Source organism: Nocardioides szechwanensis (assembly GCF_900103935.1).
Classification (GTDB): domain Bacteria; phylum Actinomycetota; class Actinomycetes; order Propionibacteriales; family Nocardioidaceae; genus Nocardioides; species Nocardioides szechwanensis.
This window is the reverse complement of record NZ_FNIC01000008.1, coordinates 1-56,524: the sequence shown is the minus strand read 5'-3', so window position 1 is coordinate 56,524 and position 56,524 is coordinate 1. Positions and strand designations below refer to the sequence as shown.

Sequence of the window (56,524 nt, the reverse complement as noted above, 5' to 3'; positions counted from 1 at the left end):
GATGACCTCGGCGAAGGCCTCCGGCTCGTTGTCGCGCAGCTCGGTTGCCAGGGGGCCGAGCGGGGCGGCGCGCGACAGTGACACGGCAGCGGCGATCTTGGCCGCGAACCCGTCGGCATCGTCCACCTGGTGCTGGGCGTCGACCCAGAAAGCCTCGTCGCGGCGGATGAGTGCTGCGGAGAGCAGGGTGGCCTTGTCCGGGAACAACCGGTAGAGCCAAGCCCGGGAGACACCGGCCTCGGCTGCGACCTGCAGTGCCGAGGTCTTGCGGATGCCGTCGCGGCGCAGGCAGGCCTCGGCGGCGTCGAGGACACGCTCCCGGGTGGAACGGCGAGGGTCGTCGGCCGTGCTCACTGGAGCTGGTAGTCGTCGAGGTCGACGGTGCGGGTCCAGTCCCAGTAGTCGACCAGGCGCCAGGGATTCAGTCCGTGCACCTCACCGTCGTCGTTCTGGTAGTAGTTGTGCTCGATGTGCGGTGACGCCCAGACCATGGTGCGCATCTCCGCCTGCGAGCGGTCGTAGTAGTCGTCGTAGACCGACAGCTTCGGCTCGATCGTGCGGTGACCACCGTTGAGCAGGGCCTCGATGCACGCCATCGTGTAGCGCACCTCGCACTCACTGGCGAAGATGATGCTGCCTCCGCTGGCGAGGTTGGTGCCGGGTCCGTAGAGGCAGAAGAAGTTGGGGAAGCTGGGCACGGTGACGCCCAGGTAGGCGCGCGGCCGGGTGCCCCAGTGCTCGCGCAGGTCGACCCCTCCACGGCCCCGGATCGTCATCGGGGCGAGGGGCTCGTTGTAGGCGAAGCCGGTCGACCACACCAGCACGTCGGCGTGGTGCTTGGTGCCCTCGGAGTCGACGACGCCGTCGGCCTCGAGGTGGCGCACACCGGCGCGGACGAGGTCGACGTTGTCGCGGGTGAGGGTCCGCAGCCAGCTGCCGTTGTCCTGCAAGGTGCGTTTGGCGGTGGCCGGGTAGTCGGGCAGCACCTTGGCCAGCAGGTCGGGATCGTCGGGCAGCTGGCTCTCGATCCACTCGGTGAACATCATCCGGGCGAAGTCGTTGATCTCGCTGACCGAGGTCTGCTGCGGCTCCCAGGCGGGGTCGACCTTGGCTGCGGCCAGGCCCGCGTCGCAGCTGGGGAAGAAGATCAGGAACCGGAACCAGCGCGCGTAGAAGGGCAGGTGACGCAGAGCCCACTGCATTCCGCTGCCGACCGGCTCGTGGTAGCCCGGGTTGGGGAACATCCACTGGGCCGTGCGCTGCAGGACGGTCAGCGACCCCACGGTGTCGGCGATGGCGGGTGCGACCTGGAATCCCGTGGCTCCGGCTCCGATCATGACGACGTCCTTTCCGGTGAGGTCGACGCCGTGGTCCCACCGAGCGGTGTGGAACGCCGGACCGGCAAAGGATCCTGGGACCTCAGGCACGTGTGGGGTGCTGAGCTGGCCGACCGCGCTGATGAGCGCCCGCGCCCGCAGGGTCTCGCGGCCATCGGGGCCTCCGACGTCGATGACCCAGGTGCTGGTCTCGTCGTCCCAGGTGGCGCCCGTGACCTCGGTGCTCCATCGGACGTGCTCATCGACGCCGTACTTGCGCATCACTGCGGTGAAGTACTCGAGGATCTCGGGCTGCCGGGCGAAGTACTCGGTCCAGTGGTCGCTCGGCTCGAAGCTGTAGCAGTAGAAGTGGTTGCCGACGTCGACGCGGGCACCGGGGTAGGTGTTCGCGTACCAGGTCCCACCGGGGCCGGCGTTCTTCTCGACGACGACGTAGGGGATTCCGGCCTGACCGAGCCTGATCGCGGCGAGCAGTCCCGACATGCCGCAGCCGATGATGACCACCGAGAAGTCGTCGGGTACGACGCGTCCTGTGTTGCCGGAGACGTCGGCCCGGGTGTCGAGGCGTTCGAGGCCGAGCTCCTCGAGCATCATCGGCACGTACTCGTCGGCGACCGCGGCCCCGACGACGAACTCCATCATCTTCTTGACGAGCGACTGGTCGACCGGCTCCGGCTCGGGGCAGCCACGGTCGCGGTAGTCGCGGATGACGTCGAACGCGAGCTCGCGCGCGGCCAACTTGTCCTCCTCGGACAGGTAGCCCTGGATCTCGTTCAGCATCGCGCCACCTGGTCTGACGGGGCCGTCGAGGATCGAGGCATCGCCGCTCATGTGGACGCACGAGACGAGCAGGGTCGGGATCGAGACGTCCTCGAGGGCCGCCCTGATCTCGTCGTCGGAGTCGTCGAACCGGAGGCCAGCCTGCTGCGATCGCATGGCACCAGAGGGTACACACTTGCGCCGATCTGTCTACTCGCCTACGGTGCGTGATCGTGAAGTCAGTCACCATCCAGGGGCCCGGCCAGGTCGCCGTCCTCGACGTCGCCGATCCGGTGCTGCCCGACGCCGCCGGGGCGATCGTCGAGGTGGAGGCCACTGCCATCTGCGGCTCCGACCTCCACTTCTACGACGGCGACCTGCCACTCTTCCCGGTCGCCGTGGGGCACGAGGCGATCGGCACCGTGGTCGAGGTCGGTGACGACATCCAACGCTTCGCTGTCGGCGACCGCGTGCTCGTGGCGTCGGTCGCAGGATGCGGGGCGTGCCGGGGCTGCGCCACCGGTGACCCGATCGCGTGCCTGGGTGGGGCCAAGGTGTTCGGCTCGGGCGAGCTCGGCGGGGCCCAGAGCGACCTGCTCGCCGTACCGGCCGCCGACTTCCAGCTGCTCGCCATCCCCGACGGCGTCAGTGACGAGGCCGCGCTACTGCTGACCGACAACCTCGCCACCGGATGGGCCGGCGCCCGCCGCGCCGGCGTGCAGCCCGGTGACACGGTGGTCGTGTGGGGCCTGGGTGCCGTTGGTCAGTGCGCCGTGCGCTCCGCACTCGCGCAGGGCGCCGAGCGGGTCCTGGCCTTCGATCCCGTGGCCGGCCGTCGAGACCTCGCGGTCGCCGCCGGAGCGATCGCGTTGGCGGGCGACCCCGTGACCGCCGTACTCGAGGCCACGCAGGGGCTCGGTGCCGACAGCGTGATCGACGCTGTGGCCAACGACCAGACCCTCGACGCCGCATTCGCCGCCGTGCGCTCGTCCGGCACGATCTCGGTGATCGGCATCCACGGCCTCGACCCCTACCCCCTCGGGATCCTGATGGGCGTCTTCCGCAGCATCACGCTCCGGATGACCACCGCTCCGGTCCAGAGCACGTGGGCCGAGCTCGTGCCGCTGGTGCAGTCCGGGCGTCTCGACGCCGCCGGCATCTTCACCCACACCTTCCCCCTCGCGGAGGCCGGCGCGGCGTACGCCGCCGTGGCCGCCCGCTCCGCCGACTGCCTGAAGGTGCTGCTCGCCCCATGACCGACAGGACCTCCGACCCGGCTCGCGTGATCATCACCGGCGGTGCCTCAGGCATCGGCCTCGCCACCGCGAAGCTCCTCCTCGAGCGCGGCGCAGCGGTAGCCCTCTGGGACGTCGCGCCCGACACTCTGGAGGTGGCCGACCGGATCGGCGCCCACGGCCAGGTCGTCGACGTCACAGCCGACCTGGCCGCACCCGTGGCCGCCGCGGCGGCGGCGCTCGACGGCCTCAGCGGGCTGGTGCATGCCGCCGGCCGGGTGTCCCCCGAGCCGGTCGGTGCTTTCACCGCAGACAGCTGGGACGCCGTCCTCGACGTCAACCTCCGCGCGCACGCCCTGCTCGTCCAGGAGATGCTCCCGCACCTCGAGCGGGCCCCCGGAGCATCGGTCGTCGCGATCTCGTCGATCGAGGGTCTGGTGGGCAACCCGTGGATCCCGTCGTACTGCGCCTCGAAGGCCGGACTCCTCGGGCTGACCCGCTCGATGGCCGCGCAGCTCGGGCCCAGTGGGATCCGTGTCAACTCGGTCTGTCCCGGCTTCGTCGTCACCCCGATGCTCCAGCAGGCCCTCGACATCGACGAGATACGGACCGGCTTCGAGCAGGCTGCGCCCCTGGGTCGGATGGCGCAGCCCGAGGAGGTGGCGACCGTGATCGCCTTCCTGCTCTCCAGCGATGCGTCGTTCGTGACGGGGACCGAGGTCGTCGTCGACGGCGGCCTGACCTGCAAGCACTAGCGACAGGCGAAGCACATGGGCTTCCTGCAACCGAACCTCCCACAGGTCGACGTCGCAGAATGGCGTCGAGGCACCCGCAACGAGCGGATGCGTCCGATGGTCCGCCACCTGCTCGAGGTGGGTTTCGGGACCCCCGACGTCGTCTACGTGCTCTACCTCGTCAAGATCGCGCTCTACGTGCTCGGAGCGATGCTGTTTGCCCTGTCCACGCCCGGCATCGACGGGTTCACGAGCATCGGCGACTGGTGGGCCGAGCCGATCGTGTTCCAGAAGCTTGTCTTCTGGACCGTGCTGTTCGAGGTGCTCGGGCTCGGGTGCGGCTTCGGTCCGCTCAACCTGCGCTTCCTGCCGCCGCTCGGGTCCTTCCTCTACTGGCTCCGGCCGGGCACCATCCGCCTCCCGCCATGGCCAGCCCGGGTCCCATTGACCCGCGGCGACCGTCGTACGGTCGCCGACGCGCTGCTGTACGCCGCCCTGCTCGCCACGCTCGTCATCGCCCTGCTCTCCGCGAGCGACCCGGGCAGCAGCACGTCGGCCCTGCCCGTGTGGAAGGTGTTGCTGTTCCTCGGGGTCCTCGCCGTGATCTCGCTCAGGGACCGCACGATCTTCCTCGCAGCTCGCTCCGAGGTCTACGCGGCCATCGCGCTCACGTTCCTGTTCTCCGCTCCTGACGCGATCGTCGGCGCCAAGCTGGTCATGCTGGTCATCTGGTGGGGTGCCGCACTCTCGAAGATCAACGGGCACTTCCCGTTCGTCGTCCAGGCCATGGAGACCAACAGCCCGATCTGGCGCTCGAAGAAGATCAAGCACCTGTTCAGCCGGTCGTTCCCGGACGACCTCCGCCCGTCGCGGTTGTCGGCGGCACTGGCCCACGGCGGCACCATCGTGGAGTTCGGCGTCCCGCTCGTCCTGATCTGCTCCGGCGGCGGCACCCTGACGACTGTCGCCGCGATCGTGATGATCGCCTTCCACCTCCACATCATCGCCACGATCCCGATGGGTGTGCCGCTGGAGTGGAACGTCTTCATGATCTTCGCGATCCTGATCCTGTTCGTCGACAAGGCAAGCATCGGGCTGGGAGACCTCGAGCGCCCCTGGGTGCTGCTCGTCCCGCTCCTCAGCGCGTCGTTCGTGGTCTTGGGAAGCCTGTTCCCGGAGAAGATCTCCTTCCTGGTCGGCATGCGCTACTACGCAGGCAACTGGGACACCTCGGTGTGGTGTTTCACGCAGGCGGGGCTGGCCAAGTTCGACTCCGGCACGACGAAGGCGACGATGCTTCCCCACCAGCAGCTGGAGAAGATCTACGGGCCGGAGGAGGCCGAGGTCCCGCTCTTCACCGGTTACGCCTTCCGGTCCATCCACACACACGGTCGAGCCCACTTCGCGCTCATCCCCAGGCTCTGCGGAGAGGATCACGAGAACTACCTCGTGATGGACGGCGAGCTCATCGCCGGGGTCGTGCTCGGCTGGAACTTCGGCGACGGGCACCTGCACCGCGAACAGCTCATCGCGGCACTGCAGGAGCGGTGCGCCTTCGAGCCCGGCGAGGTCCGCATCCTGACCCTCGATGCCCAGCCGATCCACAAGCCCACCCAGGCGTACCGGCTCATCGATGCCGCCACAGGTGAGTTCGAGCGGGGGACCGTGCTGGTCGCCGACATGGTGGTCCGCCAGCCCTGGGACACCGACCTGCCGATCACGATGACCAGCACGCCCGGTGGAGAGCTGAGGTCGTCGTGACGACTCGTCGTACGGCCGTCGTCGTCGGTTCCGGCCCCAACGGTCTGTCCGCGGCGCTGCACCTCGCCCAGCAGGGAGTCCACGTGACGGTCCTGGAGGCGCACTCGACGGTCGGCGGCGGGACCCGTAGCGACGAGCTCACGGTCCCGGGGCTGGTTCACGACGTGTGCTCCGCCATTCACCCGTTCGGGGTGGCCTCGCCGTATCTGGCGAGCCTGCCGCTCGCCGAGCACGGCCTGACGTGGCGGTGGGCGGAGGTCGACCTGGCCCACCCGCTCGACGACGGATCGGCCGGCGTGCTCGCCGGCGACGCAGCCGCCACCGGTGCCGGGCTGGGGGAGGACGCGAGGACCTGGGAGCGGCTGTTCGGTCCACTGCAACGGTCCTTCCCCGCCGTCGCTGACGACGTGCTCGGCCCCCTGGTCCGCGTGCCCTCCCACCCGCTTCGGCTGGCCCAGTTCGGGCTGCGAGCAGCGCCACCAGCGTCGGTACTCGCGCGCTCGTTCCGCACCCCGCAGGCCCGAGCACTCTTCCTGGGTTGCGCGGCTCACCTCTTCCAGCCCCTCACCCGCCCACTGTCGTCGGCTGTCGGCGTCATGCTCATCGCGGCCGGGCACCGCTCCGGATGGCCGGTCGCCGAGGGCGGGTCGCGCTCGATCTCGACCGCCATGGCGAGCCTCCTCGAGGAGCTCGGCGGCGAGATCGTCCTCAACCACCAGGTGCGGACCGCGGCCGACCTGCCGAACACCGACGTCACCATGTTCGACACCTCCCCTCGTGCGGTCGCCGACATCGTCGGAGACCGACTGTCGCAACGCCGGCGTCACCGATATCGCTCGTTCCGGTTCGGCCCGGCAGCGCACAAGGTCGACTTCGCCGTCCGTGGCGGGGTGCCCTGGACCGCGGAGGCAGCGCATCGGGCCGGCACCGTCCACCTGGGTGGGGCGGGAGCGTCGGTCGTCGCGGCAGAGGCGGCGATCGCCGCGGGACGGATGCCGGATCATCCGTTCGTGCTCGTCGGTCAGCAGTACCTCGCCGACCCGACGAGGTCGGTCGGAGACGTCCACCCGATCTACGCCTATGCCCACGTCCCGCACGGGCTCGCGACCGACGCGACCGAGGCGGTGGTCGCGGAGATCGAGCGGTTCGCCCCGGGCTTCAGAGGCAGGGTCGTCGCCCAGCACGTCAGCAGCCCGGCCGACCTCGAGGCCTACAACCCCAACTACGTCGGTGGGGACATCGTGGGCGGTGCCAACACGGTCGGCCAGCTGGTGGGGCGCCCGGCGGTGGCGCTGGACCCCTACTCCACCGGGGTTCCCGGGATGTTCCTCTGCTCGGCATCGACGCCACCGGGCGCCGGTGTCCACGGCATGTGCGGGTTCCGGGCAGCCCAGCGCGCCATGGCCTACCTCTCGCGAGGCTAGAACGGCAACAGGTCGTCAAGTGCGTCGGAGATCAGGTCGGCCGCGAGCCGCTGAGCCGCCTCGGCGCCGGCGGTCGCCCACCCACAAGGTCGTGGCAGTCGCCGCGGCGGCGCAGGCCACCGTCAACGGGTGACCGATGAGAGCGGCCTCGAGGCAGGCGATGGCAGCCCAAGGCCCTACAGGATGCCGGCGAACGCCAGACCGTGGACCAGTCCAGACCCGGCGGCGATCATCGCCTCGCCCCGGCGCCTTCAGGGTCGCGAGGTGTGACGACCCGGCTGGTGGTGACGCGTGCGGTCACTGCTCAGCGCGACGGCCGGACGACGAGGCGTCCCGTTGTCGAGGCGCGCTTGAAACCGGAGGCCGGCCGGTAGCGGACGTGGAACGTGTGCGCGCCCAGCCGGTGCGGCGTCCAGAGGATCCGGGGCGCGGCCGTCGACGAGCCGGACGCGGAGCGCCTGGCCGTCGATGCTGAGGCGCACCAGCCCGCGGGGGCGGGTGCGGCCCTCGCCCAGCGCGAGGACGCGGAGCGTGGTCTGCTGCCCGCGTCGTCCGCGTTGAGGGGCCTTGAGCTTCAAGGACACAGTCTGCGGGGCGGTGGGGAACGACCTGGCGATGTGGCGTATCGCCTCGAAGGTCAGTGCCTCGTCCTGCTCGATGCCGTAGTCGCTGAGCTTGGCCATGACCGTGTCGGTCCGGTCGTTGACATAGATGTACTGGCCGAAGATGCCGATGGCGCTGGCGTCGTCGAGACGAGCCGTGCCTCGCGGGAGGTCCGCGGGGATGTGCCAGAAGTTGGTGGAGTAGGGCCACTCGCCGCCGTACAGCCGGATCGCGCGTGGTCGCAGGAGCCGCTCCTTCCACGCCCGGGTGACCGGTGACCGCGGGGTGCCGGCGTCGAGCACGAGCTGCCCGAGCCGGGCGAAGTCCCGGCCGGTCGCGTTGAGGCAGCAGAACCCCTTGGCGGTGCCGCCGTCGCGGTCGAGGTTCCACGTGGCGGCGTACTGCGCGCCGGCCTGCTCCCAGAGTCGGGTGCGGAACAGCGTGGCGAGGTCCTCGCCGTACGTCGCCTCGAGGACCATCCCGAGCAGCTGGCTGTTGAGGGAGATGTACTCCCCGTCAGTGCCCGGCTCGAAGAGCATGGTCCGGTGTGTCCGGGCGAAGCTCTGCACGTCCGGGGTCGCGAACAGGGGGTAGGTGCCGGTGAGGCTGGTGACCAGCAGGCTGGGGTTGTCCAGCACCACCGTCGGGTCGTCGACCAGCGTGTAGCTCTCGGGGGACTCGATGCCGCTGGTCATGTCGAGCAGGTCGCGCACGGTGACCCTGTTGTACGCCGCGTCGCCGTCCAGCGGCGACCGCACCCGCAGCTCGGGGATGACGTCGACCAGCAGGGTGTCGAGACGCAGCCGTCCCTCCGCGACTGCCTGGCCGGCCAGCAGCGCGACCAGCGACTTCGCCACCGACCACGACGCCAGCTTGGTGTCGGGGTCGATGCCGTCGGCGTACCACTCGTGGACGAGCTTGCCGCGGTGCAGCACCACGAACGCGCGCGTGCTGGTGCGGGTGAGGAACTCCTCGAGGCCCAGGGAGTCCACCGACGTGCCCGGCAGGTCTTGGGTCCCCACTCCCCATGGCACCCGGCGCGGGATGCTCTCGCCGCTCCTCGGCAGCGGCGTGGTGTGCCGGGCCTTCGGGATGGCCACCCGGGGGAGCGCGGCACCGATCCCGGACGGGAGGGTGCCCGGTCCCTAGGGTGTCCTTCGTGAACGACGCCCCGAAGTCCGTTGCGGGCACCGACGCCGCGGCGCGCGGGTCGCGCCGCCGCGAGCGCACGCGGGTGCTGCTCCTCGACGCCGCGGAGCTGCTGATGTCGCAGCGCGCGCCCGAGGAGATCCGGATCGAGGACGTCGCCACCCAGGCGGGGGTCTCCGCCGCCTCGGTGTACGTGCACTTCGGGACCAAGGACGCGCTCCTGGCGGCGGTCACCGAGCGGGTCCTGGCCGTGGCCACGGCGGCACTCCGATCGGCGTACGCCGCCGAGACGTCCCCGCTCGAGCGCTTCGCAGGCGTGGGCTCGGCCTACCTGCGCCTCCTCCTCGACCACCCGGCAGTGGGGAAGTACCTCGCCGTCACCGGCGAGCGGGGTCCGCGCACCCCGGTCGAGGACGAGGTCGTGGCGCGGTTCAGCCAGCTCCGGCGCGAGTTCGAGGAGAGCATCCGCGAGGCCGTGGACGCGGGTGCGATCAGGCGGGTCGACCCGGAGCTCATGTCCTACTTCCTCTTCGGCGCCTGGAACGGCGTGGCCGCGCTGGCGCTGCGCCGTGACGCGCTGGTGCTGTCGCCCGAGCGGGTCGAGCAGGCGGTGGTCGAGGCCGGCCTGACGCTTCTCGAGGGCCTGCTTCCCGAGTGAACTAGAGTCTGACTCCAGAGACCTTCCGGAAAGTGACCCCGCCATGACGCAGACCGCCACGCCGCGCCCGACCACGAGCCCCGAGGACAGCCCCGAGGGCAGGCCCGAGAGCTGGGACGCCGTGGTCGTGGGGGCCGGTCCGGGCGGCCTCACCTGCGCGGCGTACCTCGCGGCCAACGGCAAGAAGGTCCTGGTGCTCGAGGCCAACCAGGTGGTCGGCGGGAGTACCCAGGTGTTCCGCCGCGCCGGCAACAAGTTCGAGTTCGACGTCGGCACCCACTACGTCGGCGAGTGCGGCCCCGGTGGCCGGATGCAGACCGCGCTCTCCGGGCTGTCCCTGACCGAGCGCATCAAGTGGCTGCGCCAGCGCCCGGAGGGCCACTGCCAGATCATGATCCCGGGTACGACGTTCCAGACGCCGACCGGCTGGGACACCTATCTCGACCGCCTGGTCGCGGCCTTCCCCGACGAGGAGCCGGGCCTGCGTCGCTGCGTGGGGATCATGCGCACGGTCGCCAGCGGCGATCGACCGCTCCGTCGTCTGTCCGCCGTGCTGCGGTGGGGCGTGCGGCCGATCACGACGCTGATGGCCGCGTGCGGTCTCAGCGCCGACGCCCAGGCGGTGATCCTCGCGGAGAACGGCGACTACACGTGGCCTCCGCATCGCACGCCGACCGCCATGCACGCGGGCTTCCTCCACCACTACCTCCAGGCCGGCGCCTACTACCCGCGCGGCGGCGGCCAGGTCATCGGCGCCCATCTCACCGACGTCATCCAGACGCACGGCGGTCGCGTGCGGACCAAGGCCAGGGTCGAGAAGGTCCTGGTCGAGGACGGGCGCGCTGTCGGCGTCCGGCTCCGTGGCGGCGAGGAGATCCGCGCGGAGGTCGTCGTCTCCGCGGCCGACTTCAAGCGGACCTGGGCGGAGCTGGTCGGCGACGAGCACCTGACCCGACGGCTGCGGCGCCGGCTGAAGGGTCTCGAGATGACGCTGCCGATGTTCGCGGTGTACGTCGCGCTCGACGTCGACTTGCGCGAGCGCGGCACCCCGCCGCTCGCGTGGGTGTGGCCGACCAGCGACATCGACGGCTACTACCGCGAGGTCGCCGCCGGTCGCTGTCCCGAGCGGATGCCGGTCGGCATCAGCTGCCCCACGGCCAAGGACCCCGAAGGCACGCACTCGGCACCTCCCGGCTACTCGACGCTCGAACTCGTGAGCTGGGCGCCCAAGGAGCACGCGTTCTGGAACGTCGAGACCGGTCCCGCCGACGGCGGCAGCTACGGCCGCGACGAGCGCTACCTCCAGCTCAAGGAGGAGCTCACCCAGCGGGTGCTCGACACCGCCGAGCTGATGATCCCGGACCTCCGGGAGCGGATGGTCTTCTGTGAGGCCTCCACCCCGATCACCCAGGAGCGCTTCACCCTCAGTGCCGACGGCTCCTGCTACGGCATCGCCCCGCTGCTGAAGAACCTCGGCCCGTTCCGGCCGCGGGTCACCACGCACATCCCGGGCCTGTTCCTTGCCGGCGGCAGCACCGAGCACATGTTCGGCATCAACGCCACGATCTGGGGTGGCATGGGCACGGCCGGCGCCGTACTCGGCCGCGACCTCGTCCAGGAGGTGCGCGACGGCGCGGTCTTCGTCGACGAGGCCGACCTGACCCCGATCACCGACGACTTCGACCCGCTCCTCGCGTCGAAGCCGGGGTCCGTCATCCGTCGACCGGCGCGCCGTCGACCCCGAGACGTCGCCCCGACGAGTCGCTGATCGCGAGGCGGACTTCCCTGGCCCGGTCGAAGCCGGCGAGTCGTGCCACGAGGTGAATTGCCATCTCGATACCTGCGCCCACGCCGCCGCTGGTGATCATGTCGCCGTCGTCGACGAACCGCTCCAGTGGTCTCACATCAATCGTGGGGTCGAGGTCGTGGAGGAGGTCGAGGCACTGGCGATGCGTCGTCGCGGGTCGGCCGCCGAGGAGCCCTGCAGCGGCGAAGACGAGCGCCCCGGTGCCGACGCTCGCCAGCAGCGGCGCCTGGGTCCTCTGCGTCGACACCCACCGGAGATGCTCCGCGTCGCGCATCAGCGCGCGAGTGCCCGGTCCACCGGGATGGATGAGTAGGTCGAGCTGGGGTGCGTCGGTGAATGCGTGGTGAGCGCCGAGCACCAGCCCCTTCGCCGCCGTGACAGGGGCGTCGTCGCGCGACAGGCAGCTGATGCTCCAGCCGTCCTCGGGGTGGTGGCTCGTCCACCACGACAAGACCTCCCACGGCCCCACCGCGTCGAGCGCCTCGACCTCGTCGAAGATCAGCATCCCGATGTGGCGAACGGGTCGGTCGGGCGTCACGGCTTCTCCTTGGGTCGCAGGCCGACGGCGGCGGCCCGACACACCCTCCGCGACAGGCTGATCCGTCGCCCCGGTCAAACGGCCGGGATGGCTGGATGACGTCTCCGACTTGCTTCCGGGCACCCTGAGCACGCAGTAGCCTCGGCAGGTGCTTCATGGTCGCGACGCCGAGAAGGCACACCTCGCGTCGGTGGTCGAGGCCGCCCGCCTGGGCAGGTCCGGCAGCGTGCTCGTCCGTGGCGAACCCGGGATCGGAAAGTCCGCTCTCGTCGACGATGTCGTCTCGGGCTCCGGGCTCCGGGTGCTCCGCACGCAAGGACTCGAGTCCGAGGCACCCCTCGCGTACGCCGCCCTCCACCGCCTGCTGCGGCCGGTGCTCGGTCTGGTGGAGGCACTCGCACCTCCTCAGGCGCGGGCGCTCCGGGTCGCCTTCGGTGAGGCCGAGGGGCCGAGACTCGAGCCGTTCGTCGTGGGGCTGGCGACCCTGTCGATCCTCACGTCGGCGGCCGAGGACGAGCCGCTGGTGTGCGTGATCGACGATGCCCAATGGCTGGACGAGGCTTCGGCCGACGCGCTGCTCTTCACTGCCCGGAGGCTCGACGCGGACCAGGTCGCCATGTGCTTTGTCGCCCGTCACTCTGACGACACTGGCTTCTCCGCCGAGGGCATTCCGACCCTCACCCTGGGTGCCCTGGACGAGGAGTCGGCGCGACGCCTGCTCAGCGCCAGTGCCGGCGACCTCGCAGAAGAGGTAAGCGACCGCCTGCTGACCGAGACCCGTGGCAACCCGCTGGCGCTACTGGAGCTGCCCACAGCGCTGTCGCCGGGACAGCGGGACGGTAGCGAGGCGCTGCCCTTGCCTCTCCCGCTGACCAGCAGCGTGGAACGCGCGTTCCTCGAGCGCTGCCGACAGCTCCCGGCGGCGGCGCAGACCGTCCTCCTCGTCGCGGTCGCCGACGGGACGGGACGTCTTGCCACGATCGAACGAGCAGCACGGGCGTTGGGGATCGAGCGCGAGGCCCTTGATGCCGTCGTACGGTCCGGGTTGCTGCTCGTCACCGGAGACACCGCCGACGTCCAGCACCCGCTTGTCCGCTCGGCCGTCTACCAAGCAGCCGGCGCTCGTGAGCGTCGGCGTGTGCATGTGGCGCTCGCCGAGGTGCTTGGCGACTTGCAGGACGCTGACCGGCAGACGTGGCACCTCGCTGCCGTCGCCCACGAGTTGGACCCGGAGCTGGCCGCCGCCCTGGACCTGGTCGCCGTCCGGGCTGAGGCCCGAGGGGCCCACCAGGGGGCAGCGGACGCCTACGAACGGGCTGCCGAGCTGGGCGATGTGGCTGCCGCAGCGGCGCGCAGGTTGGCCGCCGCTCGAAACGCCTGGGCGTCCGGCCGGGCCCAGCACGCGTCGGCGCTGGTCGCGAGAGCGCGGGCCGATACCGACGATCCGCTCCTGCGAGCCGATCTCGACCGCCTGCGGGCGAGGATCGAGGTCAACACCGGCTCGGCCGACGATGCGCACCGCATTCTCACGCGGGCTGCCGAGCAGGTGGCGGTCCATGACCCGCACCGCGCGCTGGAGATGGCGGTGGCGGCTTCGGTAGCTCGTAGCCACGGGGCCGACAGTGGTGCGGTCCTGCCCGCGGGCACGGTCGACGTCCGGGACACCGACGGCGACAGTGCCCGGACCCGCGCCTTGAAGCACCTGTTGACCAGCACTGAGCGCGCCATGGCGGGGGACCGCTTCGGTGCGGTTGCTGAGCTGCAGGTAGCCCGGTCCGCCGGTCGTGCCACCGACGACCTCGACCTCCTGGGCAACCTCGGCAACGCCGCCCTGCACCTCGGCGAGGACGACGTTCATCGCGAGCTCTACGCGCAGATGCTGTCGGTGGCTCGGGAGACCGGCGACGGCATGGCCGTCCTCTACGCGTTGCAGCGCACGGCCTTCGGGCTCTACCTCGCGGGCAGCTGGACCGAGCTGCGCAGCACCTGTGAGGAGGCGGTCTCGCTCGGACGCAGCGTCGGGCAGCGTGCCCTGAGCGCGACCCCACTGGCCTGGCTCACCCTTCTCGCGGCGTTGCAGGGGCGGCCAGACCATGACGCCCACCGGGTGGCCCTCGACGGTCTCCTGGCTGCACACCCTCCGCGGGGCATCCTCGCTCGCCCGCTGGATGACCTCGTGCACTGGGCTGCGGGGGCACGGGCCGCACTCACGGGGGACCGGGCGGGCGCTCTGCACCACCTGCGTGAGGTTCGCCTGCCGACGCTGCGTCGGCTCGCGGCGCACGACCGGATCGACGCCGCCGTGCGCGCCGACGAGCACGAGCTTGCTCGCGACTGGACGAAGGAGCTGGAGGACTTCGCCGCGGGGACCCCACTGCCCTGGGCGCGGGCCACCGTGCTCTTCGGCCGAGCTCTGACCACCGATCCAGCCTCGGGTGACGACCCCGACGAGCTGTTCCGACAGGCATTGGAGCACCAGGCGCTGGCGCAGCGGCCGTACGACCGCGCGCGAACCCAGCTCGCCCACGGCGAGCTGCTGCGTCGAAACGGTCGCCGGGCCGATGCTCGTCTGCCGCTGCGCGACGCCCTTGCGACCCTGCAGGACCTGCACGCTGAGCCGTTGGTGGGCAGGGCCACCGATGAGCTCCGCGCATCCGGCGAGACCGCCCGGCGACGCGACGAGTCCACGTTGCTGGCTTTGACACCGATGGAACGCAAGGTCGCACTGCTCGTGAGCGAGGGGCTCTCCAACAAGGAGGTCGCTGCGCAGTGCTGGGTCTCACCCCGGACCGTGGCCTTCCACTTGCGCAACGTGTTCGCGAAGGCCGGTGTCACCTCCCGGGGCGAGCTGTCACGCCTCGAACTGGGCTGACCAAAACCCGGTCGTTTGACCGGGGCGAGCGATCCGCGCTCGCCGGAGGCTGGGGGCATCCCACCGCCTCACCGGAAGAAGATCCCGATGACCACTCACACGCCCCAAGTCCCGGACCCTGTCAGTGCTGAGGCCCGGCTCCCGAAGCGGTCTTGGTCGGTGCTCGCCGTGGCACTGGCCGCGCAGATCCTCGTCGTGCTCGACATCTCGGTCGTCAACACCGCCCTGCCCTCCATCGGCCGCTCCCTCGAACTCGACGGTGGCCAGCTCCAGTGGCTGGTGACCGCCTACCTCATGATGTCCGGCGGCGGGCTGCTCCTCGGCGGCCGCATCGCCGACCTGTTGTCGCGTCGAGCGGTGTTCCTCACCGGCCTGGCGCTGTTCACGATCGCCTCGCTGGTCAGCGGGTTCGCCGACAGTGGCGGGCAGCTGATTGCGGCACGGGCCGTCCAAGGACTCAGCGCCGCCCTGCTGACCCCTTCGGCATTGTCGTTGGTCACCACGTCGTACGACGGCGAGCAGCGCAAGCTCGGTCTGGCCATCTGGGGTGCCGTCGGGAGCCTGGGTGTTGCCCTCGGAGTGCTGCTCGGCGGAGCCGTCACCACGTGGACCAGCTGGGAGTTCATCTTCTGGCTCAACGTCCCGGTCGGGGGCATCGCGCTGGCTGCCGGCCTTCTCGTCCTGCCCCCTGACGCCGATCGGGTTGGCGCCAGCCTGACCCGCCTCGACCTGCCGGGGGCCGCCACCGTCATCGGCGGACTGGTCGCTCTCGTCTACGGCCTCGGTGCCAGCGCGACCCACGGCTGGTCGTCGGTGCAGACCATGGGGTCCCTCGTCACCTCCGGTGTCTTGGTCGTCGCCTTCCTCGCCGTCGAGCGTCGCGCCTCGGACCCGCTCTTCCCGCCCCACGTCTGGAAGCTCCGCACCTTGGTGTCCAGCACGACCGTGATGCTGGGCGTCACCGGGATTCTGGTCGGCACTGTCTTCCTCACCTCGATCTTCATCCAGACCGTTCTCGGCTTCTCCGCCCTGGACGCCGGCCTGGCGTTCCTCCCGTTCGCCCTGGCGATCACCGTCGGCACGATCGTCGCGCGCCACCTGATGGCTCACCTTTCGCCGCGCTCCGTCGCGACCGCCGGTCTCCTGCTGGCCGCCGGCGCGGCCGCACTGATGTCCACCGCGTCCGCGACCTCGAGCTACGCCGGCGGCATCCTGCCCGGACTCGTCGGGCTCGGCCTCGGCGTCGGCATGGTGTTCGTGCCGGTGTCCGTGACCGCGATGTCCGGCATCCCGGCCAGCCACGCCGGGGTCGCCTCGGGGTTCCTGATGACCGGTCACGAGGTCGGTGCTGCCCTGGGCGTCGCCGTGCTCTCCGCGGTCGCCTCCACCGCCGGCAGCCTCACCAGCCCGGCCGGGGCCGTCGCGGGCTTCGAGCGGGGCTTCCTCGCTGCGGCCGTGATCGCTGTCGCCGTTGCCCTCGTCGCCCGGTGGCGGATGCCCTCGACCCGTGCCGAGGCCGGAGCCGGCATGCACATGCACCACTGATCGGGCACGACCACCTGCCACCACCAACCACCACGGAGCCTGAGGCACATCATGACCACCACGACCGCACCCATCGACCGGCAGAACACCGTTCCTGGAGGGGCACCTCCTGGACGGCGTGGCCACATCGGTCGCATCGTCGCCGGAAGCCTGGGCGGCGGCCTGATCGCTGCTGCCCTGTCGACCCTCGTCCTCGTCCCCGGCGCCACCGAGCCCGTAGTCACCGGCCTGATGCTGGTCTCCTTGGCGCTGGGCTGGCTCTCGCTGTGGCACTTCGCGCGCCGCCGCACGGACCAGCCGCAGGCGTGGGCCCTGGTCCTCGCGGCTGCCTTTGGTGTGACCGGCGCCGTCCTCCTCGCCCTCGCCCCCGGCGAGGAGGCCCTTGCCGGCGCCGGCTGGCTGTGGCCACCGGCCCTCGTGGTGCTCGTGACGTGGACGGTCACCAAGGCACGCACCTCACTGCGCAGCGGGTCCCGGCAGGTGCTGCTCTACCCGGTCTTGCTGGCCCTGTTTGTCGTCGCCATCGGTGGCTTCTACGAGGCTGTCCAGGGGACCCGTGGCACCGACGACCTGACGGCCACGGGTCAGCTGTACGACGTCGGCGGTCACCACCTGTGGATGTCGTGCACGGGGTCCGGCAGTCCCACGGTCGTCCTCGAGTCCGGGCTCGGCGAGCCCTCCGCTCCCATGAGCGCGTGGATCGCCCCGGCCGTCGCCGCCGACACCCGGGTCTGCGTCTACGACCGGGCCGGCTACGGCCGGAGCGGACCAAGCGACGTGACCACCAGCGGCGAGAGCATCGTCAACGACCTGCGCACCCTGCTCGAGGTGGCGGGGGAGCCTGGGCCCTACGTCCTCGCGGGACACTCGACCGGCGCCGTCTACGTCCGGCTGTTCGCCGACGCGTATCCCGACGAGGTCGCCGGCGTGGTCCTGCTCGACGGTCAGTCACCCGACGCGATGGCGGAGCTACCGGCCTACCCCGCGTTCTACGCAGGCTTCCGCCGCCTCGAGGCGCTGGCACCTACGTTGGCGCGGTTCGGCGTGGCCCGCCTGGCGACGGGACTCGTCGGGAGCGACCTGCCGATGCCTCAGCGCGCCGAGTCGGAGGCCACCTGGTCCACCCCCGCCCACTTCAGGACACTCCGCGACGAGATCGCCGCCCTCCCGGAGTCCCTCAGTGCGGCGCACGACGCCGGGCCGCTCGGGACCGTCCCGTTGGTCGTCGTCACTGCCGAGAAGGACGCCCAGGACGGATGGCTCCCGCTCCAGGACGCCCTGGCCCGCCTCTCCGCCGACACGGTCCACCTACGACTGGCGCACGCCACCCATAGCTCGCTTGTCCAGGACCCCGAGGACGCGGCGGTCGCGGCGAGTGCGATCACCAGGGTGGTCACCGCCGTCCGCACGCACCGCCCTGTTACGCAGGTGACCCCGTGACACCCGAGGGGAACGCCACGTCCCACGAGTACGACGTGGTGGTGATCGGCGGGGGCGCCGCCGGCCTCACCGCCGCACTCGTCCTTGCCCGGGCTCGCCGTCGCGTCGCCGTGGTCGACGCGGGCGCGCCGCGTAACGCGCCGGCCGCGCACATGCACGGCTTTCTGGGCTCCGACGGGATGCCTCCTGCTGACCTGCTGAGCGCCGGCCGGTCGGAGGTGGCCGGCTACGGAGGCCACGTTCTTCAGGGACGGGTCGATGACGTCGTACCCGCCAGGGGGAGCTCGCCTCGGCTCTGGTTCCACGTGCGGCTCGAGGACGGACGCACTCTCCGGACCCGCCGGGTCCTCATCACCACCGGGCTGCGCGACGAGATCCCGGACGTTCCCGGCGCGCACGAGCGGTGGGGACGCGACCTGCTGCACTGCCCCTACTGCCATGGCTGGGAGGTCCGGGACCAACCCCTCGGGGTGCTCGGCGGCACCCCCGAAGCCATCGCTCATGCCCAGCTGGTCCGCGAGTGGTCCGCCGATGTCGTGCTCTTCAGCAACGGCGCCATCCTGACCGTCGACGAGCGCGAGCAGCTGGTTGCCCGTGGCATCGGCATTGTCGACGAGCCCGTCACCCGGCTCTCGATCGAGGACGACCGGCTGGTCGGGGTCGAGATCGAGTCCGGTCGCGTCGTGCCGCGCGCCGCCGTGTTCGTGAGACCCGACTTCGTCCCCCACGACGACCTGCTGTTGCGCCTGGGGTGTGCCACCCACGACAACGGCTGGGTCGCAGTCGATGTGACTGGAGGCACCAGCGTGCCGGGCATCTGGGCCGCAGGAAACGCGGTCAACCCCCGCGCCCAGGTCGTCACTGCCGCGGGGGAAGGGTCAGCCGCAGCGATCGCGATCAACAACGACCTGGTCGTCGAGGACGTGGCCGTCGCCATCTCTGCAGGTGGCCCCCCGGCTCGGCCGGGCGTCGTCGGGTAGCTGGACGCGTCCCTACTGCTCGGAGCGGAGGGGCGACGCCGTGCTCCGGAGAAGGCCGACAGGCGCGACAGTGAGCCACAGGGAACCGGTCTTCCCTCTCAGGTACTGGCGGCGCGAGCAGCTGAAGCACGTCTTGGCGTGACCTACCAACCACAGGAGAATCCCGAGATGAACGAAAACACCTGGCTGCCCGCGGACTGGAAGCACCCGCAGCGCGAAGAGCTCCCCACCGGCCACCACCTCCGGCCGATCAGGGCCGACGACACGGACCTGAACATGCCCGCGGTGATGGGGTCTCGCGAACGCCTGTGGTCCATCTACGGTGAGGCGTGGGGCTGGCCGCCGGCGGACATGACGGCGGAGCAGGACCGTGAGGACCTCCAGCACCACGCCGACGAGATGGAAAGCCACGAGTCGTTCAACTACGCGCTCTTCGACGCCGACGAGAGCGAGCTCATCGGCTGCGTCTACATCGACCCGACCGACAAGGCCGGCGCTGACGCCGACATCTCCTGGTGGGTTCGGAACGAGTACGTCGGGTCGCAGGTCGAACGTGCCCTCGACCAGTTCGTCCCCGTGTGGATCGCTGAGAGGTGGCCGTTGCAGCAGCCGCGCTACGTGGGCATCGACCTGAGCTGGCAGGAGTGGCTGGCCATCCCGCGGCGGCAGTAGGCCGGTGCCTACTCCGTCGGTGCGGCGGACCGCACCGGGCCGAGGAACAGGGCCGCCGGCGCGGTCGGGGGTACGACGGGTCCGCGCGGCGCCACCGGGGCCACCCGGCGGTAGGGCTCCCCGGCCCGCGGCCGCGGGTCCGGATCCTCCCTGTTGGGCCAGAGGGCGACCGCGCGCTCGGCCATCGCGGTGATGGTCAGCGAGGGGTTGACCCCGAGGTTCGCGCCGATCGTCGAGCCGTCGATGACGTGGAGCCCGTCGTAGCCGAAGACCCGGTGGTAGGGGTCCACGACCCCGGACTCGGCGGTGTCGCCGATCACCGCACCGCCGACGTAGTGAGCCGTGGCGGGCCGGCCGAGCAGGTCGGTCGCGAGGTTCATCGGCCGGCCGCCGATGCGTGTGGCGTAGCGGCGCGCGATGTCGTGTGCGACCGGCAGCCAGGACGGGTTGGGCGTGCCGGCACCCTGCCGGGTCCGCAGGCGACCGCGGCGAAGGTAGGAGGTCAGCGAGTTGTCGAGGGACTGCATCACCAGCAGCGACACCGTGCGCTTCGAGGAGTCGCGGGTCGAGCGGCTGCGCAGGAAGCCGACCGGGTGCCGCGCCTGCTCGGCGAGGAAGCGTCGTACCCGACCGGCGCCGCCGTCGGTCAGCGGCACGTTCATCAGCGCCATGCCGTCCTGCGTCTCGCTGCTGTGGCACAGCTCGACGTGCGTGTGCGGGTCGGGCTGGAAGGAGGAGGTGATCGCCACGCCCCGGTCGAAGTCACGCCCGTCCGGCGCGACCACGGCCACGATCGCCTCGGAGTTGGAGCGCGACAGCTCGCCGACGCGCGCGGAGACGCGGGGGAGGGACCCGCCGGCCCGCAGTCGGTGCAGCAGGAGCTGGGTGCCGCGCGCCGACCCGGCGAGGACCACGTGCTCGGCGGTGAAGCGCCGAGGGGCGGCACGGCGCCGGTCGGGGGTCCGTGCGACGACCTCGTAGCCGCCGCCCGGCTGCGGCCGCACATCGACGACCTCAGTGAGCTCGTGGACCTCGGCCCCGGCCTGCTCCGCGAGGTAGAGGTAGTTCTTCGGCAGGGTGTTCTTCGCGTTGTGCGGGCAGCCGGTGGTGCAGCGCGCGCACTGGACGCAGGCGCGGCGCTCCGGACCGGCGCCCCCGAAGAACGGGTCGGGCACGGCGCGCCCCGGCTCGGCCTCGTCGAAGAGCACCCCGACGTCGGTCGCCCGGAAGGAGTCCTGCGCGCCGAGCTCGCCGGCCACCTCCCGCAGCACCTCGTCGCTCGGCCACAGGCGCGGGTTGGCGGTGGCGCCCAGCATCCGCTTGGCCTGGTCGTAGAACGGCGCCAGCTCGTCGCGCCAGTCGGTGATCCGCGCCCAGCTCGGGTCGTCGTAGAACGCGTCGTGCGGCTCGTAGAGGGTGTTGGCGTAGATCAGAGACCCGCCGCCCACGCCGACGGCGCTGAAGAGCGACATCTCCCCCATCGTGCTGAGGCGCATCGGTCCGAACATCCCGAGGCGGGGCGCCCAGAAGGCGTCGCGGGGCCCGGCCTCGGCGAACTGCTCGTCGGTCCACCGCCGGCCGGTCTCCAGGACTCCCACGCGGTAGCCCTTCTCGGTCAGCCGGAGCGCCGTGACGCTGCCGCCGAAGCCGGACCCGACCACGACCACGTCGTAGTGCAGGTCGGCAGCCGCTTCGCTGCTCACCATCAGGCCACTCCCTGCTCGGACACCACGGGCGCTACTAGAACATGTTCTATCTTAGGTAACTGTCCAGCCCCGCGCCTTCGATTCCGGAGCATGACGTACGCCGGGTCCGGGTCGCGGTCGTGGGGGCCGGCTTCGGGGGACCGGCCGTCGCGCTGGCACTGACGCTGCTGCGTGAACGTCCGTGAAACGACCGCACGGACGTCCCCGGACCGTTCGATGGCATCGGCGACGTCCACGGCTGTGCCTCCGAGCTCCGGGGTGCACCAGTCGGTGTTCGCCGTCCTCGCCCTCGAGTCCGAGCCGGTCGACCCGAGGCTCTGACCTGTGGGCGCCCTCAGCCCGGCGTGTGCGCGTCGCGACGCCGCAACGCGACCGCGAGGAGGCCGGCGGAGAGGACCTGCGCCACGGCGACCAGGGCGATGAGAAGGGTGCGGTGGTCGGTGTAGAGGCCTCCGGCCAGCGTCCCTCCGGCCAGTGCCGCGACGCCCTGGAAGGCCGCGAAGACGCCGTAGGCGGTGGCGAGTCGGCGTTGGGGGACCAGGTCGGCCACCAACGCTTTGACTGTCGAGTCCTGGACACCGGTCACGGCACCCCAGATGAGGACACCCGCCAGCACGAGGGACCAGGTGTCGGAGAGTGCCAACGCCGGGACTGCGACGATGAGGGCCGGCAGTGTGTACAGGATGGGGGCGCCCCAGCGGTCGTAGACGAACCCGGTGGCCAGGGCTGCCACCGCCTCGGTCGCCATCGCCGCGGCGTACAGGAGAGGCACTACGGCCGTCGTGACCAGTCCGGCGTCGACGAGGTGGTAGGAGATGACTCCGAACGTCATCAACCCCAGCGTGCCGAGTGCGCACGAGGCGGCGAATGCGTAGAAGTGCGCTGGCAGGGCACTTGGCTCGACGATGGTGCTCACATGGGCCGACGTGTCGCCCGTCTTGTCGTTGTCGTGAGGGGCGTCGAACTCGGGTCGCGCATCGTCCGCGTGGCGTTTGAGGGTGAGCAGCAGCAACATGCACACCGCGCCCGGGATGGCCAGAACAGCAAATGCAGGCCACTGGACGCCGGCGAGGGCGATGACCCCGGCGACCACGAGGGGTCCGGCGAACGCGCCGACCTGGTCCAGGGCCTTGTGTACGGCGAATCCGCGGCCGCGGCCCACCGAGACGGCGACGCGCGCGAGCAGGGCAGACTTCGACGGGCTCCGGATGGCCTTCCCGGCGCGCTCGAGCAGGATGAGCGTGGCGGCCAGGGCGAGACCAACGCTGCCCACGAACGGTGCTACTGCCAGCAGGGGGACGCAGACGGCGGTCATCGCGTAGCCGAGGATGGTCAGCGACCAGTAGCGGCCGCTGCGGTCCGCGAGCGGACCGGAGAACAACCGCAGGATCAGCGCCATCGCTTCGCCGGCGCCGGTGATGAGCCCGACCAGCAGTGCTGAGGCGCCCAGGCTGCCCAGGAAGGGACCGGCCACCGAGCGCATGCCTTCGTAGACCATGTCGCCCGCGAGGCTGACGGCCCCGAACGCGACCACCGTCCGCCACGGGGTCCAGGCCGGCCGCGCGGGTGGCAGCGGGCCCGGCGCGGAGGTGCTCATCGACGTGGCGAGCCCTCAGCCGCGGGTGAAGTGCTCGGCCAGGACCGGCGCGATCACATCGGCCTTGACCTCGTGGGTCTGGCCCTCGAGCTCGGCCGTCCGGGCGCCGGGGATCTGGGCCACGATCGCCGCGGGAGTGTGGCGCATGTAGTCGGGGCTCCTGCCGCCGGCGATGACCAAGGTGGGGGTGGCGATCGCGGCGTAGTGCGCGTCGGGCAGCGGGAGCCCGCGCCGGTAGCGGGAGACGATCTCAAAGTCGTGGGGGAGCGTGTCCGCCGCTGCGGTCAGGTGTTTCCACATCGGCAGCATTGGGAGCACGGTGACGATCGGTGCCGGCATCCCGAGGAGCCTGAGGAACAGCTTGGCCGCGCGGGTGCGACGCCCGTCGGCGATGAGCGCTCGGAGGCGGTCGGTGAACGCCGGGTCGTCCGGCTGGTGGCTGTCGTCGAGGATGAACGGCGGCTCGTAGACCGCCAGCCGACCGGTGACCAAGCCCTGCCGGGCGGCCTCGAGGCTCAGGGCCGCTCCTGAGGACATCCCGAAGACATGGGCGTCTGGATCGGTGGCGCCGAGGACGGCGACCAGGTCCTCGACCTCACGCTGGATCGCGTACACCGACGCGCCCGGCTCGCTCTCGCCCCGGCCACGCCGGTCGTAGCCGACGACCGTGAACCGGTCGGCCAGGATCGGGGCCAGCTCGTCGAAGGCGCCCATGCCGCGATGGCACAGGGCGCCCTCGACGACGACGAGGGCGGGGCCGGTGCCCGCGACCTCGTAGGCGACGCGGGTGCCGTCGGCCGAGACGGCGTACTCGGTCGTCGCTCCAGGGGAAGGACTCACGCGTCGCAGCGTCTCACGCCGACGGCCTCCAGAGACGCAGGTGAGGCACAGGTTGGGCGCACCGGACCCGAGGAGTCGGCCCGCACGAGCCACCTCCGGCCTGGTGCGTCGCCGGGCCGCACATCGCAGATCCGCGGACCGGGACGACCCCCAGACCTTTGCGTCGGTGACCGTGGTCGCCCCCACCCTCACCGGGGCGGACGTCGACGCCACCACGGCGTTCGTCTTCGGCGACACCGCCCCGAAGTGGCTTGCCGGACGGCCCGGGCGCGCCGCCCTGCTGGTCCGGGTAGATGGCACCAGCGAGGCGATCGGCTTTCAGGCCCGGTAGAAGTACGGGTTGAGGACGGAGACCTCGGTGATCGCGTCGACCGGAAGCCCGGTCGTCGTGGCCGCCGCGCGGATCGACTCCGGGGACGGCCCGTCGTAGATGCAGAAGGTCTTGGTCTTGTCCGGCGACACGTAGGAGTGCACCCAGGTCACGCCGTGTCCGGCGTTGCCGTCGACGACATTCAGGCACGCCTCCGCGCCGCTGTCGTCCTGGGGGATGGTGAGGCCGTCCGGAAACGTCCGCTCGACGAGGTAACGAGGCATCGGGATCTCCTTCATCTGGGGGTGGTGACCGATGTGTCGACGTTACGAGCACCAGTACGGCGGGCGCTACTGTCGGTTGCACCTATCTTCGGGCGAGGGCTCAGCGTGCGTCGCTTCTGGGCAGGTCGAGAGTGACCTGGGCGCCGGAGATGCTGACGGTGCCGCCGTGGGCCTGGGCGACTGCCTGAACCAGGGCCAGCCCCCGACCCGTGCCCCGGGTCGCGCGGCTGGTGTCGGCGCGCGCCAAGAGCCGCACATGACGGCACCATGAAGGCCAAGGCGGCGCCATGGCGGCCGACCCACGAGCCGAGCTGCTACAGCCTCGGCAGTGTCACCGAGTGACCGAGGTGAGCATCGCCCGGAGGTGGGAGACGAGGTCGGTGGCGACGACGTCGGGGTCGCGGTCGCGGCCGGACTCGACCCAGTCGGAGAGCCAGACCTGCAGTGCCGAGACGACCAGCCCCGCAGCGATCCGGGGGCGCAGGTCGGCCACCTCGCCGGCCGCACGAGCGGCCTCGACCCCGGCCGCGATCATGTCGAGTCCAGAGCTCCAGACGGTGCGCTGGACGCCCGCCCGGCCGCCGGCGGTCAGCCAGCCGGAGCTCGCGCCGAGGCTGAGCTCGAGGTAGGCGTCGTGGGCCATCAGGAACTCGGCCACGGCAGCGATGCCGTCGAGCAGCCTGGCCAGAGGAGAGCCCGCGCTCGCCGTTCGCTCGTCGACGAGGGCGAGGAGCGCGGTCATCCGCTCCGCGTGCAGGTCGTTCCAGATCTCGTTCTTGCCGGAGAAGGTCTTGTAGACGGTGGCCAGCGAGAGGTCGGAGGCCTTGGCGATGGCCGCCATCTTGGACTCCGCGAAGCCGACGCGGGCGAACTCGAGCTCGGCCGCGTCCAGCACCAGGTCGCGGTAGAGACTGCGGCGCTCGTCGACGACCGACACGGCGTGCTCCCTCCTCTTGACCGCGCTATAGAACCATGGTTCTGTTTCGCAGAACACCCATTCTAGACGAGGAGCCTGTCGCGTGAAGCCGACCCTCCCCATGAATCCGACCGGCTGGTTCCAGGTCGCCTGGTCCCACGAGGTCGGGGTGGGCCAGGTCCACCGCATGACGTACTTCGGTCGGGACCTGGTCGCGTGGCGTGCCACCTCGGGCAAGGTCACGGTGATGGACGCCTACTGCGAGCACCTCGGCGCCCACCTCGGCTACGGCGGCACCGTCATCGAGGACCGCATCCGCTGCCCCTTCCACGGCTGGGAGTGGAACGACCAGGGCCGCAACGTCTGCATCCCCTACGAGGACCGCCCCAACATCGGCCGGCGCATCAACACGATGCCGACGGTCGAGCGCAACGAGTCCATCTACGTGTGGCACGACGTCGAACGACGTGAGCCGTACTTCGATGTGCCGGACATCTTCACCGGCTTCGGCGACGGCGCCAGCGCCGACGACTACTACCCGCTGTGCGAGCACGCGCGCCTGTTCGAGACGCGGCTCGAGCTCCATCCCCAGTACGTGCTGGAGAACGGCGTCGACTTCGCGCACTTCAAGTACGTCCACCAGGTCCCGATCGTCCCGCTCTTCACCAAGCAGGAGTTCGAGGACCCGATCGCGCTCGTCGACTTCACGATCACCTTCGACGACTCGGACGCCGGCGGGACGATCGAGGACATCAACAGCGGCGTCAACGCCTTCAACTGCGGGCTCGGCCTGGCAGTGACCAAGAGCTGGGGCATGATCGACAACCGCACCGCCTCGGCGGTCACGCCGGTCGACGACGCCACGTGCGACGTACGGTTCAGCGTCTGGATCGGCCGCAAGCCCGGCGACGACCGCGACCACTCCGAGTCCGCCGACCGGCACGCCCGGGGCGTCATCGAGCAGTTCGAGGCCGACATCGCGATCTGGTCGCACCAGAAGTACGCCAGCCCCGCCGCGCTCTCCCGCGGCGAGTACCCCGGCTTCACCGCCCTGCGGAAGTGGGCCGAGCAGTTCTACCCTGACACGACCACCGCAGCCGCTGCCACCACCCCTGCCACCACTGGGAGCCACGCATGACCCACGTCACGAGCCGGCCGATCCGCGTCTTCCAGGTGGCGACGGGCAACGTCGGCTCCGAGATGATCAAGCGCCTCGGCCCCCACCCGGACCTCGAGCTGGTCGGGGTCCACTGCTACTCCGCCGACAAGATCGGCCGGGACGTCGGTGAGCTCGCCGGGCTCGACCCCGTCGGTGTCGTCGCCACGGGCACGGTCGAGGAGATCATCGCGGCCGAGCCGGAGGTCGTGACGTTCCACGGCGTGTTCCCGGACGAGGACCTCTACGTGCGCGTCCTGGAGGCCGGGATCAACATCGTGACCACGGCCGACTGGATCACCGGCTACCACCGCGACACCAACCACCCGCACCCGTCGGGACGCAGGACCAGCGAGGTTCTACAGGACGCGTGCGAGCGCGGCGGCTCGACGTTCTACGGCACCGGCATGAACCCCGGTCTCAACCAGATCCTCGGTGTTGTCTGCTCCGCGGACGTGGCCGACATCGAGAACGTCACCACGATCGAGTCGGTCGACGTCTCGTGCCATCACTCCGCCGACACCTGGCGCGAGGTCGGCTACGGGCTGCCGGTCGACGACCCCGCCCTGCCCGGGATGCTGAAGAAGTACACCGAGGTGTTCGCCGACTCCGTCTACCTGAAGGCCGACTGCTTCGGCCTCGACCTCGACGAGGTGACCTTCTCCTACGAGCTCGGCGCCTGCACCAAGGACGTCGACCTCGGCTGGTACCAGCTCCCGAAGGGCTCGCTGGGTGGCAGCTACGTCAAGTACCAGGGCCTCGTCGACGGCGTGCCTCGCGTCGAGACGCACCTCGAGTGGCAGATGACCCCCCACACCGACCCGAGCTGGGAGATCAAGGGCTGCTACATCACCCAGATCAAGGGCGACCCGCAGGTCTACAACAAGCACATGATCTTCCCGGCTCCGGGCGTCGATCTCTCCAAGCCGGAGGACTTCGCATCCATCGGCATGACCGTCACCGGGATGCCTGCCCTGCACGCGATCCGTTCCGTCGTGGCCGCGCCACCGGGGATCGTGACCAGCGCCGACCTGCCATTGCGCGCCTTCGGCGGTCGGTTCAAGCTGTAGCAGCGCTCACTGGTACGGCGTACCGAGCGGCGCGGTGCCCGCGGCCCGTGCCGTGGCGTCGTCGATCAGCTTCGTGGCCACGAGCTCCTCGCGGCCGCCGCCCCCGGAGATGTCCAAGGTCAGGACCAGCCCGACGCCCGGGGCGTAGAGCTTGTACTCCAGGACGTCTGGCTCGAGGGTGATCGTGTCGGCCGTGAGCAGCACGTCGTCGAAGGGGCCGTGGGCGGTGTCGGCCTGCTGGCCGAGCGCGAGCACCGCCCCGTTGTCCTCGGCCTCGCCCTCGTAGTACTCCTGCCGGTAGCTGAGACCGGCCTCGGGCTCGGCCGGCATGATGATGCCCGGCAGCGCTCCGTCGACCCCAGCCTCGAACGACCCCTCGCGGGTGGCGATCTCGCCGTCCTCGAGCTCCGCCGTGTCCTCGCCGAGGTACCAGACGTTGCCCTCGCCGTCCTGTGCGTACCAGTCGAAGGTGTCCTCGACGATCTCGCCGTCCTCGGTCACGGTGTCACGAACGACGCGTGCCACCACCCCGTTGGCAACCTCGTGGGTCTCGGTGGTCACGGTGACCACCACCTTCAGGCTCGTCCCCGACTTGTCGGTCTCCCGGTAGGTCCACTGCCGACCGGGCTCCAGGGGGAAGTAGGGGTTGTCGGAGCTAGCGGTGAAGTCGGCGGGGTCGAGGTCGACCGGGTCGTCCCCCTGCGGAAGACCGGCTCCTGCGGGCGACGGGGCATCGTCGTCTCCACCGCAGGCGGTGAGCGTCAGCGGCACGACCAAGGTGGCCGCCACGAGCGTCGCGCGGACTCGTGCTCTGTTGGATCTCATCGTGGGTTCTCGTCTCGTAGGAGACGAGGAGCGTGTCGCACCCTCGCTGAAGGCGCGCTGAACCGCGCGCGAGCAGCCCCCGGAGGTGCGTGGACGCGTCAGCCGCCGAGCAGCCCACCCAGGCCGCCACCGCTGCTGCTCTGGCCGGCCGCCTGGTGCCCGCCGGTGACCACCGACTCGCTCGGCTGTACGACGACGTACCCCTGGCCGCCGAAGGCCATCTGGAACGTCTCGCCGGTTCCGCCACGGACCAGGGACTTGAGGCCCCCGGTGTCGACCCGGATGTCCATGGTCACGCCGGAGGTCCAGAGCACGACCGCCTGCGCGTCGGCGAAGGTCGGCGCGCTCGCCACGTCGAGTGCGACCGGGTCGCCCTTCGTGGTGACGGCGACGTACCCCGTGCCGCGCAGCGAGACGTTGTAGAGGCCGCCGGTCATGGCGGCGCCGCGAGCCTGGATGCGGTGGATGTCCCACTCGATCGAGGAGGAGAAGGCGAGCACGTTGGCGCCGTTGACCGACAGCGAGTCGTTCTCCAGGTAGAGCACCTGGACCTCGGTGGCGAAGTCGGCGACGAACAGCTCGCCGCTGCCGGTGCACTGCATCATGTCGACGCCCTCGCCGGTGACCGCCTGCTTGAACATCTTGCCCAGGCCGCCGGAGCCCTTGTTCTCGAACCGCACGTCACCCTGGTAGGCGACCATCGACCCGGTCCTGGCCCACACCGGTCCGTAGCCCATGTTGATCTTGAGCAGCTTCTTGTTCTGCAGGGAGAACGGGTCGGTCGACACCTTCTCCTTGAACTCCTCCAGAAGTGTTCCGTGCAGCGGCATCGTCGGCTCCTTCCTCGTCCCGATCGGCCTGTGGCCGACCTCTCCTTCGTGACTCTACGAGCGCCGTGCGGCGTACGCTCGCGAACGAGAGCAACATCGCGCCGAACGGTGGGAGGACATCGAGATGGGATTCATGGACAAGGCCAAGGCCGCGGCGGACAACCTCGCTGCCAAGGCAGACACTGCGTTCGCCAGCTCAGGCCTCGGCGGCCCCGGGGCCGCCGTCTCCCCGGAGAAGCTCCTGCGCGACCTCGGCGTGGTCAGCTACCTCGAGGCCACCGGGCGCTCCGCCCCGGAGGGTGAGAAGGAGCGGCTGATGAGCGCGCTGGGCGGCCTCGAGTCCGCCGGGACCCTGCCCGCGCTGGTGCTGCAGACCACTCCGCCGCCCCCGGGCGCCGTACCCCCGCCGCCGGCCGGGACGGTGCCGCCGCCCCCGGGCGGGATGGCTCCGCCTCCGCCTCCGGCCGCGCCGGCACCTCCGGCGTCGACCGGGCCCGTGGCGCCCAGCGCGCCTCCGCCGCCTCCGCCCTCGTGGATGAACAAGAGCGAGGACGCCTGAGCCGGTCGCTCACATGCGGTGCGCCATCGGCAGCAGGAACAGCCAGACGTTCACGGCGCCGAGGAGCAGGACCAGTGCGGCCATCGGCGCGTACGTCGTACGGCGCCGCGCGGCCGTCCGGTAGCGGCGGCGGGTGATCCGCGACGCGGCGTACAGCGAACCGGCGATGCCGAGCGCCAGCAGGGCGAACTGCAGGACCTGGATGGTGCCGTTGCTCGCCAGCGCGGGGTCGCCGTCGCCGGCCTCGATGCCGACCAGCGCCGCGACGGTGGTGAGCACCGACCCGCCCTCGGCGAGCAGGTGGAAGAGGTTGTGGGCGATGTGGGCGGCGACGTCGAGGGGGATCAGCGCGTAGCCGAACCTGGCGAAGTTCAGCTTGGTCGACTCCAGGTTGTGCGCCGAGGCGAGCTTGGCGGCGCCGGCCAGCAGGCCGACAGGGAGGCTGACCGCGATGGCGAACGCGATGGTGAAGATGACCGGGTAGCTCGTGACCCCGGTGGTGCGCTGCAGCCAGGCCAGGACGTCGGACCACATCTCGAGCATGGTGACGTTCTGGACGATGACGATGCCCATGATCGCCATCGCGAGGAACGACTCCTCGATGCGCGGGGAGCGGATGAACCACAGCTCCGAGGTGGGCTTGCGCAGCCGCACCTGGATCGCGTCGTTGGGGCAGGCCTTGATGCAGTTGGCGCACAGGTTGCAGTTGGCGTTGGTGTCCATGGTGCGCGCGAACGTGAACATCGGGCAGCCGGCGACCTTGTCGGTGCCGTTGTAGCAGGCGGCGCGCGACGTGCAGGTCGCGCAGATGTCGCTGTCGGCGCGCAGCTCGACCATGCCGGTGCGGGCGTAGTTGGCGGACAGCCCGCCGAGGAAGCAGAGGTAGCGGCAGAAGGTGCGACGCTGGAACAAGGCCCCGGAGATGATGACCGCCGTGGTCAGGATGAGCAGCAGGACGCCCGATCCCCACGGCGACTCCACGATGCCCCACACGTGGTCGGCCCAGGTGATGGCCAGGAACGACGCGTCGATGATCCAGATGCCGTACTTCTTCAGGAACGCCGGAACCGGCTGGTTGGCGCCGACCAGTCGCTGCACCTGGTCGGAGAGCCAGCCGAAGGGGCACACCGCGCACCAGAACCGTCCGAGCAGGACGAAGACGATGGGGAGCAGGGGCCACCACAGCACCCACATCAAGGCAGTGCCGGCGTTGTCGTGCGCGGCGTCGGGACCCATCAGCAGCTGGTAGGCGACCAGGCCGAAGACCGCCGCGATCGGGACCCGCACGATTCCGGGGTACCAGCGGCTGCGCAGGATCCGCGCGACGACCGGGATGTCCATCAGGTTGCGGCCGACCGGGGGAGGGGTGGTGTCGGGCTGGTCCTCGGGGCCGGCCTGTGGTGTCTCGACGGTGGGAGTGCTCATCGGTTGTTCCCCTCTCGGACCTGCGCGGCGACGCGCGCCCTGGTGCGTCGCTCCCGGTCGGGGGCGGTACGCCGGCGCAGCCAGGCGGCGTAGGCCAGCGCCACTCCGTTGACGGCCGCGAAGCCACCGAACACCCAGGCGCGAGGTCGACTCGGGGGTTCCGTGGGCTCCGTGGGAGGAGCGTGGTCTTCGTGCCCGGTGCTTGGTTCGTCGGCCGTCTCGCTCGGGGTCGTCGTGTGGTCCGAGCCGTGTTGCGAGTGCCCCCCCGAGGTCTCCTCGGCACTCGGCACCGGAATGCTCGGGGTGGGTTCGTCGGCGTAGGCCGGTATCGCGGCGGTCGCGGTGGCGAAGAGGACGGCGATGGCAGCGGCGGCGACCTTGATGGTGTTGGGCACGATGTCCGGCACGAGATCCTCCTTGAAGGGACACCTCATCGTGGCCCCACCCGGAGGCCTCGCGGGCCCGGTCAGGGCCCCTGGCCCGCAACTTCAGCGAATCTTCACGAGCGCACCGGCAGCCGGAGTCCTTGGCCCTGTGCGGTGTGGGACCTATGGCTCTGGCTCTACGGCGCCGCCCCTAGAATCGCGGTGAATGCGAAGCGGGCGAAGCGTCAGGAAGACGAATGTCGGAGAGTAGCTCCAAGCTCGCCCATGAGGCGAGGCCGGCGCACGAGCACGCGGAATGGGCGACGGACGACGACGCGCGTCGCCGCCTCCACCGCCGGGTGCTCGTCGTCGTCGTCATCTCGCAGGTGTTCGGCGGCGCTGGTCTCGCAGCCGGAGTCACCGTGGGTGCCCTGCTGGCCCAGGACATGCTGGGCGGCGCCAGCGTCGCCGGCGTGCCCGCGGCTCTGTTCACCCTCGGCTCGGCGTTCGCCGTCTACCTGGTCGGACGGGTGTCGCAGAGTGCCGGCCGGCGGCGTGGACTCACGCTGGGGTTCCTGGCCGGCGCGCTGGGCGCGGCCGGGATCGTCGTGGCGGCCGTGATCTCGAGCCCGCTGCTGCTGTTCCTCTCGCTGTTCGTCTATGGCTCCGGCACCGCGACCAACCTGCAGGCCCGGTACGCCGGCACCGACCTCGCCCCGGCGAACCGTCGCGCCACGGCGGTCAGCGTGGCGATGGTCGCCACCACCTTCGGCGCGGTCGCCGGCCCGAACTCGGTCGAGGCCACCGGCAGGGTCGCCGAGGCACTCGGCATCCCCGCCCTGGCCGGCCCGTTCCTGCTCGCGGCCGTCGCCTTCGGCTTGGCCGGCCTGGTGCTGTTCGTCTTCCTGCGACCCGACCCACTCCTCGTCGCGCGGGCCCTCGACGAGCACCTCACGCCCGAGCCCACCGAGGTGAAGGCAAGCGAGCCCCAGACCCGGGGACCTGACCGTCGAGTCCTGGTCGGCGCCACCGTCATGGTGCTGACCCAGATCGCGATGGTGGCGATCATGACGATGACGCCCGTCCACATGCGTCACCACGGCCACAGCCTGGGACAGGTCGGCTTCGTGATCGGGATCCACATCGGAGCCATGTTCCTGCCCTCCCTCGTCACCGGCGCGCTCGTCGACCGCCTGGGCCGGATCCCGATGGCCGCCGCGGCGGGCGCCACGCTGCTGGCTGCCGGGCTGGTCGCGGCCACCGCGCCCGGCGACTCCCTGACCTTGCTGACCCTCGCCCTCGCGCTGCTGGGGCTGGGCTGGAACTTCGGCGTGATCAGTGGCACCGCGCTGCTCATCGACGGCACCCCGCTCGGCACCCGCGCCCGCACCCAGGGCTCCGTCGACGTGCTGATCGCGCTCGCCGGCGCGGGCGGTGGCGCGATGTCCGGATGGGTCGTCGCGACCACGAGCTACGCCGTCCTGTCGCTGGCCGGCGGCCTGCTCGCGCTGCTGCTCATCCCCGTCCTGCTCGTCGTGCGCGACGCCGAGACGCACCGGCGCCCATAGGATCACCGCCGTGCCCCCGACCCCACTGAGCCCGCTGGGCTTCTTCGCCACCGACACCCTCCTGAGCGACGAGGACATCGCGATCCGCGACACCGTCCGCAAGTACGTCGCCGACAAGATCAGGCCGCACGTGGCCGAGTGGTACGAGTCGGGCTCGGTCCCGGCGCGCGAGCTCACGAAGGAGCTCGGCTCGCTGGGTCTGCTGGGCATGCACCTGGAGGGCTACGGCTGTGCCGGCACCAGCGCCACGGCGTACGGCCTGGCCTGCATGGAGCTCGAGGCCGGCGACTCCGGGCTGCGCTCGCTCGTGTCGGTGCAGGGGTCGCTGGCGATGTTTGCGATCTGGAAGCACGGCTCGGAGGAACAGAAGCAGGAGTGGCTGCCGCGGATGGCCGCAGGCGACGCCATCGGCTGCTTCGGCCTGACCGAGCCGGACTTCGGCTCCAACCCCGGCGGGATGCGAACCCGCGCCCGGCGCGATGGGGACGACTGGGTCCTGACCGGCAACAAGATGTGGATCACCAACGGGTCGGTCGCGGACGTCGCGGTGGTCTGGGCGCAGACCGACGACGGGATCCGCGGCTTCGCGGTGCCCACGGACACGCCGGGCTTCTCCGCGCCGGAGATCAAGCAGAAGATGTCGCTGCGCGCGTCGGTCACCTCCGAACTGGTCCTCGACGACGTGCGACTGCCCGGCTCTGCGGTGCTACCGGGTGTGACCGGACTGGCGGGTCCGCTGTCGTGCCTCGGCGAGGCGCGGTTCGGGATCGTCTTCGGCGCCTTGGGCGCGGCCCGCGACTGCCTGGAGACGGCGATCGCCTACAGCCAGGAGCGGGAGATCTTCGACAAGCCGCTGGCCGGCTTCCAGCTCACCCAGGCCAAGATCGCCGACATGTCGCTGGAGCTCGGCAAGGGGATGCTGCTCGCCCTGCACCTGGGCCGGCTCAAGGACGCCGGGACGCTCGACCACCGCCAGGTCAGCCTCGGCAAGCTCAACAACACGCGGGAGGCGATCAAGATCGCGCGGGAGTGCCGCACCATCCTGGGCGCCGCCGGGATCACGCTGGAGTACCCGATCATGCGGCACGCCAACAACCTCGAGTCGGTGCTCACCTACGAGGGCACCTCCGAGGTGCACCAGCTGGTGATCGGCCAGGCGCTGACGGGGCACGCCGCCTACCGCTGACGCTGACAACCTTCCGGGGCCCCGTCCACGGCCTCTGGCAGTCAGGCACCGACCGACAGGGTGCCGAGCCCGGTCATGCGGATCGTGTAGCGGCTGCCGCCGAGCAGGGGTACGGCGTCCGTGAGCGCGCCGGCGAGCACGAGCGAGCCCGCGGGCAGGGTCTGGCCGCGGCGGGCGAGGTGCTCGGAGAGGTGGACCAGCGCCCGCAGCGGGTGGCCGAGGATCGCGGCGCCGGTGGCCTCGTGCACGACGTGGCCGTCGACCTCGAGCTCGCAGCGCACCCGCGCGAGCTCGTCGAGGTCGGTCGGTCGCGCAAGCGGGCCGACGAGGAACCCCGCCGCGCTGGTGTTGTCGGCGACGACGTCGGGCAGCCGGAACCGGTAGCCGTCGTAGCGCGAGTCGATGACCTCCGCGGCCACGCACACCCCGTCCACGGCACGGGCGGCCTCGTCCAGGGTCAGCGGGGCCGAGAGTGCCTGGGCGGTGACGAACGCGATCTCGGGCTCGATCCGCGGCTGGGCCCACCCGGGCACTGTCCGGGCGAGTGACCCGGCCTCGACGCGCATGACGTCGGTGAGGAAGCCGACGATCGGCTGGTCGACGTTCATCCGCTGCTGCTTGGCGGCGCTGGTCAGGCCGAGCTTGGCCCCGATCACCGTCTCGCCGGACCCGAGCCGCCGCGCGCGGTCGAGGGACTGCACGTCGTACCCCCACTGCTCGTCGAGGGTGGGGTCGGCGTCGGTGAAGGGCGCCAAGGTACGGCGTGCCCCGCGCGCGGCGCGCAGGGCGGCCTCGGCGTCGGCCGGCGTCACCGGGCGGCGGCCGGCACCAGTGCGCCGGTGGCGTAGGCGTGGCCGGCGGTCACGATGCCGAGGACCGTGGCGAGCTCGTCGTCGTCGCGCGGGCCGTGGACGAGCATGAACCCGGGGGAGAGGCGGGTCCCGGCCCACATGTGGGGGCGTCCCCAGCCCTTGGCCGAGACATCGGCGGCCAGGTCGGGGGGCAGCACCAGGTGCAGCGAGCCGTCGTAGCCCGGGTGCAGGTGAGCGAACTCCGCGACCTGCGGGACGAGGTAGGCCAGCTCGTCGGTGGAGCCCTCACGCAGCGTGAAGCCACGCGCGCCGGCCACCGAGATGTGTGACGGACCGACGTCGACGCCGGCCAGCCCCCGGACCTGCTCGAAGAGCCGCTCCTGGAGGTCGGCCGGTGCGTTCTGGCTCTCCTGCTGCTGGGGGATAGTCCAGCTCACGTCGGGGCGCGGGCCGCGCCTCTCCGGGAGGACGCCGCCGCCCAGCGTGGGCCACGTGGCCTCCGGGCGAGGCCCGGCCGGGGTCGCCGCATGACGGGCGACGTGGCCCAGTCGCTGGGCGACCCAGCCGCCCAGCTCGTGCACCGTCCCGGCCGTGAGCTGGTGGCCCCCGTGCTGGCGGTGGGCGACCGTGGGCGCCCCGGACTCGGACAGCAGGTAGTCCCAGGTCCGGTCGAGGAGCTCGCGAGGGATCACGTGGTCATCCTCGCCCTGGGCCACGAACACCGGCAGGTGGGCCAGCCCACCAGGAGCGGTGGTCAGGCCGGCGTCGAACGGCAGCGTGCCGTAGAGGACAGCCGCGCCGGCGTAGCGCGCAGGGTCGTCGAGCACCAGTCCACCGGCGAAGGCGGCGCCGCCGCTGAAGCCGACCAGCAGCACCGGGCGGCCGGACGGCGCCACGTCGTCGAGCCAGGTGCGGAACCAGTCCATCGTGGCGCGGAGCGACTCAGTGACGGGCCGGCCGATGCCGCGGTTGGCGAACCAGGCGTAGCCACCGCCCTCGGCGATCGGTGCCCGCACCGCCGCGTATGCCGGACCGGCGGGGAGGTGCCCGGCGAGGCCGAGGATCTCGCGCTCGTCGGAGCCGCGCCCGTGCAGCAGCACCACCAGGGGGGCCGAAGGGTCGGTGGCGCCGTAGGTCGCGACGACAGGGGGTGCGAAGGGCTGGGTGCTCATGGAGGGCTCGATCTCGTGGGTAGGGAGGTGGTCAGGCGACGACGCCGAAGCCGCCGGCCCAGGAGAGCTGCTCCCGGACGGCGAGGGTGAGCTGCAGGAAGCCGAGGGCCTCGAGCTCGCGGGCCCGGGACAGGGCGCCGGCGTCGACGACGTCGAGGCCGCCGGAGGTGATGACGCCGGCCAGGGTCGACTTCGCGTCGGCGTCGTCGCCGGCGATCAGCACGGTGGTCTTCAGCGAGCCGACGGTGCCCGAGGCCAGCGTGGCGGCGAAGTTGGTGTTGAACGCCTTGAGCACGCTCGACTGCGGCAGGGCGGCGGCGAGCTCGGCGGCCGCGGGGCCGTCGGCGGCAACGACCAGGGAGTCGAAGGTCTCGAAGTTCAGCGGGTTGGTGATGTCGACGACGACCTTGCCGGCCAGGCTCTCGCTGCGCGTGGCGACGATCTCGCTGAGGGAGGGGTAGGGGACCGCGAGGACGACGATGTCGCCGGTCACCTGGGTGTCGGCGTCGTTGGTGTTGAGCAGCTGGACGGTGTGGCCGCCCTTGCCGGCGATCGCCGCGATGGCCTGGCCCATGTTGCCGGTGCCGAGGATGGAGAGGTGTGCCATGAGGTGCTCCTGAGTTCTGGGCGGGACTTCCGCATTTGGTTGTTGCTTCAATTAACTATGGCAGGAGGTTGGTTGTTCCGTCAACTAACGCGCTAGGCTGTGACCATGGACACCGAGTGGTTGGACGAGACGCAGCTCGACGCGTGGGTCAAGCTGGTGGCGGTCGTGGAGCTGCTGCCGGGGGCGCTCGACCACCAGCTGCGGCGCGACTCGGGCCTGACCCACTTCGAGTACTTCGTCCTCGCGATGCTCTCGGAGGCCTCCGACCGCACGTTGCGGATGACCGCGCTCGCACAGCGCACCAACGCCACGCTGCCTCGTCTCTCGCACGTCGTACGACGTCTGGAGGAGCGGGGCCTGGTGGAGCGGCGCCCGTGTCCCGAGGACGGACGGGCCACCAACGCCCTGCTCACCGACGCCGGATGGGCCGAGGTGGTGGCCGCGGCCCCGGGACACGTCGCCACCGTGCGGCGTCACGTCATCGACGCGTTGACCCCCGCGCAGGTCGGCCAGCTCGCCGAGATCGCTGAGGCGCTCCTCGAGCGGCTCGACCCCGACGGGCACATGCGCCGCCGCTGACCCGGCCCCGGCGACGATGAGCGCACGCGTGGGTTCGGGCGTACAGTCGAAGAGCCGAGGAACCCGCAGACGTCGAGCACCCGCCGTCTTTTCGCGGTGGACGACACACACGCCCGGCTGCACCACGGCCGGCAGGACCGGCCCCCTTGGCGTCACCGGACACCCGCACCCAGACCACGCAGACCTCTCTCCAGCCCGCACCCGACGCGCCACACCGGCCATGTCTGGTGACCGTGGTCCAGCGCGTCTCACTGAGCCTGCTGGTCGCCGTGGTCGTCCCGGCGGTGACGTTCTACGGGTTCTTCGCGCTGTTCGGGGTGTGGACCGCGATCATCGCGGCGCTGCTCTGGACCTACGGCGCCATCGCGTGCCGGGCGCTCTCGCGGCGTCGTACGTCGGGGCTGCTGATCCTGACCGCGATCCTGATGACCGGTCGCACCGCGCTCGCGCTGGTGGCCGACAGCACCTGGCTCTACTTCCTCCAGCCGATCATCAGCGACGGCATCGTGGCCACGGCGTTCCTGCTGTCGCTGGCGAGTGCCCGGCCGATGGTCGCGCGGCTGGCGGGCGACTTCTACCCGATGGACTACGAGCTGGCGATGCGCCCGCGGATCCGGCGGCTCTTCCGGAACCTGACCGTGCTCTGGGCGGTGCTGGGGCTGCTCAAGGCGAGCATGACGCTGTGGCTGCTTCAGTCGCAGTCACTCGACACGTTCATCCTGGTCAAGAGCGTCTCCATGCTGCTGATCAACACCCTGGCCGCCTTCGCCACCGTCGGTCTGGCTGCCCTCGTCGCCCGTCAGGAGGGACTCATGGGCTCCACCCGACTGGTCCCTCTCGCGGTGCGCGCCTGACGTCCACTCCCGGTCCAGCCACGGGCAGAGCAGGTCGCGGCTGCGCAGCGCGAGCCGTCGGGGGTCGTCGAGCACGGCGTGCAGCCGGCTCCCGGGAAGCGCCTCCGGCGGCAGCACGGCCAGGGGGAGCGGCTCGGGCAGCTCATCGACGGTGACGTCGACCTCGACGTCCCAGACACCCGGGCTGGTGTTGCTCACCGTGGTGAGCCCCAGCCGGCGGAGCATCGCCAGCGAGGCCGGGTTGTCGCTCGCGACCTCGGTGACGATCCGGGTCACCCCCTCCGGGCGGTGGCGCATCACCACCGGCAGCAGTGCGGTGGCGACCCCGCGACCGTGCCAGTCGTCCTTGACGGTGACGGCGAGGTCGGCGGCGTCCGGCAGGTCGCTGTAGCGCACGATCCGCGCGATCGCGACCGGGTCGTAGACGTCGGGAGGACCCTCCGCGAACAGCACGAGAGCGACGTGGTCGACCCCGTCGACCTCGTCGACCAGGTGCTCGAGCATGCTCTCGCTCAACCGGTTGACGGGCGCGAGGAAGCGCTGGCGTCGCGACTCGGGGGACAGCTCCTCGAACCCCGCGACGAGGCGCTCCTTGTCGGAGCGCTCGAGGGACATCACCCACGCGTCGGTGCCGTCTCGCAGCTTCACCTGCTCGGGCATCGCGATCTCCTGTGCTCGGGATCGAAGGATAGTGGTCGATTGTCTCGGCGCTGTCAGAAGGCTCCCCTGAGCGGGACGTAGTGCTCTGGGCACACCACGGACGAGGTGCAAACCTGCAAGAGGGGTGTCCCGCGCAGCCCGCAACAAGCAGCACCAAGGAGCAAGTCGTGACCCGCATCATCGGCACCGCCGATCCGAGCACCTACCCCACGCCGGCGGTCTCGCTGGCCCAGCTGTTCTATGACCGGGTCGAGGCGATGCCGGACGCGGAGGCGTTCCGGTTCCACGTTGACGAGGTCTGGCAGTCGGTGACCTGGCGCCAGACGAGCGAGGCCGTGAAGACCATCGCCGCAGGGCTGCTCGCCCTGGGGATCCAGCCCGAGGACCGGGTGGCCATCGCCAGCGCCACCCGCTACAAGTGGCTGCTGGCCGACCTCGCCATCATCTGCGCGGGAGCGGCGACCACCGCCGTCTACCCCTCGACCCGCAGCGACGACGTCGTCTTCATCCTCACCGACAGTGGCTCGCGGATCGTCTTCGCCGAGGACGACACCCAGCTCGCCAAGCTCCACGCGCATCGCGCCCAGCTGCCCGACGTCGAGCACGTGGTGACCTTCGACGGCCACGCCGACGGCGACTGGGTGATCACCCTGGACGACCTCCAGGCGCTGGGTGCCAAGCACCTCGTGGCCCACCCGGCGAGCGTCGACGAGAGCGTGGCGGCGGTGCGCTCCGAGCAGCTGGCCACCCTCGTCTACACGTCCGGCACGACCGGAGTGCCGAAGGGCGTGGAGCTGCCGCACCGGTGCTGGACCTACGTCGGGTCGGCGGCGTCGACGCTCGGCGTACTGCGCCCCGACGACCTGCAGTACCTCTGGCTGCCGATGTCCCACTCGTTCGGGAAGATGCTGCTCGCGGCCCAGCTCCAGATCGGCTTCGCGTCCGCGGTCGACGGCCGTGTCGACAAGATCGTGAGCAACCTGGCCGAGGTGCACCCGACCTTCCTGGCCGGCCCGCCGCGGATCTTCGAGAAGGTCCACGCCAAGGTCGTCCAGACCGTCCAGGAGGAGGGCGGCGTCAAGGCGCGGCTGTTCGGGTGGGCGTTCGGCGTCGGTGCGCGGGTCTCGAAGGCGAAGCTCCGGGGCGAGCAGCCCGGGCTCCTGCTGCGGGCCGAGCACGCCGTGGCCAACAAGCTGGTCCTGGCGAAGATCCGTCACCTGCTGGGCGGACGGATCCGCTTCCTGGTCTCCGGCAGCGCCGCGCTCTCCCCGGACGTGGCCGGGTGGTTCCACTCGGCCGGCGTGCTGATCCTCGAGGGCTACGGGCTCACGGAGACCAGCGCCGGCGGCTGCATCGTTCGCCCGGACGACCCCGCGTTCGGGGTCGTCGGCCCGCCGGTGGCCGGCACGGAGGTCAGGCTCGCCCCCGACGGTGAGGTCTTCTTCCGCGGGCCTCTGGTCATGCGCGGCTACCACAACGACCCCGAGGCCACGGCCGTGGTGCTGGACGCCGACGGCTGGTTCGCGACAGGCGACGTCGGCGAGATGGACGCCAGCGGCAAGCTGCGCCTCACCGACCGCAAGAAGGACCTGATCAAGACCTCCGGCGGCAAGTACATCGCCCCGCAGGTCATCGAGACGACGTTCCGCGCGATCTGCCCGCTGGCCAGCCAGATGCTCGTGCACGGCGACGCCAAGAACTACGCGACCGCGCTGGTGACGCTGGACCCCGAGGCGCTGGCCCAGTGGTGCCGTGCGCACGGTCTGCCCGACGCCGGCTACGCCAGGCTGGCGGCCCACCCGGCGGTCCAGGAGTACATCCACGCCTGCGTCGACGAGCTCAACGACCGGCTCAACCGCTGGGAGACGATCAAGGACTTCCGCATCCTCGACCACGACCTCACGGTCGAGGCCGACGAGCTCACCCCGAGCATGAAGGTGAAGCGCCGGACCGTGGAGTCCCGGCACCAGCACCTGATCGACGAGATGTACGCCGTGCCGGCCCTGCGCTGACGCCTGAGGTCGGGTGCCGGGCGACGGCTCAGGGCAGGTCGAGGGTCGGCGGGCTGCTCCAGGTGCCGTAGCCCTGGCCCTTGGCGCCGGGCGGGTTGGCGCCGATGGTCGGCCACAGCAGGCCCTCGGTGTACGACGCGGGGGAGACGACGTGGGTCGAGTCCGGCTGCCTGCTGGCGTGGGCGTCGCGCCACTCCTGCGGGAGCTGGTACCACGTGCCGACGAACCACATCTTGATCACGTTGCGCGCGACCGGCCCGAGCTTGTCGTCGCTGAGGATCCGCGCGCGCAGTCCCTGGTCGAGGGCGCGCTCGTCGCCGGCCGCCTCGTCGTGCACCGCAGTCGAGGCGGACAGCAGCTCGCCGAGGGCGTCGTCGCCGACGGCGTCGAGGGTCGTCGCGAGGTAGGGCTCGGCCTGGCCGGTGCCCAGGAGGCGGAACCGCGAGTAGCCGGTGAGGGTCGCGGAGAGCGTGAGGAACGCCTCCAGGACGCCGCTGTCGTCCGCCATGTCAGGACACCTCCACGGGAGCGAGGCCACGGAACACCGGGGCCGCGTTGACGCCGGGCTGGCCGGGCATCGGGTTACGGATGATCTGGGTGGCGAGCTCCTTGATCCGGAACATGTCACCGACCGCCGGCATCAGCAGGTCAGGGCGTCCGGAGAAGGCCTCGTCGAGACGGGCGAGGAACTCGCCGTACGTCGCGCTGTAGGCGTGGATGGCGTCGTGCAGCTCGCCCGGCTCGGCGTAGTCGCCGAGCTGGGCGTCCGCCTTGACCGGGTAGACCGCGTCCCAGTCGATGTCGAGCGGCGGACCGGTGGGGCTGCCGCCCTGGTCACCGGGTTGGTAGTAGCGGCCGAGGAGCAGCTGCTGGAACCGGTAGTAGTGCGCCAGCTCGCCCTCCTCGTCGAAGATCGCGCCGCCGAGGCCCTCGCCCTGCTCGCTGATCGTGCGCATCGCCTCGGCCGCCGAGGCGCCGTCGGTGACCTTCACGATCGCGCCTCCGCCGGAGTAGTAGTACTCCGGGCCGACCTGGCGGGCCGGGTCGCCGCAGAACAGGGCGTCGCCCATCTCTTCGTGGAGACGGCGGATGCCCTCGCCGATCTCGGCGTAGAACTCACCGATGCTGTAGAAGTGCAGGTCGTCCTCGTGCGCGTCAACCGCGGGCAGCAGGGCCCGCGACGAGCGCTCGCGCGATACGAACCGGGTCTCGCCCTCCGCCACCGCCGGGCGCTCGATCTTCAGGAAGGTCTCGATCGTCTCCCGTGAGAACGCACGGGTGCCGACCTCGAAGTCGGTCTCGCCGTCGGGCAGGTGCGCGGGGTAGGTCGGCACGAAGCCCTCGGACGACAGGTCGGGGGTCCCGCCCACGGCGTTGAGCAGGTTGGCGGCGAGGGTCAGGTGGAGCATCTCCTCGACCACGACGACCCGGATCACCCGGTAGGCGTCGGCGTTGGTCGTCGGGTGCATCGAGTAGAGGGCGGTGAGGTAGGGCGGGATCGTCGCGTGCTCCAGCTGCATGGCGATGTGCAGGTAGGAGTGGAGGTCCTCGACGGTGGCGATACGGCGCAGGGTCATCTGGTCATCCCCCGATGGTGACGGACGGTCGGGTGGTCAGCTCGGCGGCGATGTGCTCGGCTGTCTTGAACGACAGCGCGGCCAACGTGAGCGTCGTGTTGGAGGTGCCGATGCTCGGCATGCTTCCGGGGCCCACGAGGTAGAGGTTCTGGTGGTCCCAGGACCGCTGGTTGACGTCGACCACCGAGTCGTGGCTGGTCTCGCCCATCATGTGCGTGCCCGCCCAGTGGTTGCCGCCCCGGACGACGAAGCCCTCGCCCTGGTAGGCGACGTAGCCGGGGTCGAGCGGGTCGTAGTGGGTCTTGTCCTCCGCACCCAGCCGCTGGAAGATCCGGCGCGAGATCCGACGGGAGGCCGCGACGCCGTCCATCGTGTACTCCGGGAGCGAGTAGGACAGCACCGGCCGCAGGTTGCCCATGGCATCGATGTAGCGGCTGTCGACTGTGATCCGGTTGCTCGTCTCGGGCATCAGCTCGACCATGAACGACAGCATCAGCTGGCGCGAGATCCGGTCCACGACCCCCCGCCGGAGCGCGGCGCCGTAGACGTTGGCGTCGTCGACCAGCTCGACCAGGTCGGTGTACGGCGAACCCGTGGGCCAGGCCCAGCCGTCGTTGTGGATGCTGACGCGCATCGCCGCGTGGCGCTCACGGAAGCCGCCGGCGCGCAGGTCCTCGATGCCGGACGTGCACTGCGAGCCGCGCATGGTGCCGGCGATCTCGGGCAGGAGCGCCCAGGTGAGCAGGTAGGCGTGGTCCATCAGGTTGCGGCCGACCAGGCCGTTGCTGCCGGGCAGGCCCGAGGCGAGCAGCAGCCGGGCGTTCTCGACGGGGTTGGCGGCGAGCACGTACCTCCGCGCGCGCAGCGAGCCGGTGACGTGCTCGGGTGAGGTCGTCGAGCCGTAGGACTGGTAGTCGATGTGGCTGACCAGGCCGTCCGCACCGACGTGAACCTGCGAGGCGATCGTCTGGGTGAGGATGTCCACCCGGCCGGTGTCCAGGCTCGCGGCCAGCGTCTTGCGGGCGTTGTACTTGGCCTGGACCGGGCACAGCGGGACGCAGTTGATGTTGCCCTGGCAGCGGCCGCCCTCATCGACCTGGTGGGTGCTCACGGCACCGACCGGGATGAAGCCCAAGCCGTCGTCGTACGCCGCGTTGGGGACGCCGTTGCGGGCCTGCGCGGTCGGGCGGACCGACAGCGTGCAGGTGGTGTCGTGCAGCTGGATCTCGGTGCCGTCGAGGTCGCGGGCGATGATCTGGTCGAGGTAGGACTTCGGCAGCCCGTGCATCGGGAACTCGTAGCCCGGCGGGAACGTGATGCCATAGAACGCCTGGTCCGCCACGTCGGCGGACACCCCCAGCTCGAACTCCGCCTGGCGGTAGTAGGGCTCGAGGTCGTCGTAGCCGATAGGCCAGTCGCGGCCCTGCCCGAAGCGGCTGCGCATCTCGAAGTCCTCGGGGAGCATGCGCAGTGCCTTGCCCTCCCAGTGCATCGTGGTGCCGCCGAGCACCCGCGTGTAGGTGCTGTCCATCTCGTAGGGGCCGTTCTGGATCAGGTAGCCCGTGGAGTCCGGGTGGCCCGGCTGGAGACGGCGTACGTCGGGGGAGCGCGGCATCGGCGCGTTGGGGTTGACCTCGTAGGCCGCGTTGTTGTCCTTGGCGGCCGCGCCGTAGAAGCGGGTCAGGTAGCTCTCGTAGTCGGCGACCGAGAGCTCGTCGCCCGGCCCGGCTTCGACCACGAGGACGCGCAGGCCCTTCTCGGCGAGGGATCTGGCGACGATGGCACCACTGACACCGGAGCCCACGACTAGTACGTCGTAGTCGATGCTCGCGGCTGCCGCATGGTCGATCTGAGCTGGCATGGTGCACCTTTCCCGGAGTGGGCGCTGCAGTGGGGGCTGCTGTGACGGCCTCGAAAACCTGTCGCGGGTGGACCGCGAAGCCATACGGTGGCCATGCTCGCACCTCAGAAGCCTCGTGTCTGGAGACTGCCATGAACCCGCTGCTCTACCAGGTGAACACCCGGGTGCTCCTCTACGAACGAGGTGTCGAGCTGGGCCGCCCGGCCACCCTCGACGACGTGCCCAACGACTTCCTCGACGACATCGCGGCCCGCGGCTTCGACTGGGTCTGGATGCTCGGGGTGTGGCAGACCGGCGAGGCGGCACGGGCGGTGTCCTCGGCCAACGCCGAGTGGGCCGTGGAGTACCACGAGGCGCTGTCCGACTTCACGCCCGACGACGTCACCGGCTCGCCGTTCGCGATCGTCGACTACGGCGTCCACCGTGACTTCGGTGGCGACGTGGCGCTGGCCGGGCTCCGGGCGCGGCTGTCCGAGCGCGGGCTCAAGCTGCTGCTGGACTTCGTGCCCAACCACACGGCGCTCGACCACCCCTGGCTGGTCGACGCCCCGCAGCGCTACGTGGGAGGCACCGAGGACGACCTGGCCGCGCAGCCGCAGAACTACTTCCGGGTGGGGGACCACGTCGTCGCCCACGGGCGCGACCCCTACTTCGACGGATGGCCCGACACCGCGCAGCTCAACTACCGTCACCCCGACCTGCGGGCCGCGATGACTGCCGAGCTCGCACGCGTGGCGGCCCGCTGCGACGGCGTCCGCTGCGACATGGCGATGCTGCTCGAGCCCGAGGTGTTCACCGCAACCTGGGGTGACCGGTCGGTCCCCGCCGACGGCACGCCGGCGGCCGACGCACCGTTCTGGCCGGACGCCATCGCCGCCGTACGCGCCCAGCACCCGGGCTTCGTGCTGATGGCCGAGGTCTACTGGGACCTGGAGTGGCAGCTCCAGCAGCACGGCTTCGACTACACCTACGACAAGCGGCTCTACGACCGGCTCCGCAGCGGCGACGCGGCGGCCGTGCGCGGCCACCTGGCGGCCGACCCGGACTTCCAGGCGCGCTCCGCCCGCTTCCTCGAGAACCACGACGAGCCGCGGGCCGCGGCCACCTTCCCGGACCCGGCCGAGCACCAGGCGGCCGCGGTCGTCACGTTCCTGTGCACCGGCCTCCGGTTCCTGCACGAGGGCCAGCTCGAGGGTCGCCGGGTCAAGGCGCCGCTCCATCTGCGGCGTCGCCCCGACGAGCCCCGCGACCCCGTCCTCGCCGGGTTCTACGACCGACTGCTCGGCGTCCTGGCCGACCCCGTCCTGCGCGACGGCCACTGGCAGCTGCTCCAGGTGAGCCCTGCGTGGGAGGGCAACGCGTCGCACGACTCGTACGTCGTGGCCGGGTGGTCGGTCGACGCCGACTCCCCGCTGCGCTGGCTGGTCGCGGTCAACCTGAGCGACCAGCAGGCCCAGTGCCGCGTCGTGCTCGCCACCGTCCTGGGCGCGGGCGAGACGGTGCACCTCGTCGACCGGATGCACGACGACACCGCCTACGACCGCGACGTCGCCGACACCGTCGCCCACGGCCTGTTCCTCGACCTCGCCCCGCACGGCTACAACGTCTTCGACCTCTCCTAGCAGCTAGACGCGGGCCCAACCACCCCGCCAACCCGCTAGGCGTCCCGGCGGAACAGCTTGGTGGAGGGGTGCGGGCGCTCCTCGGCCAGCACCTCGGCGGCGTCGAGCGTGCCGAAGAGCTGGATCAGCTTCGCGACCAGGCCGGTCCAGCCGGTCTGGTGCGAGGCGCCGATGCCGGCTCCGTTGTCACCGTGGAAGTACTCGTAGAAGAGCACGTTGTCGCGCCAGTGCTCGTCGGTCTGGAACAGCTCGACTCCGCCGAACACGGGGCGCCGGCCCTCGTCGTCGGCGACGAAGATGCCCACCAGCCGGTCGGAGAGCTCGTGCGCCACCTCGAAGAGGGTGCGCTGGTTGCCCGACCCGGTCGGCATCTCCACGGTGAACTCGTCGCCGTAGTAGAGGTAGTACTGGAGCAGGGCGCGGATGATCATGAAGTTGACCGGCATCCAGACGGGACCCCGCCAGTTGGAGTTGCCGCCGAACATGCCGCTGTCGGACTCGCCGGGCAGGTAGCCCACCCCGAACGTCTGGCCGTTGACGTCCATCGAGAACGGGTGGTCGCGGTGGAAGCGCGACAGCGCGCGGATCCCGTGCGGGCTGAGGAACTCCTCCTCGTCGAGCAGGTAGCACAGGACGCTGCGCAGGCGCTCCTCGTTGAGCAGGGTGAGCAGTCGGCGGTCGGCGACGCCCGGGACCATCGGGTCGGCGAGCTGGCCGAGCAGGTCGGGGTGGCGGCCCATGAACTCGGCGAGCCGGTCACTGAGGGTCCCGAACGCCTCGGCCGGGACCACGGTGACCGCGCAGAGCGGGATGAGACCGACCATCGAGCGCACGCGGAGCCGCTCCGCAGACCCGTCGGGCAGCCGCAGCTGGTCGTAGAAGAAGCCGTCCTCGTCGTCCCACATCCCGTCGCCGCGCTCCATGGCGGCGGCGATGTAGAGGAAGTGCTCGACGAACTTGAGCGCCATCCCGTCGTACTGCGGGTCGGTGGCCGCGAGCTCCAGTGACAGCTCGAGCATGGTCTGGCAGTAGAGCGCCATCCAGGCAGTGCCGTCGGCCTGCTCGAGCCGGCCACCGGTCGGCAGCTGGGCGGCGCTGCGGTCGAAGACCGCGATGTTGTCCAGACCCAGGAACCCGCCCTCGAACGCGTTGGCGCCGTTGGCGTCCTTGCGGTTGACCCACCAGGTGAAGTTGAGGACGAGCTTGCCGAACACGTCGGTGAGGAACGCGTGGTCCTCCTCGCCGCTGATGTCGACGTCCTCGACGTGGCTGAACAGAGTCGCGAGCGCGTGGACGGGCGGGTTGACGTCGGAGAAGTTCCACTCGTACGCCGGTATCTGGCCCGACGGGTGCAGGTAGCGCTCGCCGAGCAGCAGCCGGATCTGGTCGCGGGCGAAGGCGGTGTCGACCATGGCCAGCGTCATCGTGTGGAACGCGAGGTCCCAGGCCGCGAACCAGGGGTACTCCCAGCAGTCGGGCATCGAGATGATGTCGCCGGCGACCATGTGGAACCAGCGGGCGTTGCGGTTGTCGAGGCTCGTCTCGCTGCGCAGCGGGTGCACGTCACGCTCGCTCAGCCAGCGGTCGAGGTCGTAGCAGTAGAACTGCTTCGACCACAGCATCCCGGCGAGCGCCTGGCGCATCACCAGGGCCGAGTCGGCGGTGACCGAGGGCGGAGTGATGGAGGCGTAGAAGTCGTCGGCCTCGGCGCGCCGCTGGGCGACCACCTTGTCCGTCAACTTGTCGAAGGGGGAGCGCGGCATCGAGGTGGCCAGCCGCAGCCGCATCGTCACGGACTCGCCGGGACCCAGCTCGACCCGGCGCCGTACGGCGGCCTTGGTGCCGGTCAGGTCGGGGTTGACGGCCTCGGCACGACCGTTGACGACGGCGTCGTTGATGCCGTCCTTGACGTACGGCGTGGGGTTGCTGCCGCCGCTGATCCGTCCCCAGTTGGTCTCGTTCTCCGTGACCAGGACGTCGGCGTCGTCCTCCCACGCCAGCGTGTAGGGCTCGAGCCCGGGGCAGTCGACGGTGATCCGCCGGGCCTTGGCGTCGGCGGTCAGCCGCGGGCGGGGCGTGTCGGCGCCGTCGCGCTCGTCCCACCAGGTGTTGCGCAGCCACAGCGTCGGCAGCAGGTGCAGCACCGCCGGGTCCGGCCCGCGGTTGGTGGCGGTGACCTGGATCAGCAGGTCGTCGGGTCCTGCCTTGGCATAGACCATCTCCACGTCGAAGTAGCGCTGGTCGTCGAAGACGCCGGTGTCGACGAGCTCGTACTCCGCGTCGCCCTTGCCGCGAGCGGCGTTGGTGCGCAGCAGGTCGTCGTACGGGAAGGCAGCCTGGGGGTACTTGTAGAGCGCCCGCATCCAGGAGTGGGTCGGCGTCGAGTCCTGGTAGAAGTAGTACTCCTTGACGTCCTCGCCGTGGTTGCCCTCGCCGTTGGTGAGGCCGAAGAGCCGCTCCTTGACGATCGGGTCGGCCTCGTTCCACACCGCGATCGCGAAGCACAGGCGCTGGGCGTCGTCGCTGATGCCGAGCAGGCCGTCCTCGCCCCACCCGTAGGCCCGCGAGCGGGCGTGGTCGTGGGGGAAGGAGTTCCACGCGTCGCCGCCGGGGGAGGTGTCCTCGCGGACCGTGCCCCACTGCCGGTCGGAGAGGTAGGGACCCCACTGGCGCCAGGGGACCCCGTCGACGTTGGCGGCCCGCAGGCGGTCGTCCTCCGCTGTGGCCATCTCTAGAGCCCGGTCAGGTCGGCGATGTGGCGCCGGGCGGTGCGGAAGGCCTCCAGCGGATGTGCCTTGGCGGGGTCCTGCTCGGCCTCGACGACCAGCCAGCCCGCCCAGCCGTCGTCGGCGAGCTTGTGCAGCAGCGGCGCGAAGTCGATGCAGCCCTCGGCGTCGCCGGGCACGGTGAAGATGCCCTGGCGCAGCGCGTCCCAGAAGCTCAGCGACTCCTGGTGCATCCGGTCGAGCACCGGCTGGCGGAGGTTCTTGAGGTGGACGTGCCCGATCCGGCCCTCGTGGGCCGTCAGGACGGCCATCGGGTCGCCGCCGCCGACGAGCAGGTGGGCGGTGTCCAGCAGCAGCCAGGTCTCGCCGGCGACCGTGTCGGCCATCAGTCGGTCGATGTCCTCGGACGACTGCACGCCGGTCCCGGTGTGGTGGTGGTAGTTGATCCGCAGGCCGTGGTCGCTCGCGATCCGGCCCATCTCGCCGAGGCCGCGCACCATTGCGTCCCACTGCTCGTCGTCGAAGACCGGTCGGTTGGCCAGGGCGGGAACCGGCTGCTGGTGCACCGCGCCGGTGACCTCGGCGACGTAGACGTCCTGGAGCCCGATCGCGTTGAAGAACGGGATCTGGTCGCGGAAGCCCTGCAGCGTCTTCTCGTAGGCGCCGCCCTTGGAGGCGAACCAGGTCGAGACCCAGCCACCCGAGGGCGACAGGCCGCGGACGTCGAGTGCTGCCTTGAGCGTCGCGGCGTCGGTGGGATAGGTGCTGCCGAGCTCGGTGCCCTCGTAGCCCGCGAGGGCCATCTCGCTGATGATCTGCTCGAAGGACGTGCCTGCGCCCAGCTCGGGGAGGTCGTCGTTGATCCAGGCATTGGGAACGGCGGCGATGCGGACGGTTCCAGCGGCGAACATGGGGGTCCCTTCGGAGGTGCATGGGGGGTGCAATGGGGGTCGCGTTCCGAGTGCTCCGGTGGGCCGAGCCTAGGTGCCGCAAGGCCCGGGTGGGGCGGGTTCATCGGTTTCCTTGGCACGATCCAGAAACACCGCGTAGCGTCCGAGCCCTCACATACCCCCCTGCCGAGGAGCCGACATGGCTGACACCGTTGAGATCGTGACCATGCGCCTCAAGGAGGGTGTCGCTCTCGACACCTTCAAGTCCGAGAACGCCAAGATGGAGCACGCCTTCCTGGGCCACCTCCAAGGCTTCAAGACCCGCAGCACGTCCGCCAACGACGACGGTCAGATCGTCGTGGTGCTCCACTGGGAGCGCGCCGAGGACGCCCAGTCGTCCATGGACAAGTTCGTCGGCAACCCCGACACCAAGACCTTCCTCGACCTCATCGACATGGACACCTTCGTGATGACGCGTTACGTGGAGTTCGACTCGATGACCATCGACGACGTCTGAGCCGCTGGCTCAGACCGCTCAGGTCAGCTCGCGCCTCGTGAAGTCGGCGGTCGCGGGGTAGTCCACCTCGTGCCGGGTGATCCGCTGGATCTCGATCCGCAGGTTGCGGCCGTCCTGGAAGTCGATGACGTGCCCACCGAGGGTGCGTGCGTCGTCGACGACGTGCAGGTGGAAGCCGCCCGGCGCGATCTTGCCGGCGTACGACGGGGCCGAGAAACCGACCATCAGGCCGGACACGTCGGTGTAGTGGTACTCCGGCTGGGTGTGCTCGACCTCCTCGAGCCGCGGGTACGGCGGGTCCTGGCGAGGGATCGACCGCGTGTGCAGGTGGCCGAAGGTGCCGTGCAGGCGGAACGCGACGAACAGGTTCTTGGTGCCCGCCATCTCGGCCACCAGCGCACCGATGTCACCGGTGGTGGTCGAGTCGGGGAGCTCCTGGCTGAGCTCGGGCTCGAACGGGATGACCATGCAGAACGACAGGGTGTCGGTGTCGTCGGCCACCTGGGCGGTCGAGTCGGCGTGCATCCGGTAGACGACGCCGTCGACCATCACCATCTCGCCGTCGAGGTGGTCGAACGCGCCCACCCCGAGGCTGCCGTGCGTCTTGGCCTCGGCGACGCTCGTGAGCCCGTCGAAGCACCCGTTCTGAAGCGAGATGGCCGGGGCGTTCTGCCACAGGACGCTCATCGGCCGTCCTCGGCAGCGAACGTACTGCGCATGAACCCGATCGCGTTGGCGGCGAACTTGTCCTTGGAGCCGAAGGTGTCGCGCCAGACGTGCGCCTTCGTCGACAGCCCGGGCACGTCGGCCGCGAACGCCTCGGCGGCCACCCATCCGTCGTACCCGATCTCGTGGAGGGCGCGGGCGGTCTCGGCCCAGGAGACCTGGCCGGCGCCGAGCCCGCCGCGGTTGTTCTCGCTGGCCTGCACGTGCCGGATGGCGGGGCCGTGCGTGGTGATGGCGGCGACCACGTCGTCCTCCTCCGCGTGCGCGTGGTGGGTGTCGTAGAGGACCCCGAAGGCCGGGTGGTCGACCCGAGCGGTCAGCGCCGCCGACTGCTCCATGGTGTTGAGGAGGTAGCCCTCGTGCCGGTTGAGGAACTCGACGGCGAGGACCACGCCGGCACCCGCGGCGTGCTCGGCGGCCGCGCGCAGGACCTCGGCCGACCAGACGAGCTCCTCCTCGGTGGGCCCGGCTCCGGAGAAGACCGCGTAGGCGGTCTGGAACGGCCCGCTGAGCACGGCGCTCCCGAGCTCGTGGGCGGCGTCGATCCCGAACCGGATCTCGTCGAGGCCGCGCTGGCGCACCGCGGTGTCCGGGCTGACCGGGTTCTGCTCGGCCGACAGGTTCAGGATGGTCGTGCAGCCCAGGCCCGCGTCGTCGAGCGCCCGGCGGATCCCGCCGTTGTCCGCGGACAGCCCTGACCCCACCGGGATCTCGGCGCCGTCGTACCCGAGATCACTGAGCTTGGTGAACGTCGGGTAGTGCTCCGGTGTCACGTCGGTCGTCCACAGGTACATGCCGATGCCGAACTTCATGAAGTGCCTTCCGGGGGAGTGGTCGTGTTCGTACAGTAGGGCCGGCGGCCTTGCCCGGTGCCTCAATCCCCCATGAACATCTGGCCCTAGGGAGCATTCGATGCGCGATCCGTACCAGGTGGCCGACGAGACCTTCGTCATCCCCGACGACCTGCCCGTCCCCGGCATCGGCATGCTGCCGGTCAACGCCATGGTCGTGAGGGGTGAGCAGCCGATGCTGGTCGACACCCTGGCGATCGTGCACCGGGAGTCCTACCTCGAGCGCGTCTTCGAGCTGGTCGAGCCCGAGGACGTGCAGTGGCTCTTCATCAGCCACGAGGACCGCGACCACACCGGCTCCGTCATGCAGGTGATGGAGCGCTGCCCCAACGCCAAGCTGATCACCAACTTCCTCGGCCTGGGCAAGCTCGGCGAGGAGTTCGAGGTGCCGCTCGACCGGGTCCACCTCCTCAACGACGGCGAGACCCTCGACATCGGCGACCGCGTCATCACCGCGATCCGGCCGCCGCTCTTCGACTCCTCGGCGACGCGGGGCTTCTACGACCCGCTCACCGGCGTCTACTTCTCCGCCGACTGCTTCGGCACGGTGCTGACCGACAACGTCCCCTTCGCGGACGACATGTCGGCGGCCGACATGGAGGAGGGTTTCTTCTGGATGAACCGCGCCAACCACATCTGGTACCACCACATCCCGGCCGCGCTGATCGAGGAGCAGGCCGCCCGCATCCGGGCGGTCGCGCCGGAGCTGATCGTCACCGGCCACGGGCCGACCTACCGCCACGACCCGCTCCAGGTGTGCGACTGGATCACCCGGATCAGCGACATGGAGCCGGTGCACATGCCGACCCACGAGGAGTTCGAGCAGGCGCTCGCCGCCGGCGGCTGAGCGTCGTACGACGTGCGACGTACCGCTCAGCGCCGCCGCGCGCTGAGCCAGCCGAACACCACGAACTCCGCCACGAGCGCACCCACCGCGAGGTAGGGCTCCGCGAACGCGAGCAGTGCCGCGACGACGGTGACGGCGGGCAGCAGGTAGAGGTGGTGGTTCTGGTGCCGGCTCAGCGCGTCCACCGGGCGGTCGGGGTGGCGCAGGTGGGGCTCGCGGGCGGCGTGGCGGGCGAGCAGCCCGATGGTGAACGACAGCAGACCGATGTTGACGGCGAAGAGGACCGTGGACCAGGGCTCGGCCACGCGCTCGGTCCCGATGATGTCCGCCGAGAACGGCACGAGCGTGACCGCACCCAGCACGCCGAAGTTGAGCGCGAGCGTGACGGAGTGGCACTGACGTAGGCCGGCCGTGATCGTGTGGTGCACCAGCCAGAACCGCGCGATCGCCAGGAAGCTGATCAGCCAGGCCAGGAAGACGTGCCAGTCGTCGGCCAGCAGCGCCAGGATCGACTCGTCGCGCTCGGGCAGCTTCAGCTCCAGCACGAGCAGGGTGAGGACGATCGCGAAGACGCCGTCGGACAGGGCGTTCATCCGCTCGGTCCCGTAGAGAGCAGAGGGTGCAACGCCCTCCGTCGGCTGTGCGTCGCCTGCCATCTCCACCCTCCGGCTCGCTCGGCCCCAGAGTCTAGGGAAGCCAACCCCGGCGCGTGGCCCGATCGGTGCTTACGTCCCGGATCGGCGGGACCTTCGTCCCTGATCGCATATCCCCCCGGGGGGTAGCGTCACGAGTAGACACCGAGCCTCGGAGCGCAGGAGAGGGAGCCATGAAGACACTCGTCATCCTCGGCGGAGGTACGGCCGGGACCATGATCGCCAACAAGCTCCGGCACCGCCTCCCGCGCCGCGACTGGAGCATCACCGTCGTCGACCGGGACGACGTGCACCACTACCAGCCGGGCTACCTCTTCGTGCCCTTCGGCGACTACACCCGGGACCAGGTCGTGCGCTCCCGGCACGCGTTCCTCCCCGACGGCGTCGACTTCGTCATCGGCGCGGTCGACCTGGTCGACACCGAGGCTGACGTCGTCCGTCTCGAGGACGGGCGGACGCTGCCCTACGACCAGCTCGTCATCGCCAGCGGTACGACGCCCCGTCCGGACCAGACGCCGGGCCTGCTGGGCTCGGAGTGGCGGCGCAGCATCTTCGACTTCTACACGCTGGAGGGAGCCGAGGCGCTGGCGAAGGCACTGGCCGCCTTCGACGGTGGCCGGCTCGTCGTCCACATCACGGAGACGCCGATCAAGTGCCCGGTCGCGCCCCTGGAGTTCACCTTCCTGGCCGAGGCCTGGCTGCGCAAGCACGGGCTGCGCGACCGGGTCGAGCTGGTCTACGTGACACCGCTCGACGGCGCTTTCACCAAGCCGGTGGCCTCGGCCCACCTCGGCGGCATGCTCGAGGAGCGCAAGGTGCACGTCGAGACCGACTTCATGGTCGAGCACGTCGACCCCGAGCGGAAGGTGCTCGTCTCCTACGACGACCGGGAGATCCCGTTCGACCTGCTGGTGACGGTCCCGCTCAACATGGGCGCGGACTTCGTCGCCCGGTCCGGGCTCGGCGACGAGCTGAACTACGTGCCCGTCGACAACCACACCCTGCTCTCGAAGAGCCACGACAACATCTTCGCGGTCGGCGACGCCAGCGACATCCCGGCCTCGAAGGCCGGGTCGGTGGCGCACTTCGCGGTCGAGATCTTCGTGGACAACTTCCTCCAGCACATAGCTGGCCAGTCGATGACCGGCTCCTTCGACGGCCACGCCAACTGCTTCGTGGAGTCCGGCGACGACAAGGCGCTGCTGATCGACTTCAACTACGACACCGAGCCGCTGCCCGGCAAGTACCCCCTCCCTGTGATCGGCCCGATGGACCTGCTCAAGGAGACCCGCACCAACCACCTCGGCAAGCTCGCGTTCCGGTGGATCTACTGGAACGTCCTGCTGCCCGGACGTCCCGTGCCGTTGCCGGCGCACATGTCGATGGCCGGCAAACACCCCAAGGAGGACTGACATGCCCACGACCACCATCAGCGGTCACGAGATCCACGTCGACGACGAGGGCTTCATGACGGTGTACGACGAGTGGGACGAGACACTCGGCGCCGCGCTCGCGGCCCAGATCGGGATCGAGATGACCGACGAGCACTGGAAGGCGATCCGCTTCCTGCGCAGCGACTTCCCCGCGCAGGGCGAGACCGCGACGCTCCGGCGGGTCTCCACGGTCGGAGGCATCCCCACCAAGCAGCTCTTCACGATGTTCCCCCAGAAGCCGGCCAAGAAGATGGCCTACGTCGCCGGACTGCCCAAGCCCCGCGGCTGCGTGTGACCCGACAGGAGACCCGACCATGACCACCTCGACCAGCCCAGAGACCGCCCCGCTCGTGCCGTCGTTCGGTGAGGCGGAGAGCGGCCGCAAGCTCGCCATCATCTGCTCCAAGGGCAACCTGGACATGGCCTACCCGGGCCTGATCCTGGCCAACGCCGCGCTCGGCGAGGGCATGGAGACGCACCTGTTCTTCACGTTCTGGGGCTTCGACATGATCAACAAGAAGACGATGGGCGACCTGAAGTTCACGATGCTGGGCAACACCGCCACGCACATGCCGCAGGGCCTCGGCGGCCTGCCCGGCATGACGGCGATGGCCACCCACCAGATGAAGAAGTCGATCGCCGACCTCGGCGTACCCGAGGTGCCGGAGTTCCTCCAGCAGATCGTCGACTCCGGTGGCCACCTCTGGGCGTGCCGGATGTCGGCCGACATGCAGCACCTGGAGAAGGACGACCTCTACGACGAGGTCGAGGCCATCATCAGTGCCTCCGAATTCATCGAGAAGACCGACGGCGCGCAGCTGCTCTTCATCTAGCCGGGTTGTGGCGCGGATCAGTCGTCGGGATAGCCGAACACGGCGCCGTCCGCGCCGGTCTCACGGATGCATTTCAGCCCTCCGGCGTTCAGACGCCCCGCTACGCATGCCGGTTCCACGGTGGGAGAAGTGATTCTCACTCGCGCTTGGTGAAGCTGATCTTGCCGCCGGGGTGGTGGGTGAGGTCGTAGTCGTCGTGGTGGGCGAGGGTGTGGTGTCTCGGGCAGAGGAGCACGCCGCCTTTCACGGACGTGCCGCCGCCCTTCGCCCACTGGATGAGGTGGTGGGCGTGGCAGGCTGCGGTGGGTCTCTCGCAGCCGTGAGCGGCGCAGCCTTGGTCGCGCGCGGCCATGGCGATGCGTTGGGCCTTGGTGTGGAAGCGGCGTCGGCGGCCGACGTCGAGGACTTCGCTCTTGCCGCTGAGGACGGCGGGGATGACACCGGCGTCGCAGGCGATCTTGCGGGCGAGTCCGGGGCTGATCGTGGTGCCGGTGTCGAGCTGGGCCGCCTTGAGTCCGCCGAGGAGGGTTTCGAGGGTCATCGTGACGACCACGGTCGCGCTGACACCACCGGCTTCGGGGAGCTGCTCGGTGGGGTAGCGGCGGATGTACTCGCTGAACGCCAGCCCCATGCCGTGGGGGGAGAGCCCTTCGCCGCCGGCCCTGGGTGAGGCCAGGGCCTGGAGGGCTTTGCGGAACATGTCGGCCTCGGCGGTGCCGAGGGTGAACCGGCCGTGGGTCTGGCCGTGGCCGTCGTCGTGCATGGTCAGCCGGGCGGCCTGCTCTGCCTTCTTCTCTTCGGCGGCGAGCTGTCTGGCTTCTTCGGCCTCGCCGATCTCGGGGGCGACGACGTCGAGGATCCGTCGGCCCTGGATGCGCAGCGCGCGGGCGTCGTAGTGCGCAGCGGCTTCGAGGAGGTAGTCACGTGCTCGAGTGCGGACGTCGGGCTGGACGGTGTCGGGCAGGGCGTCGACGGCGTCGGTGACCACGTGGGCTTGGTCGACCAGCACGTCGCCTGCCGCCAGCGCGTGGGCGACGGGGTCGTGGGTCTCGAGGGCATTGGCGAGCTTGATCTTCCGTGCGGCTTCGCGCTGGGTCATGCGGGTGTGGTTCGCCCACCACACCGACGTCGACGTCGCACC

52 protein-coding genes and 1 pseudogene (1 of these 53 cut by a window edge) are annotated in these 56,524 nt (G+C 70.6%); 26 read left to right on the top strand and 27 right to left on the bottom strand.

Going from position 1 to position 56,524, the window contains the following annotated elements; genetic code table 11:
• Together BLR90_RS17350 and BLR90_RS17345 are read right to left on the bottom strand one after the other, a co-directional pair.
• On the bottom strand, positions 1-354 hold the 5' portion of the coding sequence (locus BLR90_RS17350; RefSeq protein WP_170254356.1) for a TetR/AcrR family transcriptional regulator. 243 nt of this gene lie to the left of the window's left edge; 354 of the gene's 597 nt are visible here — the first part of the coding sequence; its start codon is at positions 352-354; the stop codon falls past the left edge of the window.
• Complete coding sequence (locus tag BLR90_RS17345; RefSeq protein ID WP_091026493.1) at positions 351-2,273, bottom strand: flavin-containing monooxygenase; 1,923 nt, start codon at positions 2,271-2,273, stop codon at positions 351-353. Before BLR90_RS17345 ends, BLR90_RS17350 begins: the two co-directional genes overlap by 4 nt.
• A gap of 56 nt (positions 2,274-2,329) precedes the next feature.
• Here BLR90_RS17345 and BLR90_RS17340 point away from each other — a divergent pair, with 56 nt between their 5' ends.
• The 4 genes from BLR90_RS17340 to BLR90_RS17325 are packed head-to-tail and all read left to right on the top strand — an operon-like array spanning position 2,330 to position 7,250.
• Positions 2,330-3,352, top strand: a complete 1,023-nt coding sequence (locus BLR90_RS17340; protein WP_091026618.1) for an alcohol dehydrogenase catalytic domain-containing protein — start codon at positions 2,330-2,332, stop codon at positions 3,350-3,352.
• Positions 3,349-4,086 (top strand): SDR family NAD(P)-dependent oxidoreductase, encoded by a 738-nt coding sequence (locus tag BLR90_RS17335; protein WP_091026492.1) that lies wholly within the window; start codon positions 3,349-3,351, stop codon positions 4,084-4,086. Before BLR90_RS17340 ends, BLR90_RS17335 begins: the two co-directional genes overlap by 4 nt.
• A gap of 15 nt (positions 4,087-4,101) precedes the next feature.
• Positions 4,102-5,826, top strand: coding sequence for a DUF3556 domain-containing protein (locus BLR90_RS17330; RefSeq protein ID WP_091026491.1), 1,725 nt, complete (start codon positions 4,102-4,104; stop codon positions 5,824-5,826).
• Positions 5,823-7,250: a phytoene desaturase family protein gene (locus BLR90_RS17325; protein ID WP_091026490.1), complete on the top strand. Its 1,428-nt coding sequence runs from the start codon at positions 5,823-5,825 to the stop codon at positions 7,248-7,250. Before BLR90_RS17330 ends, BLR90_RS17325 begins: the two co-directional genes overlap by 4 nt.
• A 251-nt stretch (positions 7,251-7,501) precedes the next feature.
• Here BLR90_RS17325 and BLR90_RS17320 read toward each other — a convergent pair whose 3' ends face one another.
• The gene (locus BLR90_RS17320; RefSeq protein WP_170254355.1) at positions 7,502-8,953 is read right to left on the bottom strand and encodes a serine hydrolase domain-containing protein; all 1,452 of its coding nucleotides are present in this window, start codon (positions 8,951-8,953) and stop codon (positions 7,502-7,504) included.
• 59 nt (positions 8,954-9,012) lie between these two features.
• Here BLR90_RS17320 and BLR90_RS17315 point away from each other — a divergent pair, with 59 nt between their 5' ends.
• Positions 9,013-9,660: a TetR/AcrR family transcriptional regulator gene (locus BLR90_RS17315; RefSeq protein ID WP_170254354.1), complete on the top strand. Its 648-nt coding sequence runs from the start codon at positions 9,013-9,015 to the stop codon at positions 9,658-9,660.
• A 43-nt stretch (positions 9,661-9,703) separates the two neighbouring features.
• On the top strand, positions 9,704-11,428 hold the full coding sequence (locus tag BLR90_RS17310) for a phytoene desaturase family protein (RefSeq protein ID WP_091026488.1): 1,725 nt from the start codon (positions 9,704-9,706) through the stop codon (positions 11,426-11,428).
• Here BLR90_RS17310 and BLR90_RS17305 read toward each other — a convergent pair.
• Positions 11,373-12,005: a DJ-1/PfpI family protein gene (locus BLR90_RS17305; RefSeq protein WP_218029434.1), complete on the bottom strand. Its 633-nt coding sequence runs from the start codon at positions 12,003-12,005 to the stop codon at positions 11,373-11,375. The genes BLR90_RS17310 and BLR90_RS17305 overlap by 56 nt on opposite strands.
• Before the next feature lie 148 nt (positions 12,006-12,153).
• On the opposite strand from BLR90_RS17305, the gene BLR90_RS17300 reads away from it, so the two are divergent.
• From BLR90_RS17300 to BLR90_RS17280, 5 genes are all read left to right on the top strand, one after another.
• A complete protein-coding gene (locus tag BLR90_RS17300) occupies positions 12,154-14,877 on the top strand; it encodes an ATP-binding protein (protein ID WP_091026487.1) in 2,724 nt (907 codons plus the stop codon).
• Positions 14,878-14,964: 87 nt separating this feature from the next.
• Complete coding sequence (locus tag BLR90_RS17295) at positions 14,965-16,422, top strand: MFS transporter (protein WP_091026486.1); 1,458 nt, start codon at positions 14,965-14,967, stop codon at positions 16,420-16,422.
• Positions 16,423-16,473: 51 nt separating this feature from the next.
• Positions 16,474-17,862 (top strand): alpha/beta fold hydrolase, encoded by a 1,389-nt coding sequence (locus BLR90_RS17290; protein WP_091026485.1) that lies wholly within the window; start codon positions 16,474-16,476, stop codon positions 17,860-17,862.
• The gene (locus tag BLR90_RS17285; RefSeq protein WP_091026484.1) at positions 17,859-18,842 is read left to right on the top strand and encodes an NAD(P)/FAD-dependent oxidoreductase; all 984 of its coding nucleotides are present in this window, start codon (positions 17,859-17,861) and stop codon (positions 18,840-18,842) included. Before BLR90_RS17290 ends, BLR90_RS17285 begins: the two co-directional genes overlap by 4 nt.
• 168 nt (positions 18,843-19,010) lie before the next feature.
• On the top strand, positions 19,011-19,514 hold the full coding sequence (locus BLR90_RS17280) for a GNAT family N-acetyltransferase (RefSeq protein WP_091026483.1): 504 nt from the start codon (positions 19,011-19,013) through the stop codon (positions 19,512-19,514).
• Positions 19,515-19,522: 8 nt separating this feature from the next.
• Here the strand turns inward: BLR90_RS17280 and BLR90_RS17275 are convergent, their stop codons facing one another.
• The 3 genes from BLR90_RS17275 to BLR90_RS17265 all read right to left on the bottom strand — a co-directional run bounded on the left by BLR90_RS17275 (position 19,523) and on the right by BLR90_RS17265 (position 23,657).
• Positions 19,523-21,220 carry an FAD-dependent oxidoreductase gene (locus BLR90_RS17275; RefSeq protein ID WP_091026482.1) on the bottom strand — a complete coding sequence of 566 codons (1,698 nt, stop codon included), beginning with the start codon at positions 21,218-21,220 and terminating at the stop codon, positions 19,523-19,525.
• Positions 21,221-21,554: 334 nt separating this feature from the next.
• A complete protein-coding gene (locus BLR90_RS17270; RefSeq protein ID WP_091026481.1) occupies positions 21,555-22,817 on the bottom strand; it encodes an MFS transporter in 1,263 nt (420 codons plus the stop codon).
• 15 nt (positions 22,818-22,832) lie between these two features.
• Entirely contained in the window at positions 22,833-23,657 is an 825-nt protein-coding gene (locus tag BLR90_RS17265; RefSeq protein ID WP_091026480.1) for an alpha/beta fold hydrolase, read from the bottom strand.
• 166 nt (positions 23,658-23,823) lie between these two features.
• Between BLR90_RS17265 and BLR90_RS21135 the strand changes: the two genes are divergently transcribed.
• The gene (locus BLR90_RS21135; RefSeq protein ID WP_170254353.1) at positions 23,824-23,988 is read left to right on the top strand and encodes a hypothetical protein; all 165 of its coding nucleotides are present in this window, start codon (positions 23,824-23,826) and stop codon (positions 23,986-23,988) included.
• Here the strand turns inward: BLR90_RS21135 and BLR90_RS17260 are convergent.
• The 3 genes from BLR90_RS17260 to BLR90_RS17255 form a co-directional block, all read right to left on the bottom strand.
• A complete protein-coding gene (locus BLR90_RS17260; RefSeq protein WP_091026615.1) occupies positions 23,976-24,251 on the bottom strand; it encodes a DUF4242 domain-containing protein in 276 nt (91 codons plus the stop codon). The two genes, BLR90_RS21135 and BLR90_RS17260, sit on opposite strands and share 13 nt — an antisense overlap.
• A gap of 100 nt (positions 24,252-24,351) precedes the next feature.
• Entirely contained in the window at positions 24,352-24,507 is a 156-nt protein-coding gene (locus BLR90_RS21130) for an ATP-binding protein (protein WP_176943982.1), read from the bottom strand.
• 75 nt (positions 24,508-24,582) lie between these two features.
• Positions 24,583-25,188, bottom strand: a complete 606-nt coding sequence (locus BLR90_RS17255; RefSeq protein WP_170254352.1) for a TetR/AcrR family transcriptional regulator — start codon at positions 25,186-25,188, stop codon at positions 24,583-24,585.
• An 82-nt stretch (positions 25,189-25,270) separates the two neighbouring features.
• Here BLR90_RS17255 and BLR90_RS17250 point away from each other — a divergent pair, with 82 nt between their 5' ends.
• Together BLR90_RS17250 and BLR90_RS17245 are read left to right on the top strand one after the other, a co-directional pair.
• Entirely contained in the window at positions 25,271-26,305 is a 1,035-nt protein-coding gene (locus tag BLR90_RS17250; protein WP_218029432.1) for a Rieske 2Fe-2S domain-containing protein, read from the top strand.
• The gene (locus BLR90_RS17245) at positions 26,302-27,393 is read left to right on the top strand and encodes an NAD(P)H-dependent amine dehydrogenase family protein (RefSeq protein ID WP_091026477.1); all 1,092 of its coding nucleotides are present in this window, start codon (positions 26,302-26,304) and stop codon (positions 27,391-27,393) included. Before BLR90_RS17250 ends, BLR90_RS17245 begins: the two co-directional genes overlap by 4 nt.
• A gap of 6 nt (positions 27,394-27,399) precedes the next feature.
• Here BLR90_RS17245 and BLR90_RS17240 read toward each other — a convergent pair whose 3' ends face one another.
• Positions 27,400-28,218 carry a hypothetical protein gene (locus tag BLR90_RS17240; protein ID WP_143016252.1) on the bottom strand — a complete coding sequence of 273 codons (819 nt, stop codon included), beginning with the start codon at positions 28,216-28,218 and terminating at the stop codon, positions 27,400-27,402.
• 98 nt (positions 28,219-28,316) lie between these two features.
• Positions 28,317-29,048, bottom strand: coding sequence for an AIM24 family protein (locus BLR90_RS17235; protein ID WP_091026475.1), 732 nt, complete (start codon positions 29,046-29,048; stop codon positions 28,317-28,319).
• A gap of 124 nt (positions 29,049-29,172) precedes the next feature.
• Between BLR90_RS17235 and BLR90_RS17230 the strand changes: the two genes are divergently transcribed.
• On the top strand, positions 29,173-29,607 hold the full coding sequence (locus BLR90_RS17230; RefSeq protein ID WP_143016251.1) for a hypothetical protein: 435 nt from the start codon (positions 29,173-29,175) through the stop codon (positions 29,605-29,607).
• Between the two features lie 9 nt (positions 29,608-29,616).
• On the opposite strand, the gene BLR90_RS17225 is transcribed toward BLR90_RS17230, so the two are convergent.
• Together BLR90_RS17225 and BLR90_RS17220 are read right to left on the bottom strand one after the other, a co-directional pair.
• Positions 29,617-31,032, bottom strand: a complete 1,416-nt coding sequence (locus tag BLR90_RS17225) for a 4Fe-4S binding protein (protein ID WP_091026473.1) — start codon at positions 31,030-31,032, stop codon at positions 29,617-29,619.
• On the bottom strand, positions 31,029-31,439 hold the full coding sequence (locus BLR90_RS17220; RefSeq protein WP_091026472.1) for a hypothetical protein: 411 nt from the start codon (positions 31,437-31,439) through the stop codon (positions 31,029-31,031). Before BLR90_RS17220 ends, BLR90_RS17225 begins: the two co-directional genes overlap by 4 nt.
• A gap of 215 nt (positions 31,440-31,654) precedes the next feature.
• Between BLR90_RS17220 and BLR90_RS17215 the strand changes: the two genes are divergently transcribed.
• Together BLR90_RS17215 and BLR90_RS17210 are read left to right on the top strand one after the other, a co-directional pair.
• Positions 31,655-32,965, top strand: a complete 1,311-nt coding sequence (locus BLR90_RS17215) for an MFS transporter (RefSeq protein ID WP_091026471.1) — start codon at positions 31,655-31,657, stop codon at positions 32,963-32,965.
• A 10-nt stretch (positions 32,966-32,975) separates the two neighbouring features.
• Positions 32,976-34,151, top strand: coding sequence for an acyl-CoA dehydrogenase family protein (locus BLR90_RS17210; RefSeq protein ID WP_091026470.1), 1,176 nt, complete (start codon positions 32,976-32,978; stop codon positions 34,149-34,151).
• A 41-nt stretch (positions 34,152-34,192) separates the two neighbouring features.
• Here BLR90_RS17210 and BLR90_RS17205 read toward each other — a convergent pair whose 3' ends face one another.
• Genes BLR90_RS17205 through BLR90_RS17195 form a run of 3 tightly spaced genes read right to left on the bottom strand, consistent with a single transcriptional unit; the run spans position 34,193 to position 36,742 of the window.
• Positions 34,193-34,963: a 2-keto-4-pentenoate hydratase gene (locus tag BLR90_RS17205; RefSeq protein ID WP_091026469.1), complete on the bottom strand. Its 771-nt coding sequence runs from the start codon at positions 34,961-34,963 to the stop codon at positions 34,193-34,195.
• Positions 34,960-36,135, bottom strand: a complete 1,176-nt coding sequence (locus BLR90_RS17200; protein WP_091026468.1) for a luciferase domain-containing protein — start codon at positions 36,133-36,135, stop codon at positions 34,960-34,962. Before BLR90_RS17200 ends, BLR90_RS17205 begins: the two co-directional genes overlap by 4 nt.
• A gap of 31 nt (positions 36,136-36,166) precedes the next feature.
• Positions 36,167-36,742: an NADPH-dependent F420 reductase gene (locus tag BLR90_RS17195; RefSeq protein ID WP_091026467.1), complete on the bottom strand. Its 576-nt coding sequence runs from the start codon at positions 36,740-36,742 to the stop codon at positions 36,167-36,169.
• Positions 36,743-36,847: 105 nt separating this feature from the next.
• On the opposite strand from BLR90_RS17195, the gene BLR90_RS17190 reads away from it, so the two are divergent.
• Both BLR90_RS17190 and BLR90_RS21685 read left to right on the top strand, forming a co-directional pair.
• A complete protein-coding gene (locus tag BLR90_RS17190) occupies positions 36,848-37,321 on the top strand; it encodes a MarR family winged helix-turn-helix transcriptional regulator (protein ID WP_091026614.1) in 474 nt (157 codons plus the stop codon).
• A gap of 146 nt (positions 37,322-37,467) precedes the next feature.
• The gene (locus tag BLR90_RS21685; protein WP_281245419.1) at positions 37,468-38,175 is read left to right on the top strand and encodes a VC0807 family protein; all 708 of its coding nucleotides are present in this window, start codon (positions 37,468-37,470) and stop codon (positions 38,173-38,175) included.
• Positions 38,176-38,394: 219 nt separating this feature from the next.
• Here BLR90_RS21685 and BLR90_RS21680 read toward each other — a convergent pair.
• A pseudogene (locus BLR90_RS21680) lies at positions 38,395-38,679 on the bottom strand (GNAT family N-acetyltransferase); the annotation flags it as partial.
• A 323-nt stretch (positions 38,680-39,002) separates the two neighbouring features.
• On the opposite strand from BLR90_RS21680, the gene BLR90_RS17175 reads away from it, so the two are divergent.
• Positions 39,003-40,847 (top strand): AMP-dependent synthetase/ligase, encoded by a 1,845-nt coding sequence (locus tag BLR90_RS17175; RefSeq protein ID WP_245715373.1) that lies wholly within the window; start codon positions 39,003-39,005, stop codon positions 40,845-40,847.
• Positions 40,848-40,875: 28 nt separating this feature from the next.
• Here BLR90_RS17175 and BLR90_RS17170 read toward each other — a convergent pair whose 3' ends face one another.
• From BLR90_RS17170 to BLR90_RS17160, 3 genes are read right to left on the bottom strand one after another with little or no spacing between them, the layout of a single operon-like run.
• Positions 40,876-41,355 carry a hypothetical protein gene (locus tag BLR90_RS17170; RefSeq protein WP_091026464.1) on the bottom strand — a complete coding sequence of 160 codons (480 nt, stop codon included), beginning with the start codon at positions 41,353-41,355 and terminating at the stop codon, positions 40,876-40,878.
• 1 nt (position 41,356) lies between these two features.
• Positions 41,357-42,424 carry a ferritin-like domain-containing protein gene (locus BLR90_RS17165; protein ID WP_091026463.1) on the bottom strand — a complete coding sequence of 356 codons (1,068 nt, stop codon included), beginning with the start codon at positions 42,422-42,424 and terminating at the stop codon, positions 41,357-41,359.
• A gap of 4 nt (positions 42,425-42,428) precedes the next feature.
• Entirely contained in the window at positions 42,429-44,285 is a 1,857-nt protein-coding gene (locus BLR90_RS17160; protein ID WP_091026462.1) for a GMC family oxidoreductase, read from the bottom strand.
• Between the two features lie 131 nt (positions 44,286-44,416).
• On the opposite strand from BLR90_RS17160, the gene BLR90_RS17155 reads away from it, so the two are divergent.
• Positions 44,417-45,907, top strand: coding sequence for an alpha-amylase family glycosyl hydrolase (locus BLR90_RS17155; protein ID WP_174812378.1), 1,491 nt, complete (start codon positions 44,417-44,419; stop codon positions 45,905-45,907).
• A 35-nt stretch (positions 45,908-45,942) separates the two neighbouring features.
• Here BLR90_RS17155 and BLR90_RS17150 read toward each other — a convergent pair whose 3' ends face one another.
• A complete protein-coding gene (locus BLR90_RS17150; RefSeq protein ID WP_091026461.1) occupies positions 45,943-48,636 on the bottom strand; it encodes an MGH1-like glycoside hydrolase domain-containing protein in 2,694 nt (897 codons plus the stop codon).
• Between the two features lie 2 nt (positions 48,637-48,638).
• Positions 48,639-49,544 carry a myo-inosose-2 dehydratase gene (gene iolE / locus BLR90_RS17145; RefSeq protein WP_091026460.1) on the bottom strand — a complete coding sequence of 302 codons (906 nt, stop codon included), beginning with the start codon at positions 49,542-49,544 and terminating at the stop codon, positions 48,639-48,641.
• Between the two features lie 178 nt (positions 49,545-49,722).
• Here iolE and BLR90_RS17140 point away from each other — a divergent pair, with 178 nt between their 5' ends.
• Positions 49,723-50,040, top strand: a complete 318-nt coding sequence (locus BLR90_RS17140) for a hypothetical protein (protein WP_091026459.1) — start codon at positions 49,723-49,725, stop codon at positions 50,038-50,040.
• A gap of 18 nt (positions 50,041-50,058) precedes the next feature.
• On the opposite strand, the gene budA is transcribed toward BLR90_RS17140, so the two are convergent.
• Positions 50,059-50,727 carry an acetolactate decarboxylase gene (budA, locus tag BLR90_RS17135; RefSeq protein ID WP_170254351.1) on the bottom strand — a complete coding sequence of 223 codons (669 nt, stop codon included), beginning with the start codon at positions 50,725-50,727 and terminating at the stop codon, positions 50,059-50,061.
• Entirely contained in the window at positions 50,724-51,578 is an 855-nt protein-coding gene (locus tag BLR90_RS17130) for a sugar phosphate isomerase/epimerase family protein (RefSeq protein ID WP_170254350.1), read from the bottom strand. Before BLR90_RS17130 ends, budA begins: the two co-directional genes overlap by 4 nt.
• A 100-nt stretch (positions 51,579-51,678) precedes the next feature.
• Here BLR90_RS17130 and BLR90_RS17125 point away from each other — a divergent pair, with 100 nt between their 5' ends.
• Positions 51,679-52,464, top strand: a complete 786-nt coding sequence (locus BLR90_RS17125; protein WP_091026456.1) for an oxygen-binding di-iron domain-containing protein — start codon at positions 51,679-51,681, stop codon at positions 52,462-52,464.
• A 26-nt stretch (positions 52,465-52,490) separates the two neighbouring features.
• Here BLR90_RS17125 and BLR90_RS17120 read toward each other — a convergent pair whose 3' ends face one another.
• Positions 52,491-53,120, bottom strand: coding sequence for a TMEM175 family protein (locus BLR90_RS17120; RefSeq protein ID WP_091026455.1), 630 nt, complete (start codon positions 53,118-53,120; stop codon positions 52,491-52,493).
• A gap of 170 nt (positions 53,121-53,290) precedes the next feature.
• On the opposite strand from BLR90_RS17120, the gene sqr reads away from it, so the two are divergent.
• The 3 genes from sqr to BLR90_RS17105 are packed head-to-tail and all read left to right on the top strand — an operon-like array spanning position 53,291 to position 55,383.
• Complete coding sequence (sqr, locus tag BLR90_RS17115; protein ID WP_091026454.1) at positions 53,291-54,529, top strand: type III sulfide quinone reductase, selenoprotein subtype; 1,239 nt, start codon at positions 53,291-53,293, stop codon at positions 54,527-54,529.
• A 1-nt stretch (position 54,530) separates the two neighbouring features.
• Positions 54,531-54,845 (top strand): TusE/DsrC/DsvC family sulfur relay protein, encoded by a 315-nt coding sequence (locus BLR90_RS17110; RefSeq protein WP_091026453.1) that lies wholly within the window; start codon positions 54,531-54,533, stop codon positions 54,843-54,845.
• Between the two features lie 19 nt (positions 54,846-54,864).
• A complete protein-coding gene (locus BLR90_RS17105; protein WP_091026452.1) occupies positions 54,865-55,383 on the top strand; it encodes a DsrE/DsrF/DrsH-like family protein in 519 nt (172 codons plus the stop codon).
• A gap of 136 nt (positions 55,384-55,519) precedes the next feature.
• Here the strand turns inward: BLR90_RS17105 and BLR90_RS17100 are convergent.
• On the bottom strand, positions 55,520-56,524 hold a 1,005-nt coding region (locus BLR90_RS17100; protein ID WP_091026451.1), incomplete at its 5' end, for an HNH endonuclease signature motif containing protein.

Bases quoted from the DNA above. Each gene is read 5' to 3' on its own strand.
- BLR90_RS17345 (WP_091026493.1), bottom strand. From the start codon at position 2,273: ATGCGATCGCAGCAGGCTGGCCTCCGGTTCGACGACTCCGACGACGAG.
- BLR90_RS17335 (WP_091026492.1), top strand. From the start codon at position 3,349: ATGACCGACAGGACCTCCGACCCGGCTCGCGTGATCATCACCGGCGGT.
- BLR90_RS17330 (WP_091026491.1), top strand. From the start codon at position 4,102: ATGGGCTTCCTGCAACCGAACCTCCCACAGGTCGACGTCGCAGAATGG.
- BLR90_RS17310 (WP_091026488.1), top strand. From the start codon at position 9,704: ATGACGCAGACCGCCACGCCGCGCCCGACCACGAGCCCCGAGGACAGC.
- BLR90_RS17295 (WP_091026486.1), top strand. From the start codon at position 14,965: ATGACCACTCACACGCCCCAAGTCCCGGACCCTGTCAGTGCTGAGGCC.
- BLR90_RS17290 (WP_091026485.1), top strand. From the start codon at position 16,474: ATGACCACCACGACCGCACCCATCGACCGGCAGAACACCGTTCCTGGA.
- BLR90_RS17280 (WP_091026483.1), top strand. From the start codon at position 19,011: ATGAACGAAAACACCTGGCTGCCCGCGGACTGGAAGCACCCGCAGCGC.
- BLR90_RS17275 (WP_091026482.1), bottom strand. From the start codon at position 21,220: ATGGTGAGCAGCGAAGCGGCTGCCGACCTGCACTACGACGTGGTCGTG.
- BLR90_RS17270 (WP_091026481.1), bottom strand. From the start codon at position 22,817: ATGAGCACCTCCGCGCCGGGCCCGCTGCCACCCGCGCGGCCGGCCTGG.
- BLR90_RS17260 (WP_091026615.1), bottom strand. From the start codon at position 24,251: ATGCCTCGTTACCTCGTCGAGCGGACGTTTCCGGACGGCCTCACCATC.
- BLR90_RS17245 (WP_091026477.1), top strand. From the start codon at position 26,302: ATGACCCACGTCACGAGCCGGCCGATCCGCGTCTTCCAGGTGGCGACG.
- BLR90_RS17240 (WP_143016252.1), bottom strand. From the start codon at position 28,218: ATGAGATCCAACAGAGCACGAGTCCGCGCGACGCTCGTGGCGGCCACC.
- BLR90_RS17235 (WP_091026475.1), bottom strand. From the start codon at position 29,048: ATGCCGCTGCACGGAACACTTCTGGAGGAGTTCAAGGAGAAGGTGTCG.
- BLR90_RS17230 (WP_143016251.1), top strand. From the start codon at position 29,173: ATGGGATTCATGGACAAGGCCAAGGCCGCGGCGGACAACCTCGCTGCC.
- BLR90_RS17225 (WP_091026473.1), bottom strand. From the start codon at position 31,032: ATGAGCACTCCCACCGTCGAGACACCACAGGCCGGCCCCGAGGACCAG.
- BLR90_RS17215 (WP_091026471.1), top strand. From the start codon at position 31,655: ATGTCGGAGAGTAGCTCCAAGCTCGCCCATGAGGCGAGGCCGGCGCAC.
- BLR90_RS17200 (WP_091026468.1), bottom strand. From the start codon at position 36,135: ATGAGCACCCAGCCCTTCGCACCCCCTGTCGTCGCGACCTACGGCGCC.
- BLR90_RS17195 (WP_091026467.1), bottom strand. From the start codon at position 36,742: ATGGCACACCTCTCCATCCTCGGCACCGGCAACATGGGCCAGGCCATC.
- BLR90_RS17190 (WP_091026614.1), top strand. From the start codon at position 36,848: ATGGACACCGAGTGGTTGGACGAGACGCAGCTCGACGCGTGGGTCAAG.
- BLR90_RS17170 (WP_091026464.1), bottom strand. From the start codon at position 41,355: ATGGCGGACGACAGCGGCGTCCTGGAGGCGTTCCTCACGCTCTCCGCG.
- BLR90_RS17165 (WP_091026463.1), bottom strand. From the start codon at position 42,424: ATGACCCTGCGCCGTATCGCCACCGTCGAGGACCTCCACTCCTACCTG.
- BLR90_RS17160 (WP_091026462.1), bottom strand. From the start codon at position 44,285: ATGCCAGCTCAGATCGACCATGCGGCAGCCGCGAGCATCGACTACGAC.
- BLR90_RS17155 (WP_174812378.1), top strand. From the start codon at position 44,417: ATGAACCCGCTGCTCTACCAGGTGAACACCCGGGTGCTCCTCTACGAA.
- BLR90_RS17150 (WP_091026461.1), bottom strand. From the start codon at position 48,636: ATGGCCACAGCGGAGGACGACCGCCTGCGGGCCGCCAACGTCGACGGG.
- iolE (WP_091026460.1), bottom strand. From the start codon at position 49,544: ATGTTCGCCGCTGGAACCGTCCGCATCGCCGCCGTTCCCAATGCCTGG.
- BLR90_RS17140 (WP_091026459.1), top strand. From the start codon at position 49,723: ATGGCTGACACCGTTGAGATCGTGACCATGCGCCTCAAGGAGGGTGTC.
- budA (WP_170254351.1), bottom strand. From the start codon at position 50,727: ATGAGCGTCCTGTGGCAGAACGCCCCGGCCATCTCGCTTCAGAACGGG.
- BLR90_RS17130 (WP_170254350.1), bottom strand. From the start codon at position 51,578: ATGAAGTTCGGCATCGGCATGTACCTGTGGACGACCGACGTGACACCG.
- BLR90_RS17125 (WP_091026456.1), top strand. From the start codon at position 51,679: ATGCGCGATCCGTACCAGGTGGCCGACGAGACCTTCGTCATCCCCGAC.
- BLR90_RS17120 (WP_091026455.1), bottom strand. From the start codon at position 53,120: ATGGCAGGCGACGCACAGCCGACGGAGGGCGTTGCACCCTCTGCTCTC.
- sqr (WP_091026454.1), top strand. From the start codon at position 53,291: ATGAAGACACTCGTCATCCTCGGCGGAGGTACGGCCGGGACCATGATC.
- BLR90_RS17110 (WP_091026453.1), top strand. From the start codon at position 54,531: ATGCCCACGACCACCATCAGCGGTCACGAGATCCACGTCGACGACGAG.
- BLR90_RS17105 (WP_091026452.1), top strand. From the start codon at position 54,865: ATGACCACCTCGACCAGCCCAGAGACCGCCCCGCTCGTGCCGTCGTTC.